Raw genomic sequence first — 57,302 nt, 5'->3', positions numbered from 1 at the left:
GCAGATTTCCGAAGCGCGCTCGCACGGCGATCTCTCCGAGAATGCGGAGTATCATGCCGCCAAGGAACAGCAGTCGCACAACGAGGGCGTGATCGCCGAGCTCGAAGACAAGCTCGCGCGCGCCGACGTGATCGACGTGTCGAAGCTGTCGGGCGACACCATCAAGTTCGGCGCGACCGTCACCCTCGTCGATGAAGACACCGAGCAGAAGAAGGTCTGGCAGATCGTCGGCGAGCCGGAAGCCGACGCCAAGAAGGGCCGCATCTCCGTCACCTCGCCGCTGGCGCGCGCGCTGATCGGCAAGAAGAAGGGCGCCTCCGTCGAGGTGGTCGCCCCGGGCGGCGCCAAGGCCTACGAAGTCGCCAAGATCGAGTGGAAATAATCGAAACTGGCGCATTTGTGATCGCATCCGTGCTTTGCGTGTCACGCATCGCAGGTTAACCCTCCGGCTTCAGACCCTGAAGCCGGAGTTCCTTTATTATGAATCTCGATCGTTTCAGCGCGGCCTGGTCGCCGCGCGTCCTCAGCGTGCTGCGCATCATGTCGGCGCTGTTGGTGCTGCAGCATGGCACGGCGAAGCTGCTCGGCTTTCCGATCCATCCGCAGATGAACAACGCGGCGATGTTCTCGATGAGCTGGAATGCCGGCGTGATCGAGCTGATCGGCGGCGCGCTGTTGGTGATCGGGCTGTTCAGCCGCGCGTCGGCGTTCATCCTCTCCGGCATGACCGCATTCGCCTACTTCATCGCGCACGCGCCGAAGGGCTTCTATCCGCTGCTGAACGGCGGCGAGCTCGCCGCGCTGTACTGCTTCACCTTCCTGTATCTCGCCTGCGCGGGCGGCGGCAGCTGGAGCGTCGATGCGCTGCTGAAGCGCAAGTAACGGGAAGCAAGAAAGCACCGCCCATCTTCGGCGCGGTATGCGACGGGTCGCAGTTCAGCGCGCGCTGAACCAGCCCCGTTGCATGCGCTACACGACTCAACCGCGCACAAAGAAGACCAGCGTGAGCACCGCGCCGACCGTCACCACGGTCGCGCGGATCACCGGCTGCGGCACCCGCCGCGCGACACTGACGCCGAGATAGCCGCCGGCGATCGAAGCCAGCATAGTGATCACCGCGTGCGGCCAATGCACCAGGCCGCCCGCGATCAGCAGCGTTGCCGACACCGTCTGGATCAGAAACGCCACCGCATTCTTGATCGCGTTCGACTTGTGGAAGTCGCCGCTCTCGATGATCGCCAGCGCCGCCAGCATCATGATGCCCATGCCGGCACCGAAGAAGCCGCCATAGATGGCGACCACCGCCATCAACGCGAAGGCCGCGAACTTGACGCCCGCCCCGCCCTTCGCCGCGAACGGCGCGATCGCGCGGTTGATGTGGCCCGACAGCGCGAACAGCACGGTCGCCAGCAGCAGCAGCCACGGCACCGTCGGACGGAAGCCTTCGTCGCCGATCGTGATCAGGAGCCACGCTCCGATCGCCCCGCCGGCGATGCCGATGACGAGGAACGGAATCATCTCGCGGAAGTTCTTGCGCACCTCCTCGCGATAGCCGACCACGCTGGCGAGGTTGGCCGGCGTCAGCGCCACCGCGCTCGTGGCATTGGCATCGAGCGTCGGCAGGCCACCGAACACCAGCGCCGCGAAGGTGAAGAACGAGCCGCCGCCGGCGACGGCATTCACCGTGCCTGCGGCAAAGCCCGCAAGGGCGATCAAAACGATCTGAAGAACGGTCACGCGCGGCTCCGGTAGATCATCGGCCCGCCATGGCGCGCCGACGTGAGGGAACGAGGACGCGCGGCCTGCGGCCGCATCTCAATCAGGGTGTGGTCAATTCCATCGGCACCGCGGCCGCGTCCTTGGAGTTGTGCAGCACCAGCGAGGTGCGCACGTTGCGGACGTGCGGCGCAGCCGTGAGCCGTGACACGAACTCCTGGAATTTGTTCATGTCGGGGGCGACGCATTTGAGGATGAAATCGACATCGCCCGACAGCATCCAGCACTCACGCACCAGCGGCTCGGCGCGCACGAACGCTTCGAACGCGCGCAGATCGGCTTCCGCCTGGCTCGACAGATGCACCGACGCGAACACCGTCACGTCGAAACCGAGCTTGCGCGGATCGAGCAGGCCGCGATAGCCGACGATGTAGCCGGCCTCCTCCAGCGCCCGCACCCGCCGCAAACAGGGCGGCGGCGAAATCCCCACCCGCCGCGCGAGTTCGACATTGGTGATTCGCCCGTCGGCCTGGATTTCGGCCAGGATTTTCAGATCGATGTCGTCGAGGTTCTTACTCATTGCCTTCGGGCCGTCCCAACCCGTCGTCCGTACTGCATTGCAAAATATGCAACGAAATCGCGCCCTTCATACCCCAAAATGCGCGCGGTGAAGCAACTTTATTGCTGAAATTAAGGTATTTTAGTCCCGGGGGCGCAACTCCCAAGATTGTGAGTTGCGAAACTTGCATGGCTCCTCAGATGACTTAGAATGAATTCAGGTACCCTCCATGCGCTGCGGGGGGTTGAGCCTGTACAGGCTGCATAACCCGCAACGTCGCATCGAAGCCAGTTTGAGGATGTTCAGGCAATGGCCCAGCCCATTCACGCCAAAGTCGTCATTATCGGTTCGGGACCGGCCGGTTATACCGCCGCGATCTATGCAGCACGGGCGATGCTCGATCCGGTCCTGATTCAGGGCGTGCAGCCTGGTGGCCAGCTCACCATCACCACCGATGTCGAGAATTATCCCGGCTTCGCCGACGTGATCCAGGGCCCCTGGCTGATGGAGCAGATGGAGAAGCAGGCCGCCCATGTCGGCACCAAGATCGTCACCGATCTCGTGACCAAGCTCGAGCTCGGCAGCCGTCCGTTCCGCCTCACCTGCGATTCCGGCGATGTCTACCTGGCCGACGCCGTCATCCTCGCCACCGGCGCGCAGGCGCGCTGGCTCGGCATCCCCTCGGAGGAGACCTTCAAAGGCTTCGGCGTCTCCGCCTGCGCCACCTGCGACGGCTTCTTCTACCGCGGCAAGGAGGTGGTGGTGGTCGGCGGCGGCAATACCGCCGTCGAGGAGGCGCTGTTCCTCACCAACTTTGCCACCAAGGTCACCGTCGTCCACCGCCGCGACAGCTTCCGCGCCGAGCGCATCCTGCAGGACCGCCTGTTCAAGAACCCGAAGGTGCAGGTGGTCTGGGATTCGGCGGTCGAGGAGATCTGCGGCGCCGACAACCCGCGCAAGGTCACCCACGTCCGCCTCCGCAACGTGAAGACCGGCGCGATCAGCGAGCTTCCAACCGACGGCGTGTTCATCGCCATCGGCCATGCGCCTTCGACCGAACTCGTCGCCGGCCAGATCAAGATGAAGCCGTCCGGCTATGTCGAGATCGCGCCGCACTCGACCGCGACCTCGGTGCCGGGCCTGTTCGCCGCCGGCGACGTCGCCGACGAGACGTACCGCCAGGCGGTCACCGCCGCGGGCCTCGGCTGCATGGCGGCCCTGGAAGCCGAACGTTTCCTCGCGCTGCACGCCACCGAGCGTGCCGCGGCTGAGTAACGATGATCAGATTTCGCAACGGGTTTTGGGACATGGACTGGGACAAACTGAAGGTTTTTCACGCTGCCGCCGAAGCGGGCAGCTTCACCCACGCCGGCGAACAGCTCGGACTGTCGCAGTCGGCCGTGTCGCGCCAGGTTTCGGCGCTGGAGCAGGAGCTGTCGGTCTCGCTGTTTCACCGCCACGCCCGCGGCCTGATCCTCACCGAGCAGGGCGACCTTCTGTTCCGCACCGCCCATGACGTGTTCATGCAATTGCAGGCGGCCCGCGCCAAGCTCACCGACAGCCGCGAGCGGCCGAGCGGCGAACTGAAGGTGACGACCACGCCCGGCGTCGGCATCCACTGGCTGATCCCGCGGCTCGGCGAGTTCACCCAGCTCTATCCGGACATCCGCATCCAGCTGATGGTGACCGACGAGGAGCTCGACCTGTCGATGCGCGAGGCGGACGTGGCGATCCGCGTGCGCAAGCCGACCCAGCCGGACCTCATCCAGCGCAAGCTGTTCTCGATCGGCTATCACGCCTACTGCTCGCCGGAATACATCAAGCGGATGGGCACGCCGCGCACGCTGGAGGATCTCGACAACCACCGCCTGGTGGTGCTGAACGACCTGCATGCGCCCGCCCACCTGCAGAACCGCTACTGGCTGATCGAAGCCGGACGTAACGGCAAGGGCCCGCGCGAAGCCTACTTCAAGGTCAACCACGTACTCGGTCTCGCCCGCGCCTGCCAGCAGGGCCTCGGCGTCGCCGCGCTGCCGGACTACCTGGTCGAGGAGCGGCACGGACTCGTTCAACTTTTCGAAGAAAAGGATTCGATCCAGATCGATACCTACTTCGTCTATCCGGAAGAGTTGAAGTCGGTGGCGCGCGTGCAGGTGTTCCGCGACTTCATCGTGAGCAAGGCGCAACGCTGGTCTCCCAAAGAGTAATACCTGGAAGCGTTCAGAGACGCCGCATGTCTGACATGCGGAAGCTGTGCTTGCCGCGCATGACTTGCACATCCCATAGTGGGTGCAAGCTGAACGCTTGGCGTTGCGCATTGTCCCCCTCCTCCTGCAACTTCGAGAGTTCAGTCATCCCTCTTGGAAGGTGATTGTGTCGGCCTCTCGTGGCCACAACTGCAAAAGCCGGGCACAAAGCCCGGCTTTTTTTTAGCTGCTGAAACGCGTTTCACACCTCAAAGCTTGGCGCGCGCCAGCCGCAACGCGTTGGCAACCACCGACACCGACGACAGCGCCATCGCCGCCGCACCGACCATCGGCGACAGCAGCATGCCGAACAGCGGATACAGCACGCCGGCCGCCACCGGAACGCCGGCCGCGTTGTAGACGAACGCGAAGCCGAGATTCTGGCGGATGTTGCGCATGGTCGCCCGCGACAGATGTCGGGCTGTCACAATTCCGTTCAGGTCGCCGCGCAACAATGTCACCCCAGCGCTCTCGATCGCCGCATCGGTACCGCCGCCCATGGCGATACCGACGTCGGCGGCTGCCAGCGCCGGTGCGTCATTGATGCCGTCGCCCGCCATCGCCACGCGCCGGCCGGCGGCGCGCAGACGCGCAACCACCTCGCCCTTGGTCTCCGGCAGCGCATCGGCCTCGACCTCGGCAATGCCGAGTTGCGCGGCCACCGCCTTCGCCGTCACCGCGTTGTCGCCGGTCAGCATGACGATGCGGATGCCGTCGGCGGCGAGCGCCTTCAGCGCCGCGGGCGTCGTCGGCTTGATCGGATCGGCGATCGCGATCAGCCCGGCGACGCGGCCATCAACGGCCATCGCCACCACCGTCGCGCCGCTCTCGCGTTGACGCTGCGCATCACTCTGTAGCGCGCTCGCATCGATGCCGCGCTCGGCCAGGAACGCGGCGCTGCCGATCAGAACCTCGCGGCCCTCGACCGAACCCAGCGCGCCCTTGCCGACCGGGGAATCGAAGTCGCGCACGTCGGCGAGCGCGAGGCCCTTCTCCTTCGCCGCGACCAGGATCGCATGCGCCAGCGGATGCTCGCTCGCGCGCTCGACGCTCGCTGCAAGCCGCAGCACCTCGTCGGCGGCGAAGCCCTGTGCCGGCACGACGGCGACCACCTTCGGCCTGCCTTCGGTGAGCGTGCCGGTCTTGTCGACCACCAGCGTATCGATGGTCTCGAGCCGCTGCAGCGCCTCGGCGTCGCGGATCAGGATGCCCATGCCGGCCCCGCGGCCGACGCCGACCATGATCGACATCGGCGTCGCGAGCCCGAGCGCACACGGGCAGGCGATGATCAGCACAGTGACGGCCGCAACCAGGCCGTAGCTGAAACGCGGCTCCGGCCCGAACATAGCCCACGCCGCGAATGCGGCGAGCGCCACCGCGATCACCGCCGGCACGAACCAGCCCGCGACCTGATCGGCGAGCTTCTGGATCGGCGCGCGCGAGCGCTGCGCGCGGGCGACCATATCGACGATGCGCGCGAGCAGCGTGTCGCGGCCAACCTTCTCGGCGCGCATGACGAAGCCGCCGGAGAGATTCAGCGTGCCGCCGATCACCTTGTCGCCCGCGCTCTTGGCGAGCGGCATCGATTCGCCGGTGACGAGTGACTCATCGACCGTCGAACGGCCCTCGGTGACGACGCCATCCACGGGAAGCTTCTCGCCCGGCCGCACGCGCAGCAGGTCACCGACCGCGACGTCATCCAGCGCGATATCCTCGTCGCCCGCCGGCGTGATGCGCCGCGCCTGCGTCGGCGCAAGGCCGAGCAGAGCCTTGATCGCGCCGGAGGTGCGCGCCCGCGCCCGCAGCTCCAGCACCTGGCCGAGCAGGACCAACGTGACGATGACCGCCGCCGCTTCGAAGTAGACCGCGACGTTGCCATGCGCATCGCGGAACGCCGGCGGAAACAGATGCGGCGCTGCGATCGCCACCAGGCTGTAGACCCAGGCGACGCCGACGCCGAGCGCGATCAGCGTGAACATGTTGAGGTTGCGCGAGACCAGCGAATTCCAGCCGCGCACGAAGAACGGCCAGCCCGCCCAGATCACCACCGGCGTCGCCAGCGCGAGCTGGACCAAGTTCGACAGCTGCGGCTCGATCCAGTGCGTGCCGGTCAGGTGCTGACCCATCTCCAGCACGAACACCGGCAGCGTCAGCACCAGCGCCACCCAGAAGCGGCGGGTCATGTCGATCAGTTCGGGATCGGGCTTGTCGTCGAGGGTGACCGTCTCCGGCTCCAGCGCCATGCCGCAGATCGGGCAGCTGCCGGGGCCGACCTGGCGCACCTCGGGATGCATCGGGCAGGTGTAGATCGCATCCGGATCGGCCGGCGCGCGCTCGACGCGCGGCTTTTGCTGCGGCGGCGTGCGCGCGAGGTACGTCTCCGGCGCCGCCTCGAACTTGGTCTTGCAGCCGGCCGAGCAGAACAGGTGCTCCTCGCCCTTGTAGCTGAAGCGGTGCTTGGCGGTGACAGGATCGACGCTCATGCCGCAGACCGGGTCGATCGCCTTTGCCGCAGCGGGCGCCCCGTGCGCGTGACACGCATGCGCGGGTCCCGAATCGGCATGGTCATGCTGATGGGCCCCACCCGAGCAGCAACTCTCGCCATGCTGATGGTTGGCGTGTGCGCCGTGGCCCGGCGTCTGCGGTGGTGGATGGCTCATGGGACGGCTTTCCAGTTCGCTTGATTTACATACCCCATGGGGGTATATAGACGGGATGCGAACCGACATCAAGTCATCCTGTCTGAAACGGCTGAAGCGGATCGAAGGCCAGGTGCGTGGACTGACGCGCATGGTCGAGGAGGACCGCTACTGCATCGACATCGTCACGCAGATCGCGGCCGCGCGCACGGCGCTGCGGCGGGTCGAAGAAGAGATCCTGCGCGATCACGTCGCCCACTGCGTCGACCACGCGATCGCCTCGGGCGACCGCGAGGAACAGCGCAAGAAGATCGCGGAATTGATGGACGTGGTCAGCCGCGCCGACCGCTAGAGCATGATCCGGAAGCGTGAAGCGGTTTTCCGAAACGATCATGCTTAAGAGCTAAAGCGCGAGGATAGTCATCCATCGCGCTTTAGGCCGGCCGAGGCGTGACGAACGACATGCATCGCCCCGGCGACAGGCCGGGCGATGACGGCTGGCCTGATGCAGGTTCAGCTCACACGATACGAAGAGCTGATACGGAGATGTCCGCGCGGGCGCGGAACGGCCGCGCCTCTGCCCCTCCGATGCCGATCGGAGGCAGGAGCGATCGGTGCGGCTGAATGGATTAGTACGGCTGATACTGCTGCCGGCGCGGCTTCTTGTACCGCTTGTACGGCCGCGGCGACGCCGCCTGCGCGCGCTGCGCCTGCTCCACCGCCCACGGGCTCGGCTCACAGAAGCCGATGTTGCCGGCGGCGGTCGCCTGGCATTGCTCATAGGTGTAGTAGCGGCAGTCGTAATCGCCGCGCGCATAATACGGACGCAGGCACCAGGCGGTGCCGCGATCGAAGCCGCGGTCATCGCGGAATCGCAGCCCCTGCTGCGCGTCGGCGGTGCTGGACACCACGACCGAGGCGGCAAGCGTGCAAAGAACGATCATCAGCTTACGCATGGTCATGAGTCTCCCAAAAGCTGCCGCAGACTAGCAGGACTGCGGCTGCGATGACATCGCCGCTGACCGCGCGCGTGTCAATTCCTCGTCACTCGCGCGCCATGAGCACACAGGATTACGCCCATGCGCGCAGCACACCGCGACCGCGGGAGCGGGTCAGCTTACGATCATCGCGACAGAATGCGGAGATACGAAGGACGGTGCGGTTGGATGGTACAGTTGAATGGTACAGTTGGGTGGGCTCGAACCACCGACCTCCTGTTCCACAGACAGGCGCTCTAACCAACTGAGCTACAACTGCACGATCATGCCCGCAGCGGGGCTGCGAGGTGCGCGGAAACTATGGGCAACGCCCTGTTTTGGCAAGACTCCAGTGCCGCTTTCGGTTGGGGAAACGGGACAAATTGCGCCCCGCCGGCTCCGGCAGCCGCAGTTCCCGCCGCCGCGCCGGGACAAACCCGAACAGAGCAGGCCACCGGCCAGAAAAAAGCCCGGACCATGCGGCTCCGGGCCTTCCCTCATGCAATCAATCGTCAGCCGCGCGGCCACCCGCCGCGCGCCGAACGACGCGACTTACGCAACCTTGTTGAAAACCTTCGACGCCGTGGTCTTCAGCGGCTCGACGGTCTCGGTGGCGACCTTCTGGCCGAGTTCGGCCAGCTCGCGCGCCTGCGACGAGAAGCTCTCGTACTGGGCGCGGGCATAGCTCGCCCAGATCGACAGCGCTTCCGACGGGGTCTTCACCGCGATCAGCTTCTCGGCGACGTCGAACGCCGAATTGGCGTTGGCGCGGGCGATGTCGATCAGCTTGCCGGAATAGTCGGCCGCGCCCTTGGTGGCGGAGGCATACACGGCTTCGATGGTCTCGTTGCTGGACTGGGCAACGTCCTTGAACTTCTCGTAGGTCTCACGGGCCTGCGTCACGCCCTTCTCGGCGATTTCGCGGATGGAGCCCGGCACTTCAAACGGAACGACGGTGGAAAACGGATCCTGCGACATAGGTTCACCTGTTGAGGTCAGAAAGACTGGTTCGACTGGATGTCAGTATTCGACCGCCCGGACATGCCTCCGAGCAGCTAACGCCTTCGATGGGTGATGCATGGTTATTATGCACGCCAGCTTGTGCATTGCAACATAAATATTGCAATGCAGAACCGGGATCTTCAATGCAGGGGCCGGCGAGGCCGATCATCCGGTCGGAGTGTCAGGCCCGCAGGTCCGGCTGTTTAGAATCGTCGGTCGAGAACGTCGGTCAGGATTTCGGCTTGGTCGCATCCATCGCCGCACGGGCAACGGCCTGCCCCATCTCGCTCGCCTGTTCGGCCAGGGTCCGCATCTGGCTCTGCACATGCTCGCTGTGCAGCTTCAGCACCTCGCTCATGTCCTTCGCCTTCAAAAGCTTCTCGGCATAGTCGAGCGAGGAGCGGATGTTGGTCTCGGCGAAGCCGATCGCCTTGTTGCTCAGCTCCTTGGCGTTCGCCTGGGCCGCAGCACCCTGCCCTTCGATCGTCGTCGCTGTCTTGTGCGCGGCGTTCATGAAGTTCTCGAACGCCTTGCGGGCCTGATCGAAACCGGCCTCCGCCATCGCCTTCATGTTCGCCGGGATCTCGAAGTTCTGCGGCATCTCGAAACGGTCGCGCTGCTCGCTCATGGTCCACCTCCGCGTTCTAGTCCGGCCTTGTCCGGCCGCTGTGATGTCCTGTGCCCTCGACCCTAGCCTCGGCTCTTGATCCCATCGTGACGCCGGGCGGCGGATTTGCAATTGTTTTCGTGACGCACCTCGCGGCGACCTTCCACGCGCCATTGGTTTTCGATTAACGCTATTGACGGGTTACTGCCTCGAAGCGCCCTGCGGTTAACGGGCGGACCAGCAGGACTTCGTAATCTGGCCCTCCTTGCAGCTATCATGCGCTCGCTTATGAAGACGGCGACGCTTGCCGAGATCAATGCCAATGGGTGACCCAGAGTTCCTGCGCGCCATGGTCGCAGACCGCCGACTGGCGCAGCTTGCGATCGGTGTCCGTCCCGCCTGGCTGTGGTCCACCGATGGCAGCCGTATCCTGTGGTGCAACGCTGCGGCGGCGGCCGCCCTCGGCATCGCCGAGGCCAGCGCGCTGGCGAAACCGCGCAGCCCCGCCGACCCGCATCGCCGCCAGATCGCCCAGCTCGCCGGCCGTCTGCCGCTGACAGGAGCAACGCGGCTCGACCGGCTGCGCGGCTTCGGCGCCTGGCTCGGTCAACTGACGACCTGTGCGTGCAGCCGCATTGCGCAGGCGACCGGCGAGGCCGCCGTGCTGGTGATCGCCATGGATAGGCCGGCGCGGCCTCTGCCGCGCGACGCGCGGCTGCGTTTCATCACCGATGCCATCGAAAAACCTGCCTTCGTCGTCACGCCGGACGGCGTGCTGCACTCCAAGAACCCGGCCGCCAATGCTGCACGCGGCGCGGCGCGTACGGTCGCCGACCTCGGGCTCGCAACGTCGCTCCTGGCGGAGACCCCGGCGATCGCCGGCGGCGGCTGGCAGATTGAACTCCACCGGCTCGGCGTGGGCCAGGAGAGCGCCACGCTGGCGGTGGTGACCGCGCAACCGCAGGCCGCGGAGGCACCGGTTCCCGCCGACATGGTTGCCGCGAACGACCGAATCCTGAATGAACCAGTGATCGACGAGCTGGTGTCCGATACCGCGCCCGTCGCCGCGTGCGCTGAGGCTGGCGATGCCGGCCTCGACCCGGAGACCTTGATGACCGAAGCAGGCCCAGGCGGTGAAGGGGATGGACGGCGCGCCGAGCCGGACAGGACCGCTCCCGTTGGCCAGGACAACGCGCGCCCCAATCCCTCGAGCCAGGATATCCGGAGCCAAGGTGCCCCGGATGAGGAAGCTTTAGGGCAAGAACGCCAAGGCGCTTCATATCAAGGCGCCTCATATCAAGACGACCCGCATCAAGACGCCTCGCGCCAAGACACGTCGCGCCAAGACATGTCGCGGCACACTCCTCCGCTCTCCGACACCCGGCGTCACGACACGCCGCCTCAAGACACGCCGTACCGTGACGCGGAGCCCGCGACGCGAACGGCGCCTGGTCCGGTTTCCTCCGTTGCGCCGCAGCCGATGAGCCACGCACCGCTGCGTTTCGTCTGGCAAACCGACCCGGACGGCCATTTCACGCTGACATCGGAGCCGTTCCTGCGTGCCGCCGGCCCCCGCACGGCCGCCGTCCTCGGCCGCGCCTGGAGCGAGATCGCCGACGCGCTCGGCCTCGATCCGCACAACAGCGTCGCGCAGGCGATGGACCGTCGCGAGACCTGGAACGGCCTCGCCGTGCCATGGCCGCTGGCCGATGGCTCCGTCACCACGGTCGAATTGTCCGGCGTGCCCGCCTATGACACGACGCGAGCCTTCGCAGGCTATCGCGGCTTCGGCCTCTGCCGCAGTCCGCTGCCGCAGCAGGCCGCGGCCGCGCCGGCCGAGCATGAAACGCCACCGCAATCCCCAGCCGCGTCCGAGCAGGCGACGCCCACATCGGTCGCACCGCCTGCCCCCGCAGAGCAGACCGCCTCGCCGCCACCGATGCCCGAGCCGCCGCCCGAGGCCGAGCCGGCGCCGAACGTGGTGCAATTCCGCCCCGCCACCGCCGAACCGCGAACGCCGGTGCTGAGCGCGGTGGAGAACCGCGCGTTCGACGAAATCGCCCGCCGCCTGACCCAGAGCTTCGACATCAAGCCGCGGCAGGCGGAGCCGGCATCGCCGCCCGATGAGCGCCATGGCGACCACGAGCGTTCTGACGCACGCGACCCGTCTGAGAGACAGCCACTCGAATTGCCCGCTGTCGCGCACCCGCAATCGCCGGCCTGGTTCGCCGACGCGGCGCCTGCGCCGCATGGCGACAGCGGCCGGGACAAGCCGCTGCTCGACCTGCTGCCGAGCGGCATTTTGATCTACCGGCTCGACAGGCTGCTATACGCCAACCAGGCGTTCCTCGACCGGACCGGCTTTGCCAGCCTCGCCGCCCTGCAGGACGCCGGCGGCCTCGACGCCCTCGATGCCGAGCCCGTATCCACTGACGCCAGCAGCGTCGCCGAGGCCGGCCTGCCGCTGACGATCACCACCGGCGCACGCGCCACGCTGCAGGCGCGGCTGTTCACCATTCTCTGGGACAACGAGAGCGCGCATGCGCTGATCGTGCCCGAGACAGCGCCCTCCGCTGCTGACCCGAGCCATGCCGCGTCCGCCGGACCGGCCCCGGAGCCTCCACCATCGCCGCGTCCGGCCAGCGAGCTCGACGCGGTGCTCGACAACGCCACCGACGGCATCCTGCTGTTCGACCGCTCCGGCGCGGTCACCCTGGCGAACCGCGCCGCACAGGTGCTGTTCAACATTCCGGCCGCCGACTTCCTCACCCAGAACGTCGCCGACCTGTTCGCGCCCGAGAGCCAGCGCATCGTGCTCGACTATTTCGAGAGCATCGACCAGCCGGCGGCGACGGCGCCGCCCGACCACGGACGCGAGGTGGTGGGCCGCACCCGCATCGGCGGCCTCGTGCCGCTGTCGATGACGATGGGCAAGATCGGCGATGACGGCGAGCGTTTCTTCGCCGTGTTCCGCGACCTGTCGCCCGCGCGCCGGACCGAATCCGAGCTGCTCTCCGAGCGACGCAAGGCGGAGCGCGCCCATGAGGCCACCGGCGACGCGCTGGCGCGCATCAGCCATGAGGTGCGCGGCCCGCTCAACACCATCATCGGCTTCGCCAACATGATGCTGGAGGAGCGCTTCGGCGCGCTCGGCAACCAACGCTACGCCGACTATCTGAAGGACATCCGCGCATCCGGCGAACGCGCGATCGCCATCGTCGACGACCTCGTCAACATCACCAGCATCGAAGCGGGCAATGTCGAGCTCAAGCTCGCGAGCCAGAACCTCAACGCGCTGGTCGAGCAATGCGTCGGCGCCTTGCAGCCGCAGGCCAACCGCGAGCGGGTGATCATCCGCACCTCGCTCGCGCACGCGCTGCCGCAGGTGCTGGCGGACGGACAGGCGCTGCGGCAGATCACCATGAACCTGATCACCTCCTCGATCCGCTTCTCGCGCGCCGGCGGTCAGGTGATCGTCTCGACGGCGGCCGCGGACAACGGCGGCGCGATCCTGCGCGTGCGCGACACCGGCCGCGGTTTAAGCGAGGCCGAAGTCGCCTCGGCAATGGACAGCCAGCGCATCGCGCCGCCGACCGACCATCTCGCCGCCGAGCGCTCCAGCATCGACCTGTCGCTCGCGCGAGCGCTGGCGGAGGCCAACCGCGCCCGCTTCCAGATCCGCAGCACGCTGCAGAACGGCACGCTGATCGAAGTCCTCTTCCCCGGCGCGCGAGCGCTTGCCGGCTGAGCCATGCCGCAATCTAGAATCATCCTAAACTGGAATCCGTCTAAAGGCCGCCTTTAGCGGCCTTCGGTCGCGGGGAGCGCGTTCGTTTCTGCGTTAGAGAACGCGCGTGCCGCCTCCCCCGCGTGAGGCGCGCGTCACGCCCTACAATCTGGAGCCCTGCATGTCCCGTTTTCGCGACCTCTCCATCGCCGCCGTCGCCGCCGGCGCCACGACGCTCTCCGCTGCAGCCGCATTCGCGCAGGCCGGCGAAGTCAACGTCTACACCTATCGCGAAAGCAAACTGGTGCAGCCGCTGTTCGACGCCTTCACCAAGGACACCGGCATCAAGGTCAACGTCATTTCGGCGAGCTCCGGCCTCGAGCAGCGCATCAAGACCGAAGGCGCCAACAGCCCCGCCGACGTGCTGCTCACCGTCGACATCGGCCGCATGGACGATGCGGTGAAGGCGGAGATCGCCCAGCCGATCAAGTCGGCCAAGCTCGACGAGACGGTGCCGGTGCGGTTCCGCGATCCGAACGGCTACTGGTACGGCATCTCGATGCGCGCGCGCGTCGTCTATGCCTCCAACGAGCGGGTGAAGCAGGACGCGATCACCTATGAGGAGCTGGCCGACCCGAAGTGGAAGGGCAAGATCTGCATCCGCTCCGGCCAGCACATCTACAACAACGCGCTGTTCGCCGCCTACGTTGCCAAGCACGGCGAGGCCAAGGCCGAGGAGTGGCTGAAGGGCCTGAAGGCGAACCTGGCGCAGAAGCCCTCCGGCGGCGATCGCGAGCAGGCGCGCGATGTCGCGGCCGGCAAGTGCGACATCGCCATCGGCAACACCTACTACTGGGCGCTGATGAAGAACGTCGACGCCGACAAGAAGCCGTGGGCGGATGCGACCAAGGTGATTCTGCCGACCTTCGCCGACGGCGGAACGCATGTGAACCTGTCCGGCGTCCTGCTCGCCAAGAACGCGCCGAACAAGGCCAACGCCATCAAGCTGATCGAGTGGCTGGTCGAGGACAAGGCGCAGCACATGTATGCCGACGTGAACTACGAGTATCCGGTGCGCGCCGGTGTCGCCGTCAACCCCACCATCGCCGGCTACGGCAAGCTGAATCCGGACGCGCTGCCGATCGCCAAGATCGCCGAGAACCGCAAGACCGCGTCGACGCTGGTTGACAAGGTCGGCTTCGACAACTGATAGCGGCACAGCCGCAACCCTCTCTCACCTCTCAACGATCAACGCGCGGTCCGCTCCTTTGGGCCGCGCGTTTCGCCGGACCGCCGCGTGAGCACCAGCCGACCGATTTCCCTGCGCATCACCGGCACCGTCACGTCCACGCTGGCCGTGCTGACCGGCGTGGCGGTCGTGCTGCCGGTGATCAGCATCGCGCTCTTGGCGATGCAGCCGGTGCCGGACCTCTGGCCGCACCTGATCGCCTACGTGCTGCCGCAGGCGACCCGCGATACCGCGCTGCTGCTGCTCGGTGTCGGCTCCGTCGCGACCGCGCTCGGCGTCGGCGCGGCGTGGATCATGACGGCCTACGATTTTCCCGGTCGCGGCTGGCTGATCTGGCTGATGCCGCTGCCGCTGGCGATCCCGACCTATATCGGCGCCTACGTTTACGTCGAGATCTTCGAGCCGCTCGGGGTCGTGCACAACGTGCTGTCGCTGTGGCTGCCGCGCCGCGAGGCGCTGGCGCTGCTGCCCGGCATGCGCACGCTGGCCGGCGCCATCGTCATCATCGGCCTCGTGCTCTACCCTTACGTCTATCTGTCCGCGCGGGCGATGTTCCAGACGCAGAGTGCGGAGTTCATCGAGGCCGCGCGGCTGCTCGGCGCCAACCGCTGGCAGCAGTTCATGCGCGTCTCGCTGCCGATGGCGCGGCCGGCGCTCGCGGTCGGCCTGTCGCTCGTGCTGTTGGAAACGCTGAACGACATCGGCGCCAGCGAGTATCTCGGCGTCCGCACCATGACGGTGTCGATCTTCACCACCTGGCTCAACCGCGGCAGCCTCGCCGGCGCTGCGCAGATGTCCTGCCTGATGCTGTTCGTGGTCGCTGCGCTGGTGCTGCTCGAACGCCACGGCCGCAAGGCGCGCGCATTCGCCGCCTCCGCCGAAAGCCCGCGCCTCGCCGAGCGCGTGCCGCTCGCGGGGGCGAAGGGCTGGATCGCAGGCCTAATGTGCCTGCTGCCGCCGCTGTTCGGTTTCGTCATCCCGTTCGTGTTCCTGCTGTACGAGAGCGTGCATCGCAGCCTGTTCGGCGCCATCGATGCAGAACTGTTGCATGCACTGGGCAACTCGGTGGTGCTGGCGCTGACGGCGACGGCGATCGTGCTGGCGCTCGGGCTCGTCATCACGCTCGCCCATCGCTGGCAGAGCAGCAAAGCCACCACCGCGAGCCTCGGCGCCTCGCAGGCCGGCTACGCGGTGCCGGGACTGATCCTCGCGCTCGGGCTGCTGACGCCGCTCGTCGCCTTCGACAGCGTCGTCAATGCGGCGGCGCGCGGCCTCGGCGCATCCACGCCCGGGCTGATCGTCGCCGGCTCGAGCGCCGCGGTCGTGATCGCCTACGTGATCCGCTTCATGGCGGTGGCGAGCGGGCTGACGCAGGCCGGCTTCGAGCGCATCCCGCGCGACTACGACGACAGCGCCCGCATCAGCGGCGCGTCGCAATGGGTCTGCGTCGAGAGGATCTACCTGCCGCTGCTGCGCCCGGCGCTGTGGGGCGCGGCAATCCTGGTGTTCGTCGATTGCCTGAAGGAGCTGCCGGCGACGCTGCTGCTGCGGCCGCTGAACGTCGAGACGCTGGCGACCTCGATCTATCAGTACGCCAGCCGCGGCAGCTTCGAGCAAGGCTCGCTGGCCGCGCTGTTGATCGTCGCGGCCAGCATCATTCCGGTGGTGTGGCTGACCCGCTTCGCCGACGTCCCGAACGGGCCGGCATGATGCGTTCGCGTCACGTGCCGTGTCAGCCGCTCTCTCCCCGCCCCGGGAAAGGTGAACTCACGCGTTCGCGAGCGCGACGCGGAAATTCGCCTCGGTGCTGGCCTTGATCTGGTCGAGCGTGACGCCGTCGGCAAGCTCGATCAGCGTCATGCCGTCGTTGCCGTGCTTGTCGATGGTGAAGACGCCGAGATCGGTGACCACCATGTCGACGACGTTGGCGCCGGTGAGCGGCAGCGTGCAGCGATGCAGCAGCTTCGGACCGTCCTTGGCGACGTGCTCCATCACCACCAGCACGCGCTTGACGCCGGCGACGAGATCCATCGCGCCGCCCATGCCCTTCACCATCTTGCCGGGCACCATCCAGTTGGCGAGGTCGCCGTTCTCGGCCACCTGCATGCCGCCGAGGATCGACAGGTCGATGTGGCCGCCGCGGATCATCGCGAACGAATCCGCCGAGGAGAAGTAGCTGGTGGACGGCAGCTCGCTGACCGTCTGCTTGCCGGCGTTGATCAGGTCGGCGTCTTCCTCGCCTTCATACGGGAACGGCCCCATGCCGAGCATGCCGTTCTCGCTTTGCAGCTGAACGTTGACGCCATCGGGGATGTAGTTCGACACCAGCGTCGGAATGCCGATGCCGAGATTGACGTAAAAGCCGTCGCGCAGCTCCTTCGCTGCACGGGCTGCCATCTGTTCGCGGGTCCAGGCCATGATTGCCTCCAAAATCTCGAAATGCGTTACGCGGCCGGCCGCGGGCGCGTGTTGCGGAACTCGATCCGCTTCTTGGCGGTACCGACCTCGATCATCCGCTGCACGAATACGCCGGGCGTGTGGATGTGATCGGGATCGATCTCGCCGGCCGGCACCAGATGCTCGACCTCGGCCACGGTGATCTTCGCCGCGGTCGCCATCATCGGATTGAAGTTCCGCGCGGTCTTGCGGAAGACGAGGTTGCCGGCGGTATCGCCCTTCCAGGCATGGACGATGGCGAGATCGGCGAACAGGCCGCGCTCCATCACGTACTTTTCACCGTCGAACTCGCGAACCTCCTTGCCTTCGGCGATCAGCGTACCGACGCCGGTCTTGGTGAAGAAGGCCGGGATTCCCGCGCCGCCGGCGCGAATCCGCTCGGCCAGCGTGCCTTGCGGATTGAATTCGAGCTCGAGCTCGCCGGAGAGGTATTGCTGCGCGAACAGCTTGTTCTCGCCAACATAGGAGGCGATCATCTTCTTGATCTGCCGCGTCTCCAAGAGGCGGCTGAGGCCGATGCCGTCCACGCCCGCATTGTTGGAAACGACCGTCAGATCCTTCACGCCGGATTCGCGGATCGCGTCCGACAGCGTCTCGGCGATGCCGCACAGGCCGAAACCGCCCGACATGATCATCATGCCGTCCTTCAGCACGCCTGCGAGTGCCGATTTCGCGTCAGGAAAAACCTTGTTCATGTCGATGAAACCCGAATGGCCGTGAGAATGGGTGAGCTGGCAAGCGGCCGCGCCAGCGCCGCTCGGTCCACTATTAGGCGGTTTTGCAAATGGGCGTCAATCAGTGCACAGCCCCTCCTATGGCCTTGAAAGCGTCAAGAAAACCGACCAAGTTGCGGCCCAACTGATGCGGCCTGCGCCGGGTGCGCGGCATGCACTTATCACGCACCTATCACGTTCCTGGGACGCTCCGTTTGACGACATCCCCTGGTCTGCACCGCTTGGGACTCAAGCGCCTGGGACTGACGATCGCCGCACTATGCGGCGCGATCCTGGTCGCGGCGCTGGCGGTCACCTTCCTGCTCGATCGTGGCGCGATGCGCGCGGCCGTTGAGGCGCAAGTGCGCGCGGCCACCGGGCTCGAGCTCGCGGTGCGCGCCGACACCACGATGTCGCTGTTCCCGACGCCGTCGGTGACGTTCCACGACGTGAGCCTCGACACCTCGGGCAGCCGCGCGCTGAACGCCGACGCACTGACGGCCAATCTGCGGCTGGTGCCGCTGCTGCTGCAGCGGTTCGAAATCGCCGACCTCGTGCTCACGGATGCGCGCATCATCGTCAAACGCGCCGCCGACGGCCTGTCGAACTGGGAGCCGCTGGTGCAGCGGCTGGAACGGCAGCTCAAGAGCGGCACCAAGGACGCAGTGTCGTTCTCCGAAATCCGCATCGAGAACGGCGTCCTCATCTATCAGGACGAGGCCCACAACATCGCCGAGACCGCGACCGGCATCGACCTCTCGCTCGCCTGGCCGTCGATCTCGCGATCGTTCGCGGCCACCGGCGCATTCACCTGGCGCGGCGAGCGGATCGACTCCAGTGTCAACATCGCCGACTTCGCCGCCGCGCTCGCCGGCGAGCGCTCCGGCCTGCGCGCCCGCTTTGCCAGCGCGCCGTTTCGCCTGGTGTTCGACGGCGTCGTCACCAACCGCTCGCACCTTGCGCTCGACGGCAGCCTGAGCGCCGACTCGCCGTCGCTGCGCGAGGCGCTGCGCTGGACCGGACACGACCTGCCGCGAGGCGGCGGCTTCGGCCGCTTCGCACTGAAGGCCCGCGCGAACCTGGCCGGCCAGGCGCTGGCGCTGACCGACGTCAATGTCGAGCTCGACGGCAATGTCGCCGAGGGCGTGATGAGCTATGGCGGCGACGGCCGGCAGACCGTGCAGGGCACGCTCGCCGCCGAAGCGCTCGACGTCACTCCCTACGTCTCGACGCTGCGGCTGATGGCAGGCTCCTCGCGCGACTGGAGCCGGCAGCCGTTCGACCTGCGCAGCCTGACCGGCAACGATCTCGACCTGCGGCTGTCGGCGCAGCGGGTCTCGATCGGCAACACCAAGATCGGCCGCACCGCGCTCGGCCTCAACGTCCGCAACGGCACGCTGATGCTGAGCGTCGGCGAGGCGCAGATGTTCGGCGGCATCGCCAAGGGCTCGTTCGGCGTGGTCCGCTCCGGCACCCTTGCCGACGTCAAGGCGCAATTCCAGCTCGCCGATGTCGATCTCGAAGCCTGCCTCGGCCAGCTGTTCGGCATGCGGCGGCTGTCCGGGCGCGGCACGCTCGGCATGCTCCTGGAGGCGTCCGGTCCCAATCCCTTCGGCCTCGCGCAGTCGGTCGACGGCCGCGCGACACTCACCAGCAGCAACGGCGCGCTGACCGGTTTCAACGTCGAGCAACTGCTGCGGCGGCTGGAGCGGCGGCCGCTTTCCGGCGCCGGCGACCTGCGGTCGGGCCGGACGCCGTTCGACAAGCTCAATGTCGCGATCCGCCTCAACGACGGCATCGCCACCATCGAGGACGTCAAGCTGGAAGGGCCGACCGTGCACCTGACGCTGGCCGGCACCACCTCGCTGCCCTCGCGCGAATTCGATTTCAAGGGCGTCGCCGGCCTCGTGCCCGCGCCGGGGACGACGAATGCGTTCGAGCTGCCGTTCGTCATTCAGGGGCCGTGGGACGATCCGCTGGTGTTCCCCGATTCCGACAGCCTGCTGCGCCGCTCGCCGGCGTCGGCGCCGTTGCTCGACGCCGTCCGCGACAGCCGCGCGCGCGAGGCGGTGAAATCGGCGATCGAACGGCTGACCGGCAGCCGTGGCTCACCGTCGGCCGCTGGCACGCCGCCCGCGACGACACAGCCGAACTGAGCGGGCCTTGCGCGCGCTCATCCCGCGTTCTGCGCCCAGGAATCCGTCAAGCCTTGATAGTTCTTGACGATGGCGACCGCGACGGACGCGTCGCCCCCCTGCAGGGTCGCACGATCCGCCCCGCACAATTCGCAGAACAGCGCCTGGTGCGCGACCGAGACAAAATAGCCTCTGGGAGGCGCGGGCATTTTATCGGCCGGCACGGCGGCCGCGAGCTCAGACACCGCGGCAGCAAACGCGGAATCGATTGCGCGTGCGATCTCGGCATGCAGCGTCGCCTCGATGCGCGACAGGATCGCGGCGTACTTTGCTTCCTCCGGCGTCGGGATCGGGCAGGCTTCGACCATGCCAGCGTTTCCTTTGTTCAGCGGACAGACCCATGGGCAGCGCGCAGCCTCAGAGCGGGGCCGCGCTCTCGCCGCGCGCGTTGGACAGCTTCGACACCAGCGAGGCCATCACGATCGTCACCGCGACGAAGGCGACCATCAGCGTGCAGATGGCGTTGATCTGCGGCTTCACGCCGAGCCGCACCTCCGAATAGATGCGGATCGGCAGGGTCGATGCGCCGGGCCCGGTGGTGAAGCTCGCGATCACCAGATCGTCCAGCGACAGCGTGAACGCCAGCATCCAGGCCGCCGCGATCGCGGGCGCGATCATCGGCAGCGTCACCGCGAAGAACGCCCGCGCCGGCGAGCAGCCGAGGTCCATCGCCGCCTCCTCCAGGCTGCGGTCGAGCCCGTTCAGGCGCGACTGCACGATCACTGCGACGAAGCACATGGTCAGCGTGGTGTGCGCCGCCGTGACCGTCCAGAAGCCGCGCTCGGCCTCAATCGCCACGAACAGCAGCAGCAGCGACAGGCCGGTGATGACTTCCGGCATCACCAGCGGCGCATGCAGCATGCCCGAGAACAGCGTGCGGCCACGGAAACCGTCGCCGCGCGACAGCGCCAGCGCCGCCAGCGTGCCGAGGATGGTGGCGAGCGTCGCCGACATCACGCCGACGCGCAGGCTCATCCACGCCGCCTCCATCATCGCCGGATCGTTGAACAGCTCCGCGTACCAGCGCGTCGACCAGCCGCCCCAGACCGTGACCAGGCGCGAGGCGTTGAACGAATAGACGATCAGGATGACGATCGGCAGGTAGAGAAAGGCAAAGCCCCCCGCCAGCGAAACCACATTGAACGGCGACAGCCGCGTCAAGGCGCGCGCACTCATGGGCGTCCCTCCAATTGGCGACGCTGCAGCCGATCACAAGCCAGGAGCGGCACGAGCAGCACCACCAGCAGCACGACGGCGATGGCCGATGCCACCGGCCAGTCGCGGTTGGTGAAGAACTCGCCCCACAGCGTCTGGCCGATCATCATCTGCTCGGAGCCGGCGAGCAGATCCGGGATCACGAACTCGCCGGTGATCGGAATGAAACAGAGCAGCGCGCCGGCGCCGATGCCGGGCAGCGACAGCGGCAGGGTCACGAGCCAGAACGCCTTCAATCGCGAGCAGCCGAGGTCGGCCGCCGCCTCGAGCAGCGCCGCATCCATCCGCGACAGCACCGCGAACAAGGGCAGCACCATGAACGGCAGGTAGGAGTAGACGATGCCGATATACATCGCCGTATCGGTGGCGAGCCAGACCACCGGCGCGTCGACGATCTTCAGGGCGATCAGGACGTCGTTCAGAAGCCCGTCGCGTTGCAGGATGTTGATCCAGGCATAGATGCGGATCAGGAACGAGGTCCAGAACGGCACGATCACCAGCATCATCGCCACCGGCTGCCAGCGGCGCGGCAGCCGAGCCATGCCGTAGGCGATCGGATAGGCCAGCAGAACCAGGATCAGCGTCGAGACCGCCGCCACCATGACCGAGCGGAGATATGACGCCACATAGAGGCTGTCTGACAGCAGCAGCTTGAAGTTGTCGGCCGAGAGCTGCGCGAAGGCGGTCTTCAGCCCCTGCAATCCTTCCGCGAGCGTGAACGCCGGCGCATAGGGCGGCTGCGCGATCACCGTCTGCGACAGGCTGATCTTGAGAATGAAGACGAACGGCACCAGGAAGAATGCTGCCATCCACAGATAGGGCGCGATCGCGGCGATCCGGGCCGGCCGCGAGAAATTGCGTTCGGCGCTCATCGTTACTTGTCCAGCACGATGCAGGCGTCAGGCGGGAACGACAGCGAGACGTGCTGCCCGATCGCAAAGAACGCGGCTTCCGACCGCACCAGGTTGGCGGCGGTGACGCGCAGGATCGCCCCCGAGGTCAGCTTGATCCGATAGACCGAGACGCCACCGAGGTAATCGATATCGACCACATCGCCGCGCAGAGCGTTGGCGAGTTCGCTGGAGGCGGTTTCGGCGGACAGGCGGATCTTCTCGGGACGGATCGCGATCGGCACGGTCATGCCAGCCACCGGCTTCGCCGTGCCGGTGACGATGACGGTGCCGGCGTCTGCGGTCTTCACCGTCAGCAGGCTGCCCTTCTGTGCGACCACGATGCCTTCGATGATGTTGATGTCGCCGACGAAGCTCGCGATCCAGCGCGAGTTCGGCGATTCATACAGCTCACGCGGAGTGCCGACCTGCACGAGACGTCCCTTGTCCATCACGCCGATGCGGTCGGCGACCGTCATCGCCTCCTCCTGGTCGTGGGTGACGATGATGAAGGTCATGCCGAGCTTGCGCCGCAGCGCGATCAGCTCCGCCTGGGTGCTCTGGCGCAGCTTCTTGTCCAGCGCGGCGAGCGGCTCGTCCAGCAGCAGCACGCGCGGACGCAAAGCGAGCGAGCGGGCGAGCGCGACGCGCTGGCGCTGCCCGCCGGAGAGCTGATCCGGCCGCCGCTTCTCCAATCCCTGCAGCTGCACCAGCGCCAGCATCTCGCCGACGCGTTCGTCGATCGCCGCCCGGCTCATGCCGGCACGCTTGAGGCCGAAGGCGATATTGCCGGCGACGCTGAGATGCGGAAACAGCGCGTAGCTCTGGAACATCATGTTGATCGGCCGCTGGTGCGGCGGCACGGCGGCGATATCGGCGCCATCGAGCAGGATACTGCCCGCATCCGGGCTCTCGAAGCCGGCCAACATGCGCAACAGGCTGGTCTTGCCGCAGCCCGACGGCCCAAGCAGGGCGAAGAACTCACCGGGTTGAATATCGAGCGACAGGCCATCGACAGCGGTGACGCCGCCGAACCGCTTGGTGACCGAGGCGATCCGCAGCAAAGGTGCGCGAGCGCCGGTTAGCTTTTCCGTGACCGATCCATCCGTCGTGAGCAATTCCTGCTTCGTCTCCTGTCTTCAAACGGCGGCGCTGCCGCCTTGCGCGGGCCCATAGGTAGCCGCGAACGGCGGCAGGCTCAACTCCGCCACCGCCGAGGCCACAGGGATTTCCAGACATCGCATCGGGCTGGCAGCCTGCGGCTGCGGCAAATCAGCCGGCCTTGCGAACGGGAGCGACCGCGCCGCAGACGAGATCCGCATAGTGCTGGATCGGCGCAGGCTTGCCGATGAAGTAGCCCTGCACCTGATCGCAGGCCTCGCTGGCAAGGAACGACAACTGCTCCTCGGTTTCCACGCCTTCGGCGACGATCGGCACGTCGAGGCCGCGGCCGAGCCCGATCACCGCACGGATGATCGCCGCCGACTGCACGTTGCGACCAAGATTCATGACAAATTCGCGATCGATCTTGATCTTGTCGAACGGGAACGACTGCAGGTAGGCGAACGACGAGTAGCCGCTGCCGAAGTCATCCATGGCGATACGCACGCCGAGTGCCTTCAGCCGCCGCAGGATCGACAGGCCCCGGTCGAAATCGCCGATCAGCACGCCTTCGGTGATCTCCAGTTCCAGCCGCCCTGGCGCAAGGCCAGTCTCCATCAGAATCGCATGCACCAGCGCGACGAGATCGCCGTGCAGGAACTGCACCGGCGAGAGGTTGACCGCGATCTGCAGCGGCTTGTCCCACGACGCCGCCTCGCGACAGGCCTCGCGCAGGATCCATTCGCCCATCTCGACGATCAGGCCGCTCTCCTCGGCGAGCGGAATGAACATGCCCGGCGACACCACGCCGCGCAGCGGGTGATGCCAGCGCACCAGCGCCTCGAAGCCGACGACGGCCTGGCCGATCTTCGCCAGCGGCTGGTAGTTCAGCACCAGCTCATTGTTGCGGATCGCCTGGGCGAGCTCCTGATGCATCGCGCGCCGGTCGCGGATCTGCTGGTCCATCTCGGCTTCGAACACGCAGACCGACCCGCGTGCCTGCGCCTTGGCACGGAACAGCGCCACGTCGGCATTGGCGAGCAGCTGCGCCGGATCATCGCCGTTGCTCGGGAACACGGCGATACCGGTGGTCAGACCGAGCCGGATCGTCTTGTCGTCGATCACGAACTCCTTCTGCATCGCCCGCATCAGCCGCTCGGCCAGCGCCCGGCCGGCGTCGGGCTGAACGCCGTCGATGATCATGCCGAACTCGTCGCCGCCGAGCCGCGCCACCACCGCGCCCTGGGCCGCGGCTTGAATCCGGCGCGAGGCTTCGATCAACAGCTTGTCGCCGACCGCATGGCCGAACACATCGTTGACCTCCTTGAAGCGGTCGAGATCGACCGACAGCACCGCGAACTGATCCGCCCCCTTGCAGGCATCGATCATCTGCAGCAGCGCCTGCATGAACGCGACGCGGTTCGGCAGATCGGTCAGGCCGTCGTGATAGGCCATATGCGCCATGCGCGACTCGGCGCGGCGGCGCTCGGTGATGTCCTCGTCGATCTGGATCAGGTATTGCGGCGCGCCTGCGTCGTCGAGCACGGCGACGCGGCGAGCCATGAACAGCCGCAGCTCGGCGCCCACCTTCGCCGGATACTCCTCGCTCAGCACCTCGCCTCGCATCCGGATCGCGTCCTGGTCGCGGTGGTCGACGAAGGCGGCGCGGTCCGGCGGGAAGACCTGGTCGATCCGCTTGCCGATCATGTCGCGGCGCGGACGCTCCATGAACGCCTCGGCATGGCGGTTGACGAACAGATACTTGCGATCCGCGACCCGCTTCACCAGGATCGCGGTCGGAATGTGGTCGAGCACCAGTTCGAGGAACTTCTTGGTCTCCTCCAGCTCCGCCGACAGCGCCCGCCTCTCGGTGATGTCCTCGAACAGCGCGATCAGAAACTTCGGCTCGCCGTATTCGTCGTGCGCGACCACCCGCCGCGAGCCGAGCACCCGCCGCTCATCGCCGCGCTCGACCACCACTTCGAGCGTGACGTTGCCGCCCTTGGAGGCGATCGCATCGGCGTCCGCCTTGAGCACCGCCTCCGCCGATTGCAGCGTGAAGATGTCCTCGGGCCGGGCGCCGACGATCTTCTCGCGCGGGAAGCGGCTGAACTGCTCGAACGCGCGGTTGGCCAGGATGTAGCGGCCGTCCTCGATGCTCTTCACCGCGACGCAAACCGGGATGTTGTCGATCACCGATTCCAGGAAGCCCTTGGTGGTCGCAAGTTGCCGCGACAGGTCGCGATGATCGCTGAAATCCTCATGCAGCGAGACGAAACCGCCGCCGGGCAGCGAACGGCGGGAGATCCGGATCGCCCGTCCGCCGGCGATCTCGCGAATGTAGTTGTCCGAGCTTCCAGGCTTGACCCGCCAGGTCACGTCGCCATCGAACGTGCCGCGCGCGCCGCAGCGCGAGCAGCTCGGAGAACGGCATGCGCGGCCGCACGTCGGCGCGCGTCAGGCCGTAGATGGCGAGGTACTGGTCGTTGCAGAATGCCATCCGATGCTGGGAATCGACCATGATGATCCCATGCGGCATGTTGTTGAGCGCCGCCGACGCGAAGCGGGTGCGTCGGCGCTCGCGCAGCTTCAAGCGCCGGTGCCGCGCATAGACCCACAGCAGCACCGAGGCGAAGAACAGCGCCAGCACGCCGGCGGTGATGGCCAGATCGAACTGCGGCTGCGACATCGGCGCGGTCAGGCCGAAGGCCGATGCCGCCGGCGACGGACAAGCGGATGCCGCGAGACACGCGGCGAGTGCTGCGGGCTTCTGCCCGCGCCTGACGATGCTATTCTGCATGACTGCCGTGACGAAGTGGCCAGAGTTGGCGCGCGGATTGTCACGATGCACATCTTTTAATCGGGTAAATTTGTACCCTTGAACTCCCTGTAAGTTGAACACTGGGACGGGGTTCAATCTACGATGGCTAACGCAAAGTAAAACTGGCCCTCTGCCACGACCTCTTGTTAACGGTGCGCGGGACCGGTGTCCGCGCGCGTGTGCACGCCCTCGCGGCGCGCAGCCGTCGCAACGGACGCCGCATCCAGAACCATCCAAGCGGGCGAGAGTGACAATTCATGGATCACGTCGAGTGCGTCGTCGCCGGTGCAGGTGTCGTCGGCCTTGCCATCGCGCGGCAGCTTGCGGACGCAGGCCGCGAGGTGGTCGTGCTGGAGCGCGAAGGCGAGATCGGCACCGTCACCTCGTCGCGCAACAGCGAGGTGATCCACGCCGGCATCTATTACCCGCGCGGCAGCCTGATGGCGCGCTTCTGCGTCGAAGGGCGCAAGCAGCTCTACCGTTACTGCGCCGAACGCGGCGTCCCGCACAACGCTTGCGGCAAGCTGATCGTCGCCACCACGGCTACGGAGACCGAACAGCTCGCTGCCATCGCCGCGCGGGCAGCCAACAACGGCGTCGACGACCTGCGCCAGCTGAGCGCCGACGAAACCCGCGCGCTTGAACCGGCGCTCGCCTGCACCGGCGCGCTGCTGTCGCCCTCCACCGGCATCATCGACAGCCACGCCTATATGCTGGCGCTGCGCGGCGACGCCGAGAGCGCAGGCGCGGCCTTCGCCTTCCACGCGCCGTTGCAGAACGTCGCCGTTACCGGCCATGGTTTGACGCTGACGGTCGGCGGCGAAACGCCGATGGCGCTCGGCTGCAAGCTCCTGATCAACGCCGCGGGCCATGACGCGCCGGCGATCGCGCGGACCATCGCGCAGATGCCGGCGGAGCGGGTGCCGACGCCCTACCGCGCCAAGGGCAGCTATTTCAGCTGCGCGGTGCGGGCGCCGTTTTCGCGGCTGATCTATCCCGTGCCGGTGGCGGGCGGCCTCGGCGTTCACCTGACCCTCGACATGGGCGGCGCGGCCCGGTTCGGGCCGGACGTCGAATGGGTCGATCGCTTCGACTACGCGGTCGATCCGCAACGCGCCGCGCAGTTCTATCCGGCGATCCGCAAATACTGGCCGGCGCTGCCCGACGGCGCGCTGATCCCGGCCTATTCCGGCATCCGGCCGAAGATCGTGCCGCCGGAAGTGGCCTCGCAGGACTTCGTCATCGAAGGACCGGCCGATCACGGCATCGCCGGCCTGATCAACCTGTTCGGGATCGAATCGCCGGGGCTGACCTCGTCCCTCGCGATCGCCGAGCATGTGGCAGCACTCGCCGCGGCGGGCTGAGCGGCCTTCCTTGTGAGGGCCGCCGACGATGATTGACCGCTGCCGGACAGTCCTCTATAGCTCACTTTAGAATTATTCTAAAGTGAGCCTGTTCATGAAGGCCTTCGCCGATCTGACCGAGCGGGAGGTGCTGGCCGTCGCCATCTCCAGCGAGGAGGAAGACAGCCGCATCTACCGGAGCTTCGCCGAGGATCTTGCCGGGCGCTATCCGGAGTCGGCCAAAATTTTCGAGGAGATGGCGGAAGAGGAGAACGGCCACCGCCGCATGCTGCTCGACATGTACGAGCGCCGCTACGGGCCGCACCTGCCGCCGATCCGCCGTGGCGACGTCAAAGGCTTCCTGCGCCGACGTCCGATCTGGCTCACCAAGAACCTGCCGCTCGACACCATCCGCAAGGAAGCCGAGACCATGGAGTTCGAGGCCGAGCGGTTTTACGCGAAGGCGGCCGAGCAGGCGGAGGACGTCGGCGTGCGCAAGCTGCTCGGCGATCTCGCCACCATGGAGAAGGAGCACGAAAGCCTCGCCGCGCGGCTGACCAACACCATCCTCAACGATGACGCCCGCGCCGAGGAGGACCGCACGCGCAAGCGGATGTTCGTGCTGCAATACGTGCAGCCGGGACTCGCCGGGCTGATGGACGGCTCGGTTTCGACGCTGGCGCCGCTGTTCGCCGCCGCTTTCGCCACTCAGCACAACTGGCAGACGTTCCTGGTCGGCCTCGCCGCCTCGATCGGCGCCGGCATCAGCATGGGATTCGCCGAAGCGCTCTCCGACGACGGCTCGATGACCGGCCGCGGCTCACCCTGGCTGCGCGGCCTCACCTGCGGCGTGATGACGGCGGTCGGCGGCCTCGGCCATACCATTCCCTATCTCGTGCCGGACGCATGGCCGAACGCGTTCTGGCTGGCAACCTCGATCGCCTGCATCGTCGTGTTCTTCGAGCTGTGGGCGATCGCCTATATCCGCGCGCGCTACATGGACACACCGTTCCTGCAGGCGGTGTTTCAGATCGTGCTCGGCGGCGCGATCGTGCTTGCCGTCGGAGTCCTGATCGGCGGCGCCTGAGGCGGGGCGCAGCACAACAAGCGGCGCAGCACGCTGCGGCGTCGGTTCACACGTCGCTCATCCGCGTGCAAACCGACGCAAGGCAGCATAGCGATGCGCTTCGCCGGCCGGCGCGCGGTCGCGCTCAAACGAAGTGGGATGTCAGGTAGCTAGTGAACGGTACCGTCCGCGACCGAGCGCAGGCGTTCGATCTCATCCTTGACCTGCAGCTTCCGGCGCTTGATCTCGATGATGGTGATGTCGTCGGTGGACGGGTGATTCATCGCGTCGTGAAGCTGATTTTCGAGAGCTTCATGCTTTCGTTCCAGTTCCGCAAGGTGAGCCTGGATCGCCATTGGCACCTCCATCTGACTTCGTTCTGGACAGCCGATTGTACATAACTGCGATGCGCTGTCGACTGCGGCTTTGCGCAGCGTCGTTAATATTGAACCAACAATATTGAAGCGACCGCGCGCCGCGATGGCTTGCCACAATCGACGGAACCGCAGATAATTTCGAAGCAATTTGCTGCCTGGGTGGAACCGGCATGCGCCGCAGGGTCCGCTGCATGCGGCGTAACACCGCTCCACGTCGACATTCTCATTGCGCAGGCGGCCGGCTGCCCGGCAGACCGCCGCTGCACGGGTCACACGCTGCGAGCAACACGACGACCATGACCGACGAAGACGACGTTGAGTTTCGGGCCGAGCTCGTGCGCCTGCAGCAGGAACATCGTGACCTCGACGCGGCGATCGCCGCGCTGCAGCTCTCGCCGGCGCGCGACCTGCTGCAGTTGCAGCGGCTGAAGAAGCGCAAGCTGCAACTGCGCGACCGCATCGCCTTCATCGAAGATCAGATCACGCCCGACATCATCGCGTGAGACGCGGACTCTGCTTGCGCGGTTTGCGGCTGCGGCCACGCGCCTGCTTGCGCGCGTACATCGCCTGATCGGCGCGCTCGAGCACCGCCTGCACATCGTCGTCGGCACCCAGCATGGTGATGCCGAGCGACACGCCGAGCCGCAGCACCCGTCCGCGGTAGTCGCACACCGCGCCATCCACGGCCCGCTCCAGCGCGCTCGCCTTCGCCTGCGCATCCTGCTCGCTGAGATTCCACAGCAGCATCGCGAACTCGTCGCCGCCGAGCCGGGCCAGCACGTCCGACTGGCGGGTGTTCGCGGCCAGCACACTGACGATCGCCTTCAGCATGTGGTCGCCTGCGGCATGCCCGAAGGTATCGTTGACCGGCTTCAGCCGATCGACATCGGCGATCAGCAGCGCCGCCGACGCGCGATACCGCCGCAGATAGGCAATCGCCCGCTTCAGTTCGCGCTCGAAGCCGCGCCGGTTCGGAATGTCGAGCAAGGCATCGGTATCGGCCCGCGCCTCGAGCGCCGCGATCTGCCGCCGCGCCCGCGCCAGCCGGCGGGTCAGCGCCTCGATCACCGCCGCCGGGTCGCGTCGCGAGGCCGCGGCAGAAGAAGCCTTCGGCGCGCGCGTCGCGGCCGGCTTGCCCGGCGCCTTGGCGGCGCGGCCGCGGCGTGCGGGGGAACGGGGGGAGGATGGAGCAGCTTTGCGGGGCACGGGCGTCTTGAACCTTCGGCCAGAGCCATGCCGCGCCCCCGCGCGCGGCGCAAGCGCGTTGACCATCCGCATTGACCATGCGCGCCATTACCGGCTCCGCCCGCTTGCCTCGCATAGGTCGATCCCTATAATCCGCGCTCTTTTTTGCACTTGATGCGTGCACACCAACGAGGCAGCCACAGGCCACATGAGCGCACTTGTCGCCATCATCATGGGTAGCCAGTCCGACTGGGAAACGATGCGTCACGCCGCCGACACGCTGGAGGCGCTGGGCGTCGCCCATGAGTGCCGGATCGTCTCGGCGCATCGCACGCCGGAGCGGCTGTTCGCCTTCGCCAAGGGCGCCAAGGCCGCAGGCTTCAAGGTGGTGATCGCCGGGGCCGGCGGGGCCGCGCATCTGCCGGGCATGGCCGCCTCGCTGACCGAGTTGCCAGTGTTTGGCGTGCCGGTGGAATCGAAGGCGCTGTCGGGGGTCGATTCGCTCTATTCCATTGTGCAAATGCCGGCCGGGATCCCGGTGGGAACATTGGCAATCGGCAAGGCGGGCGCTATCAACGCGGCCCTGCTCGCGGCCAGCGTGCTGGCGCTGAACGACGCGGCGCTCGCGGAACGGCTCGCCGCGTGGCGCCAACACCAGACTGCGGCCGTTGCCGAGCGGCCCGAGGATCGTTCGTGACTGCTCCAAGCAAAGTGAAGCTCAATCCTGGCGACACGATCGGGATTCTGGGTGGCGGCCAGTTGGGGCGCATGCTGGCGCTTGCCGCCGCGCGTCTCGGCCTGAAGTGCCACGTCTATTCGCCCGATCCGGATTCGCCCGCATTCGATGTGGTGCAGCGCGCGACCTGCGCCGAATATGCCGATGTGGCCGCGCTCGAACTGTTCGCCGCCGACGTCGATGTGGTGACCTACGAATTCGAGAACGTGCCGTCGGGAACCGCAATGATCCTCGCCGCGCGGCGGCCGGTGCTGCCGGATCCCGCGGTGCTGCAGATCACCCAGGACCGGCTGGCGGAGAAGGATTTCGTGCGCAAGCTCGGCATCGGCACCGCCGACTATGCCGACGTCACCTCGCTCGAGGGCCTGAAGCAGGCGGTGCTGAAGATCGGCCTGCCGGCGGTGCTGAAGACGCGGCGCTTCGGCTACGACGGCAAGGGCCAGGTGCTGATCCGCGCCAGCAACGGGCTGAAGGAAATCTGGGACGAGCTGGGAACCCACGCGGCGATCCTGGAAGCGTTCGTGCCGTTCGAGCGGGAAATCTCCGTGGTCGCCGCGCGCGGCTTCGACGGCCATGTGGAGTGCTACGACGTCACCGAGAACGAGCACCGCGACCACATCCTCAAGTTCTCGCATGTTCCCGCCAACATTCCGGACGAACTGGCCGCGCAGGCGCGCGACATCACCCGCCGGATCGCCGACGCGTTCGACTACACCGGCGTCCTCGCCGTCGAGATGTTCGTGCAGAATGGAACCGAACTGCTGGTCAACGAGATCGCGCCGCGGGTGCATAATTCCGGCCACTGGACGCTGGACGGCGCCTCCGTGTCGCAGTTCGAGCAGCATATCCGCGCCATCGCCGGCTGGCCGCTGGCGCCGCAGCAGCGGCATGGCGCCGTCACCATGACCAACCTGATCGGCAGCGACATCGAAGGCTACGCCGACTGGCTCGCCAAGCCCGGCGCCACCGTCCACCTCTACGGCAAGGGACCGGCCCGGGAGGGGCGCAAAATGGGCCATGTCACCGAGGTCCGCCCCGCCGAAAAACCGGCCAAAACCCCGGTTTAAAAGCCTCCCATTGGCCGTCCGGACCTTGCGGCCCGGTAGACAATTCCTTTTCGATCTGGTACATCCGCCCGCCTGACGACAAGTGTTCCGCCATTTGAGGCGCCTTTTCGTCTCCCGTTTTCCAAACCGATCACCCGTTCGGCTAAAGCAAAGGATGCTGCGTGCAGGTTCTCGTTCGCGATAACAATGTCGACCAGGCTCTCAAGGCGCTGAAGAAGAAGATGCAGCGCGAGGGTATCTTCCGCGAGATGAAGCTTCGCGGACATTACGAAAAGCCCTCCGAGAAGAAGGCCCGCGAGAAGGCGGAAGCCGTTCGCCGCGCGCGCAAGCTCGCCCGCAAGAAGCTGCAGCGCGAAGGCCTGCTGCCGATGAAGCCGAAGACCGACGCGCGCGCCGGTGCCGGCCGTGGCCCGGGCGCAGGTCCGCGCGGTCCGCGCGCCTAACGCTTACCGAATTCGTTTCGATACGAAAAACGCGAGCCGGCCGGCTCGCGTTTTTGTTTGCCTCGTCTTGACGCCTCACCCGTCGACCTGAGCGGCGGCCGCGCTCGTCGCATCGCGCCAGTCCCGACATCGATCAGGTCCGGCTGCGGCTCCTGTCAGTTCGGCGTGATCGCCCGCAGCAGCGACTTGGTCGCGGTCAGGGTGGCGGAGAAGAAGTCGTCGTTGGTTGCGCTGTTGCTGGCGGTGTTGGTCGCCCGCAGATCGAGCGGCGCCCGGGCAGCCCGCATCGGCACATCGACCGGCGGCGTCAGCCGTCCCGGATCGCGCGCGCGCTCAGGATCAGCGGCCGAGGCCGTGATCTCGTCGGTCTGCGGATAGCGCGGCGCGGCGATGTCGATCGCCGGCGGCAGCGGCGGCGCGGACGCCGGGATCAGCGCCGGGGCAGTGGTTTGCGGCTGCGGCTCAGGCGCCAGTCGGACCTGCTGCGGCGCGCGCGGCAACGGCGCGGTCCGGACGCTTTCCTCGCTGCGGCTGGCTTCCTTGGTTTCCGGCTTCGTTTCCGGAGTGCTGCGCAGGCGCTGGATCGCCGCGCGTACCAGATCGTTGGCGCTGCGCGCCTCGGTGGCGGCCGGCTGCGCTTGCGGCGAGGCCGGGCTCGAAACCTGGTTCTGCGCTTCGCCGGCTGCGGCCGCGGGCTTCGCGAGCGAGATCATGCGCACATCTGCAGACGCCGCGGCCGGGGCGGTCGCGCCTTTCACCGGCTTCGGCTTCTCGGTCCTTTCGGCCGCCTCCACCGGCTTGTCGTCGGCCGGCTTCGCGGCGGGCTGGATCGCCGCCTGCTCGGCACTGGCTGCAGGACCTGCGTCGCCGGACGCCGCCTTCGCCGCGGCGGGCTTGCTGGCCTGTTGCGTCTGGGCGGCCGTGCGGGCGGACTCCGGCGGGGTCCTCGGGTTGATGTAGGTCGCGACAATGTATGCGCCGACCACGGTCGCCGTGATCGACGGCAACATCTGCAGCACAAATTGCGACAGGTATTTCACCATTCCGAACATCGACGACTCCCCTGCCCCTCCGGGGGAACTCAGTGCGCGACATTTTGGGCCGATTGAGGGATCAACTGCGACGGATCGGTGGCAAAGCACCGATTGGGCCTTGCGGATAGTCCCGCCGATGCTGCGCCATTGCATCGCACCGGTTCGTAACCTGCCGCTAATCATGCGCTGGTTTGGTCGAGGACCGGCGCGAACGCGCGCCCCGTTCTGCTGAAGGCCCGCATGCCGCTCCCCCGCCCCCTCCCAGCCTCGCACCGTCCGCACGGCGCCGCCGTGTTGTCGCTAGCGGCAGGCGCCGAGGCGGCGGCACTGCTGCGCCAGGCCGACGACATCGGCCGTGGCCATCCGCGTCCGGGAACGGTGTTTCACCAGACGGATCTGCTGCTGGCGGCGCTCGCGACCGCGCCGCAGGCGCTGGTCGCCACCGTCACGCGCGCAGGCACGGCCCGGACGCTGTGGCCGCTGCGGCTCGAGCGCCGCTATGGCGTGCTTGTCGCCACCGACCTCGCCAGCCCCTTCACCCAGTACAGCGACGTGATCGGCGAACCGCTCGATGACGAGACGTTCCAGACCCTGTGCCATCGGCTCCAGACCCAACACCGCGTCGATGCGATCCTGTGCCGGGCGGTGCGCGCGGACTCCGGTCTGGCTCCGGCCCTCACCGCCATGCCGAACGCGGGCATCGGCCACGACGGCGCGCCGTTCGTCGATCTGCTGGCGTTCGACAGCTTCGACGCCTACGAGGCGCAGTTCAGCAAACATACGCAACGGATGCGCCGGCAGCGGCGGCGCAAGCTCGAGAAGGCGCATGGGCCGCTTCGCTTCACGGTGCTGTCCGGGGCGGCGGGACAGGCGGCACTGGCGACGGCCTTGCAGTGGAAACGGCAGTGGCTGCGCGACCAGGGGCTATCCAGCCGCGTGATCGGCGCCGAGGACCACGAAGCCACGCTGATGGCGGCGGCGAACGGGCCCGGCGTGCATGTCAGCGTGCTTTCGGCCGGCGCGGCGCCGGTGGCGATCGAGCTCGGCTTCGCCAACCAGCATCACTACGCAGCCTTCATGGGCGCGTTCGATCCCGCACTCGCCGCCTTCAGCCCCGGCCAGGAGCAGATGATGCTGACGCTTGCATGGTGCTTCGAGCTGGGCTTCTCGCGCTACGACCTGCTGCCGCCGCGCGATGCCTACAAGCTGCGCTGGACCCGGGGCCACAGCGAGGAGCCGGTGCAGGACTACTGCGTCGGGCTGACGGCGATGGGCACGCTGTACAAGATCGCCCGGCAGCATGCGCGAGCGCGGCTCAAGCAGGCGGTGCTGGCGCTGCCGAAGGACATCCGCGCCAAGGCGCTGCGTTACGGACCGCTCGCCGCCGGCGTCGGAGCGACGGCAGCGGCGTTCGGCGTCCTGATCGACTGATCACGCGGGCAAGCGTACCCGAGCAACGGCCGCCGGCGGGGCCAAGCCCCGCCGCGGGTTACATCGCCTTGACGATGCTCTCGGTGACCTTCTTGGCATCGCCCAGCAGCATCATCGTGTTGTCGCGATAGAACAGCGGGTTGTCGATGCCTGCATAACCGGACGCGAGCGAGCGCTTGATGAACATCACCGTGCCCGCCTTCCAGACCTGCAGCACCGGCATGCCGTAGATCGGCGAGGTCTTGTCCTCTTCCGCCGCCGGGTTGGTCACGTCGTTGGCGCCGATGACGAAAGCGATGTCGGCCTGCGCGAACTCGGAGTTGATGTCTTCGAGTTCGAACACCTCGTCGTAGGGCACGTTGGCCTCGGCGAGCAGCACGTTCATGTGGCCGGGCATGCGGCCCGCGACCGGATGGATCGCGTACTTCACCTCGACGCCTTCCTTCTTCAAAAGGTCGGCCATCTCGCGCAGCGCGTGCTGGGCCTGCGCCACCGCCATGCCGTAGCCGGGGACGATGATCACCTTCTGCGCGTTCTTCATGATGAAGGCCGCGTCGTCGGCGGAGCCGAGCTTCACCGGTTTCGCCTCGCCGCCGCCAGCACCGCCCGCAGCCGCCGTCTCGCCGCCGAAGCCGCCGAGGATCACCGAGATGAACGAACGGTTCATCGCGTGGCACATGATGTAGGACAGAATCGCGCCCGAGGAGCCGACCAGCGCGCCAGTGATGATCAGCGCCGAGTTGCCGAGGGTGAAGCCGATGCCGGCCGCGGCCCAGCCCGAATACGAGTTCAGCATCGAGATCACCACCGGCATGTCGGCGCCACCGATCGGGATGATCAGCAGCGCGCCGAGCACCAGCGCGATGATGGTGATGAGCCAGAAGTCGATCGCGCTCTGCGAGACCACCAGGCCGTAGATGAAGAACACCAGCGCGAGGCCGAGCACGATATTGATCAGATGCCGCGCCGGCAGAATGATCGGCGCGCCGCTCATGCGCCCGGACAGCTTCAGGAACGCGATCACCGAGCCGGTGAAGGTCAGCGCGCCGATGGCGACGCCGAGCGACATTTCGACCAGGCTCGACTTGTGGATGGCGCCGCGGACACCGATGTCGAAGGCGCCCGGCGCGTAGAACGCCGCCGCCGCCACCAGCACCGCCGCCATGCCGACCAGCGAGTGGAAGGCGGCGACCAGTTCCGGCATCGAGGTCATCGGCACGCGGCGGGCGATCACCGCCCCGATGCCGCCGCCAATGGCGATGCCGCCGAGCACCAGCAGCCAGCCGATGCCGCCGGACGGCGGATGCGCGGCGAGCGTGGTGGCGATCGCGATCGCCATGCCGATCATGCCGAGCATGTTGCCCTGACGCGACGACGCCGGGCTCGACAGCCCGCGCAGCGACAGAATGAAAAGCGATCCGGCGATCAGATAGAGCAGCGCCTGGAGATTTGCGTTCATGGCCCCCGCCCCTTCTTACTTCGTCTTCTTCTTGTACATCGCCAGCATGCGCTGGGTGACCAGAAAGCCGCCGAAGATATTGATCGAGGCGAAGATCAGCGCCACGAAACCGAAGATCCGCGACCACAGCGGACCGTCGTCGTTGCCGGCGAGCGCCACGCCGACCGCGAGCAGCGCGCCGACCACGATCACCGAGGAGATCGCGTTGGTCACCGACATCAGCGGCGTATGCAGCGCAGGCGTCACCGACCACACCACGAAATATCCGACGAACACCGCCAGCACGAAGATCGACAGGCGGAACACGAACGGATCGACAGCTTGAGCGAGATGATCCATGGCGATGCTCCTTATGCGCCCTTCGGCTGGAAGTTCGGGTGGATGACGGCGCCGTCGCGCGTCAGCGCGGTGGCCTTGACGAGTTCGTCGTCCCATTTCACCGCCACCGCTTTGGTCTCCTTGTCGATCAGCGTTTCGACGAAGGCGAGCAGGTTCTTGGCGTAGAGGCCGGAGGCGGAGGCTGCGACCCGGCCAGCGACGTTGGTGAAGCCGACGATCTTGATGCCGCCGACATCGGCGACTTCGCCCGCCTTGACGCCCTCGACGTTGCCGCCGCGCTCGACTGCGAGATCAACCAGCACCGAGCCGGGCTTCATCGACTTGACCATCTCGGCCGACACCAGCCGCGGCGCCGGACGGCCCGGAATCAGCGCGGTGGTGATGACGATGTCCTGCTTCTTGATGTGCTCGGCGGTCAGCGCGGCCTGCTTCGCTTGGTAGTCCTTGGACATCTCCTTGGCGTAGCCGCCCGCCGTCTCCGCCTGCTTGAACTCCTCGTCCTCCACGGCGATGAACTTCGCCCCGAGGCTTTCCACCTGCTCCTTCACCGCCGGGCGCACGTCGGTCGCCGTGACGATGGCGCCGAGCCGGCGCGCGGTAGCGATGGCCTGCAGGCCGGCAACGCCAACGCCCATCACGAACACCTTCGCCGCCGGCACCGTGCCGGCCGCCGTCATCATCATCGGGAAGGCGCGGCCGAACGCCTCGGCCGCCTCGATCACCGCGCGATAGCCGGCGAGGTTGGCCTGGGAGGACAGCACGTCCATCACCTGGGCGCGGGTGATGCGCGGCATCAATTCCATCGCGAACGCCGCAACGCCGGCATCGGCCATCGCCTTCAGCGCCGCGTCGTTGCCGTAAGGGTCCATGATCGCGATCGCCAGCGCGCCGCGCTTGTACTTGCCGAGTTCGGACGCCTCGGGACGGCGCACCTTCAGCACGATGTCGGCGTCCTTCACCGGATCGGCGCTGATCGCAGCGCCCGCGGCCTCATAGTCGGAATCCAGGATGCCGGACGAGACGCCCGCGCCGGCCTCGACCAGCACCTCGGCGCCGAGCGCCTTGAATTTCTTCACCGTATCCGGAACGGCCGCAACGCGCGGTTCGCCCGCCGCAATTTCCTTAGGGATTGCAATTTTCATGACGCCTCCCGTGGCGGGATCGACCGATCCCAGCCACATCCGACCTAAAGCCCGACCGGATTAGAGCACGAAACTTTGTCAGTCGTGCATGACCAATCGCAATCGGGATCGATGATTCCGATATCGTTCTTGGGGCCGCGCGTCGTTGCGCGGGCCCGGCTTGTCGTCAAAACGTTTGGGAAAAGAAAATCAGGTGAGGAAGATGCCCATCAAGGCAACGATGGCGATGACGGCGATGGTGCCCCATTTCACCAGCGCGAGAAACCCGAGATAGGTCTGCTCGTGGGCAACGTAGTCATTGCCGTCCGCCGTCGTGTACGCCACTTCGCTATGGTCCGCCATCAGTCCCTCCAGCTAACGATCGATTACCGCCGCCATTAGCGCAATCGCACCGCGAGAGCAACGGGTGGGCAAATCGGACGCATGACTAAAGCGCAGGCATCATCGCATTAAAATGCAGGCACAGTCCTGGCCTGTTCGAGTTTGGTTCAGGATTTGGGCCAGTTGTCACCGATCCAGCGCGCGAGATTCTCCCCGCTGACTTCGCCGGCCGCCAGAGCGAGGATGATGGCGGCGGCTTCAGCTTCCGGAACGATGAAGTCGACGCCGTTAACTCCGAGGAATGTACAGAGGGCGAGCAGCGAGGTTCGCTTGTTGCCGTTTATAAATGGAGGGTTACGCGCCAAACCGAATGCGTAGGCCGCAGCGAGATCGGCCAGTTTCGGTTGCTCATAGAGCCATCTGTTACGCGGACGCTCGATTGCCGAAGCGAGCATGCCTTCGTCACGCAGGCCGCTCGCTCCGCCGTGGATGGCAAGCTGCTCGTCATGAATGGCGACAATGATCTCGCGGGTCAGCCAGAAGGGCTCGTCCATGCGAACCGCCGGACTTCGTAGCAGAGCTAGCGAGCGGGCTATTTGGCGAGTTCGGCCAGGGCGTTGTGATAACGTTTCATGCCCCGCCGTGCGACTTCCATTGCCTTTTCGAAATCTGGATCGTGGAGCGTCAGCAGCAGCCCGCCATTCGGCTGCTCTACCGGAAAGAGCTTATCGCCTTCCTTGAGATTGAATCGCGCCAGCAAGTCCTTCGTCAGGATAATGCCGACGGAATTTCCGATCTTCTTGATCTCGATGGTCATGATCGCGGGTCCTTTTGATTGGCCACGATTGGCTGCGATTGGCCGCGCGGCCTAGCCTCATCAACACCGCCGTTATACAATCTGTATAACGCCGTTTTACAGATTGTATAACGGGAGTTCAGGCCCGATCCGGCCTTTTCGCCTTACGTCCAGCCCCTACCCAATTACCTCCAATTCGGTGATCAGGCCCTCGATGACCGACAGGCCGCCGTCCCAGAACGACGGATCGCGCGCGTCGAGCCCGAACGGCGCCAGCAGTTCCGAATGGTGCTTGGTGCCGCCGGCCGAGAGCATGGCGAGGTAGCGCTCGGCGAATCCCTCCGCCGCCTTTTCGTAAACCGCATAGAGCGAGTTCACGAGGCAGTCGCCGAACGCATAGGCGTACACGTAGAACGGCGAGTGGATGAAGTGCGGGATGTACATCCAGAAGGTCTCGTAGCCGGCCTTCAGCTCGATCGCCGGCCCCAGGCTCTCGCTCTGCACGCCCATCCAGATCTCGCCGAGCCGCTCGGCGGTCAGTTCGCCGTTGCGCCGCTCGGTGTGGACGGCGCGCTCGAAGGTGTAGAACGCGATCTGCCGCACCACCGTATTGATCATGTCCTCGACCTTGCCGGCCAGCAGTGCCTGGCGCTGCTTCTTGTCCTTGGTGGTGGACAACAGCCGCCGGAACGTCAGCATCTCGCCGAACACGCTGGCGGTCTCCGCCAGTGTCAGCGGCGTCGGCGCCATCAGCGCGCCGTTCGGCGCCGCCAGCACCTGATGCACGCCATGGCCAAGCTCATGCGCGAGCGTCATCACGTCGCGCGGCTTGCCCTGGTAGTTGAGCAGCACGTAAGGATGCGCCGACGGCGTGGTCGGATGCGAGAACGCGCCCGGCGCCTTGCCCGGACGCACCGGCGCATCGATCCAGCGGTCGGTGAAGAAGCGCTTGGCGATCGCAGCCATCTCCGGCGAGAACGCGCCATACGCCGTCAGCACCAGCCTCTCCGCCTCCTGCCAGGCGATGGTGCCGGTGGTCGCGAACGGCAGCGGCGCGTTGCGGTCCCAGTACGCGAGCTTCTTGCGCTTGAACCAGCGCGCCTTCAGCGCGTAGTAGCGATGCGACAGCCGTGGGTAGGCCGCGCGCACCGAGGCCACCAGCGCGTCCACCACCTCGCGCTCGACGCGATTGCTGAGATGGCGCGAATCCGCGACGTCCTGGAAGCTGCGCCAGCGGTCGGAAATCTCCTTGTCCTTGGCGAGCGTGTTGGTGATCAGCGCGAAGGTGCGCTCGTTCGCCTTGAAAGTCTTCGCCAGCGCCTCCGCCGCCTGCTTGCGCTTGGCCTCGGAGCGATCGGCCAAGAGGTTCAGCGTCGGCTCGATCGCCAGTTCCTTCGGCCCGACCTTGAAGCGCAGCGACGCGATGGTCTGATCGAACAGCCGGTTCCAGGCGCCGCGGCCGGTCAGCGACTTCTCCTGGAACAGTTGCTCGATGCGATCCTCGAGCTCATGCGGCTTGTCCTTGCGGATGTCCTCCAGCCATGGCCGATAGTGACCCAGCGCAGGCGTCTGCATCGCCTGCTGCAAGAGCGCGTCGTCGAGCCGGTTCAACTCCAGCGTGAAGAACAGGAGATGCACGGACGCGGCCGTCAGCCGCTCCGAGACGTCGCCGTAGAATTTCGAGATCGCCGGATCGACGGTGTCCCCCGCATGGATCAGCCCCGCATAGGAGCCGAGCCGCCCCATCAGGTCGTCGATCGCCTCATAGCGCTGGACCGCCGCCGCAAGCCATGCGCCGCCGCCCTCCTTCGCGGTCTCCTCGGCGAGCTTACCCTTGTAGGCAGCCTCGAAGGCGACGCACTCCGCGTCGAGCCGGTCGAGATCGCGCGTCACCTCCACCGCATCGATCGCCGGATAGAGATCAGCCAGATTCCACTCCGGCAGCTTGCCGATCTTCAGCGCCGCGGTCTTGAGCGTCGCGGTCTTTGCAAGCGCGACCTTGGGCTTCGCGGCCTTAGGCTTGGTTGCAGCTTTGGCCTTCGCGCGGGATTTCACTTGGGATTTCGCTTGGGATTTCGCTTGGAATTTCACAGGCGGTTTGCGCAGAGCGGAGGAACGCGGGGCCATGAACGTCTCAATGTTGTCTTGCGGGCACCGCCGATAGATAAGCCCGAATGACGTTGCCTGCAACGACGCGCAATGCCGCGCAGGTTCCTGCCGCGCAGCGCCAAGGCATTTTCAAGCGACGTGACGCCGTTCGCGGGACGACAACGCCGCGAACAAGACCCGCTCGTTGCAAGACGCGGCTTGTTGCAAGATGCCCTCATTGCGAGACGCCCTAATTGAATGGCAACCGCAGCGAGGCCCGCACCGCCAGCGGCTCGACCGGGTGGACGTGACGATCCGCAACCGCGGTTGCTTCCGCAAACAGTCGCGATTCGTAGAAGTATTCGATCTGGTTGGTCTTGGCGTTGAACAGGTTGAGCACGTCGAGTTGAAGCTGGGCGCCGCCTTCGAACCGGTAGCCGAGCCGGGCGTTGACCAGCGCCGACGCCTTCGAACGCACGCTGCCGTCCTCGACCAGCGGCCGTGGACCAAAATAGCGCAGCTTGATCGAGCCGAACCAGCCGAGCGGCTCGCCGAACACCACCGCCAGCGAGGCCACCGCATTCGGCGCGCCGGGAATGAAATTGCCCGCCGGATCGGCATCGGTGAAGCGGGCACGGGTGAATGTCACATCGGCGTCAAATGCGAGCCAGGAATTGACCCCGTAGCGGTTGGTCCACTCGACGCCGACGCGGCGGCTCGGACGGCTGGCCTCGGTGGTACCGGCATCGCCGACGAACAGCAGTTCGGAATCGAAATCGAGCACGAAGAACGCCACCGCGCTTTCCAGACCCGGCACGATCGTCGTGCGGGCGCCGATCTCCGCGCCCTTCGAGCGCACCAGCAGCGGCGAGCGCGGCAGCGGATCGATTTTCGTCACCGGATCGACGGTGATGGTCGAACCGCGCGCATCGTTGCTGTGCAGGCCAGTGCCGGCATTGAAGAACAACTCCGTCGCCTTGAACGGACCGATCACCAGGCCGAACTTCGGGCTGGTCATGCCCGACTGCACCTTGCCGGAATTCGCCGGCGTATCGCTGGCCACGTCGGCGGCGAACCAGTCGTGCCGGACGCCGGTTACGGTGCGCAGCCAACTGGTCCAGCGCAGCGTGTTCTGCGCATACAGCGCGACGCTGCCCTCGCGCACATGATCGTCGCGCACGGTCGAGAGATACTGCCGCGCCGCGGTCTTGGTCAGGCCGACATGGATGTCGTCGTAGCGCGATTGCAGGCCGATCACCGTCTCCGACGGCAAATCGCCGAGGCGATGATCGAAGGTATGACTGGCGTTGAGCCCGGCGAGCGTGCGGCGGTCGCTCTGGCTGAACTGGTCGCCGTTGACCGGATCGTCGAGGAAATAGGTGAAGTTGTTGAACAGCCGCAGCCGCGAACGAATGCCGTAGGCTTCGACCCGCGTGATGCCGGCCTCGTGCGTCTTCGCCCAACGCGCCGACAGCGAGTAGCGCTCGGCGCTGCCGCCGTCGGTCGGATCGAGCGAGCCGAAGCGGCCGATGATCCCCTCGTCGATCGCGCGCTGCGCGACCTGATCGGTCGAGGTCCACTTGTTGCGATAGACCATCCCGGTGACGGAGAGGCCGTCGTCGCGACTGCCTTCGCTGTAGCGCAGAACGCCATTGATCTTGCGCACGTCGTCGGGCACGTCCCACGGCCCGTTGTAGCCGGTCACCTCGAGCGCCGCGAGGATGTTGCCGCTCCAGGCCGGCAGCGAGCCGACCGCAAGCCCGCGGCGGTAGCCGAAGCTGCCGACGGTCAATTCGGCGAACGTCTTGTCGACGCGGTTGATGTAGTCGATATGCGCAGCACCCGCGGAGGAGAAATCGCCCTCGTCGGCGAAGTACGGCCCCTTGCGCACACGCATCGCCCCGATCAATTCGGGAATCAGGAAGTTGATGTCGGCATAGCCCTGGCCGTGCCCGTGCGTGCGCATGTTGGCGGGCATACCATCGACGGTGATCGCGAAATCGGTGCCGTGGTCGAGATTGAAGCCGCGCAGGAAATACTGGTTGGCCTTGCCCTCGCCGGAGTGCTGGGTGACGATCAGCCCCGGCACGGCTTCGAGCGCCTCGCCGGGCCGCGTCACCGCGACCGCGTTGACCTCGCCGCCCGTGACATCCATTTCGCTCGCCGTCTTCGGGGCCTCGCGCGGCGGCCCGAACGCGGCCGGCACCGGCGCATCCGGCGCCCGCTGCTGCTCCGTGCTGACGACGATCGGCGGCAACGTGCTGTTGCTTTGTGCGATGGCCGCGCGCGGCGCCAGGAGTCCTGTTGCAACAAGCGCCGTCGCCACAATGCCGCTCGCAAGAATGGCACAGACATGCGCGGCGCACGGAAAAATTGCCCGCGCGCTGCGGTTCGCTTCACGATAGAACATTTCAAGCCCCCGGACCGAGCCCGGCGGCACTGTCCGTTGGCACCATCATCCACCAGTATGATGATGTCAATAAAACAGCATACTGGAATCGCGACCTGTGGACGTTCAACCGGAGTTGTCGGAGGCATCATGCAGCGGATCACCATCACCCTCGACGACGATTTGCTGACCGCGATCGATGCGATCGCGACAGAGCGCGGCTATCAGAATCGGTCCGAGGTGATCCGCGATCTCGCGCGCAACGGGCTTGCGCAGATGCAGGCCGATGGCGACCAGGCCGAGCCCTGGGCCGGCGCGCTGGTCTATGTCTACGATCATGCGGCCCGCAACCTCTCGCACCGGCTGGTGGAGACCGCGCACGAACACAACGACATCGCCGTCGCCACCATGCACGTGCATCTCGACGACGCATCGTGTCTCGAGATCACCGCGCTGAAGGGCAGCCGGGGCGAGATTCAGCACTTCGCCGATCATGTAATCGCCGAGCGCGGCGTGCGTTATGGCCGCGTGGTGATGATCCCGGCGCGCGAGCGCGGCGGCAAGGCGCACGCTGCCCACACACACCCGCACGCACATTCGCCGGCAAAGCGCTGAACGGCGCAGCCGGATTAATGCCTCGTTAATCCGCACCCGGCACAGTGCCTCGATTCGGGACATCTGAGCGCGAAAGGGACTGCCGCAAATGGCCGCCACGATTTTGATTGCCGACGACGATCCGGTGCAGCGGCGGCTGATCGAGAACATGGTGCAGCGCTCCGGCTATCAGGCGCTGGCGGTCGAGACCGGCGATGCGGCAGTCGCCCACCTGACTTCGGATGCCGAACCGCGCATCGATGCGGTGGTGCTGGACCTCGTCATGCCCGGCCTCGACGGCATGGGCGTGCTGGCGAAGCTGCGCGAGGCCGGCATCGTCGTGCCGGTGATTGTCCAGACCGCCCATGGCGGCATCGACAACGTCGTCTCGGCGATGCGTGCGGGCGCGCACGACTTCGTGGTCAAGCCGGTCGGCCTCGAGCGGCTGCAGGTGTCGCTGCGCAACGCGCTGACCGCCAGCGCGCTGAAGGGCGAATTGCAGCGCATCCGCCACGCCCGCGAGGGCCGGCTGACCTTCGCCGACATCATCACCCGCAGTCCGGCGATGGACGCGACGCTGCGGATGGCGGAGAAGGCGGCGAACGCGTCGATCCCGGTGTTGATCGAAGGCGAATCCGGCGTCGGCAAGGAACTGGTCGCCCGCGCCATCCATGGCTCGAGCGAGCGTGCGACCAAGCCGTTTGTCGCCGTCAACTGCGGTGCGATTCCGGACAACCTGGTGGAATCGATCCTGTTCGGTCACGAGAAGGGCGCCTTCACCGGCGCCACCGAACGTCACACCGGCAAGTTCGTGGAAGCGTCCGGCGGCACGCTGTTCCTCGACGAGGTGTCGGAACTGCCGCAGGCCGCACAGGTGAAGCTCCTGCGGGCGCTGCAGGAAGGCGAGGTCGAAGCCGTCGGCGGCCGCAAGCCGGTCAGGGTCGACGTCCGCATCATTTCGGCCACCAACCGCAACCTCTTGGAACGGGTGAAGCAGGGCCACTTCCGCGAGGATCTGTTCTACCGCCTGCATGTGCTGCCGCTGACCGTGCCGCCCTTGCGCAACCGCCGCGAGGACGTGCCGCACCTGCTGCGTCATTTCCTGGCCCGCTTCTGCGCCGAGGAAAATCGCTCCGGCGCCTCCGTCAGCGCCGAGGCGATGGCGGCGCTGACCGCCTTCTCCTGGCCCGGCAACGTGCGCCAGCTGGAGAATGCCGTGTACCGCGCCGTGGTCATCAGCGACACCGGCGCGCTCGGCACGGCCGACTTCCCGCTGCTGGCGAACGCCGCCGAAGCGGCGCTGATGCCGTCGCCGGCGCTCGCGCTCGACATGCCGGCCGAGCTCCGGCCGATGCAGCCGGCGATGATCGAGCAGGACATCCCGATCGCCCCCGCCGCTCCCGGCGCAATGCTGAACCTGCTCACCGCCGACGGCGAGACCAGGCCGCTCGAGGAGATCGAGACCGAGGTGATCCGCTTTGCGATCGCCCACTACCGGGGCCAGATGTCGGAGGTCGCACGCCGGCTGAAGATCGGCCGCTCCACGCTTTACCGCAAGCTCGAAGCGATGGACGACAGACCGACGGAACCGGCGACGGGCGACTGAGCGCATCGCAGCTTTTCGGTTGCCTTGCACCGCCTCGCGACAGATCAGCCGTGCAGCCGCCTGCGCGCGGCGCACGATCTCGCCACAATCCGTTGCAGTGCGGTGACAGCGTTTGGAAAAGCGCCGGCGGACTTGGCGCAAGTCATTGCAAAACGGGGCAACCTACAGTCAGTTTCCCGTGAATGACGGGCGCGGAGACTGGCCGCTGCACCGTGCTGTGTTATCGTGGAAAGCGAGAGTCGCCTGCGTGCGCAGACCGTGCGGGCCAGGCGACGGACGGAACCGGCAGGCTTCAATCATCGTTGCCGTCGCGCAGCGTCCGCCGCAGGCTTCCGGCCCGCGGGAATTCCAAGGCAGGGGGCATCCCGATTGGGACGCTTCGCTTCAAGGGGTGTGAGAATGCGAGACCATCGAACTGACCGTGGCGGATATGATCGCATCATCGCCGCGGCCGTCGCCGCCTTCGTCGGCGTTGCCGCCAGCAACGCCTCGGCGCAATCGGCCTCCACCCCGTCGAACCCGGCAGCGTCGGCCTCGGAACTGGCGATCGACGCCGCTGTGCCGATGCCCGAGCCGGCCAATGCGCCGCCGCCGTCACCAACCGATTTCAAGGCCCAGGCGATGGGCCTTGCCAACGGCGATGCGTCGAAGCCCTCCGCCACGACCGCCGCTGAAACGAAACCCGCCGACGCCAAGCCCACGGACACCAAGCCCGCCGAGATCGTCACCACCGCGACGGCCCCTGCTACGCAGGCGAACGAAACCAAGAGCGACAGTGCCAGTGCCAGCGCCGCTCCGGCCGCGATGCAGCCGCCGGCGACGACCGCTCCGGCCGAAACCTCGCCAGCCGCAACGGCGACGGCTCCGGCGGCCGCAGCCCCGGCCCAGCCTGCCGTGGATCAGGCCCAGGATCAGAGCGCACCGAAGGCTGTGGCCCCCGTCGCTGCGGCGGATCACCCGGTGGCAGACAAGCTGCAGGAGCTGATCGCGACCAAGGCGCAGCGCTTCTTCGACCGCAAGGCCGAGCGCGCCGCCGCCGAAGCCTTCTACAAGGAACGCAACTACGCGCCGCTGTGGAGCGCGAGCGGTGTCGCCACCGACAAGGCCAAGGCCGCGATCGCGCGGCTGAAGGCGGCCGAGACCGACGGTCTCTCCCCCGACGACTACCCGACCCCCGACTTCGCAGCCGCCACCTCGCCCGACGCGCTGGCGGAAGCCGACCTGAAGCTGACCGAGGCCGTGCTCGACTATGCACGCCACGCCCAGGGCGGGCGACTGCACCCCTCCCGTGTCAGCGCCGATATCGCCTATCCCGACCACAATCCGGACCCGGCGGAGGTGCTGGCCAACCTCGCGACGGCGCCGGATGTCGCCGCCACGCTCGATTCCTACAACCCGCCGCACAAGGGCTACAAGGCGCTGAAGGCGAAGCTCGCCGAACTGCGCGGCACCACCGAGACCGCCCCGGCGAAGATGGAAGAAGGCGCCGTGCTGCGCTTCGTCAAGCCGAAGAAGAATGCCAAGAAGACGGTCGAGCCGATGGAGGACCCACGGGTGCCGGCTTTGCGCGCGCGCCTCGGCATCACCGAAAATCCCGACGATACGAAGTACGACGAAACGGTCGCCGCCGCGGTCCGCAAATTCCAGGCCGATTCCGAGTTGAAGGCGACCGGCGTGCTGGATGCCCAGACCGTCCGCGCGATGAACGCGCCGAAGCGCGGCCGGACCATCGACCTGATCATCGCCAACATGGAGCGCTGGCGCTGGCTGCCACGCCAGCTCGGCGAACCGAAGCTCGGCAACGCCTACGTGATGCTGAACATCCCCGAATACACGCTGCGGGTGATGCACAACGGCGCCCAGGCGTGGACCACGCGCGTCGTCGTCGGCAAGCCCGGCAAGCACGCGACGCCGGAACTGACGGAGACGATGAAGTACATCACCGTCAACCCGACGTGGAACGTGCCGCCGTCGATCGTCTACAACGAATACCTGCCGGCGCTGCAACAGGACCCGACCGTGATGGAGCGGATGGGCATGAAGGTGGTGCAGCGGCGCGACGGCAGCGTCCACATCTCGCAGCCGCCGGGAGCCGGTAACGCGCTCGGCCGCATCCGCTTCAATTTCCCGAACAAGTTCCTGGTCTACCAGCACGACACGCCGGACAAGCACCTGTTCGCCCACGAGACCCGCGCCTACAGCCACGGCTGCATGCGCGTGCAGTATCCGGACGTCTACGCCGAGACGCTGCTCAACATCACCATGCCGGGCCAGAACTACACCGCCGCGCGCATCCGCGGCATGTACGGCTCAAGCGAGGTCGACCTGCGCTTCCCGACGCCGCTGCCGGTGCACCTCGTCTATCACACCGCCTACGTCGATGACGCCGGCCACCTGCAGACCCGCCGCGACATCTACGGCCGCGACGCGCGCCTGCTCCAGGTGCTGCGCGGCAACGACCGGCAGAGCATGGAAGTCGCGGTCAACCACGCCCAGCCGAACTACAGCCGGCCGGCGGCGAACCTGCCGCGCGGCGTGGCCGGCGCCTCGTCCGCCCCGTCCGGCGGCGACGGCCGCAACTTCTTCGAGATGCTGTTCGGCATGCCGGCCAGCCAGCCGGCACACCCGCCCCGGCCGCAGCGCCGGGTTCAGCAGCGGCAGGCCGCCCGCTAAGCCTCTCAGCCAGCTAACCGACTGATTATCCAGGCCATTTAAACAACCCCGCTGCTGCGGGGTTGTTTTTTTGTTAACGATCGTCCACGGGCTGCGATCACAAGGTTACGCGGCGGCTCTTTTTTGCCATACTCGAAACCTACTGCGTGGGAGGTCACTTGGGCGGGTTGCGTTGGGGAACGTAAATCTCGATTAACCCTCCTGATTTAAGACTGCGTTCATCTCATCCGCCGTGACGGGCGACGGGCGGGATTCCTCGACTGTTCTTTGACGGGAATGTATGTGACGGTTCGCGACACGCGACGAATTGGTGTGGGGACGTTCTCGCGGCTCGGACTGAAGATCAGTCTGACATCGCTGCTCCTCGTCGCGGCCGGAGGCTCGGTCAAAGACGCCACGGCGCTGAACGAGACCCGAACCCTCTCCTTTCATCACACCCATTCCGGCGAAGACCTCACCGTCACCTTCAAGCGCAACGGCCGCTACGACGAAGCCGCGCTGAAGAAGCTCAATCACTTCCTCCGCGACTGGCGCAGCCAGGATTCCACGACGATGGATCCGAAGCTGTTCGACATCGTCTGGGAGGTCTATCGCGACGTCGGCGGCAAGCAGCCGATCAACATCATCTCCGCCTACCGCTCGCCCAAGACCAACGCGATGCTGCGCCGCCGCTCCTCCGGCGTCGCGCGCTTCAGCCAGCACATGCGCGGGCACGCGATGGACTTCTTTATTCCGGGCGTCGCGCTCGCCGATATCCGCGCCGCGGGCCTGCGGCTGCAACGCGGCGGCGTCGGCTTCTATCCGACCTCCGGCTCGCCATTCGTCCACCTCGACACCGGCAGCATCCGCCACTGGCCGCGCATGACCCACGACCAGCTCGCGCGCGTGTTCCCGGACGGCCGCACCGTGCACATCCCCTCCGATGGACGGCCGCTGAAAGGCTACGACCTGGCGATGGCCGATGTCGCGCGTCGCTCCAACGACCCGGATGCGCAGTCGGGCCGCGGCGTGAAGGGCTTCCTGGCCTCGCTGTTGTCCTCGAAATCCAACGAGGAGGATGACGAGGCTCCGGCCGCGAGCGCAGCGCCTGCGGCGAAGGAGATCAAGGTCGCGCAGGCCGAGCCGCCGGCGAAGAGCGCCGAGCCGGTGCCGCTGCCGCGCGTGCGCCCGGCCGCCGCGTATCAGGTCGCATCCGCCGCAGCACCGACCGTCAAGCGACCGGCCGACGCCAAGCCGCAGAGCGTCGCCGACATCATCAATTCGCGCGGCTTCTGGGACGACATCCCGGCGCCGAAGCAGGCGTCGGCGCAGCAGGTCGCGGCGCTGACCGCCCGCGCCGCCGTGCGTGACCCGCGCGCAAGCGCCAGCGTGCCACCGGAGACGGCCCGTGCCATGGCCTTCGCACCGGAGATCCCGCTCGACGAACGGCCGAAGGTCGTCACCGCCAGCGCGCCGATGCCGCGCAGCGTCCGTCCCGCCAACGCCGGCGCGAGCCCGATGGCATCCGCGGTCTCAGTAGTGACGAAGGGCCGGCAGCCGGTGCCGACGCTGGTCACCCGCGCCAGCACCGCCAAGCCCGAGGACGATCCGTGGACGCGGGCGATGGTGGTCGCGCCGAACAGCTACCGCTTCATGCTCTCGACAGTGCTGGGTGAACCGGACATGACCGCGATGCGCACCCATTTCGTCAAGCCGCAGACGGCGATCGCCATCACCTTCGCGGCCGATGCGACGCCGGGCCTGGTTTGCGATCGCTTCACCGGCTCGGCGATGGCGACGCTGCCGATGATGACCTTCCGCCTGCAGACCGCAGCGCTGCGCTGAGCGCGACGGCGTCCACTTCCACGCCGTCGTCTTCCCGACACCATCATCTGGTTTGCGCGCCTGTGGCGGGCTTGATGCGCCTACGGTGAGGCGCGGACGTATCCGCGCATCACCGTCAAAGCATGTGTTGCACAGCAAGTCTCGTCAAAGCTTGTCGTGCCGAGCGCGTCTTGCTCCATCACGTCGTGTCAAAGCACGCTCATCAGAGCATGCCGAGCGCCTGCATGTAGGTTTCGAGAATCGTCTCGTGCTCGCGCCGCTCGTCGGCATCCTGCTTGCGCATGCGCACGATGGCGCGCAGCGCCTTCACCTCGTAACCGTTACCCTTGGCCTCGGCATAGACGTCGCGGATATCGTCGGAGATCGCCTTCTTCTCCTCCTCCAGCCGCTCGATGCGTTCGATGATTGACTTGAGCTGATCCTTGGCGAAACGGGTCGCGGGCTCTTCCTTGACGGCGGCTTGCGTGGCCATCGGGGTACTCCACAGGCTGATGAGGATATGTAACGAGGCCGCATCGACCGGGGCCCGCTTTCGGGAGCACCCTCAGTCAGGGGGCAGATCGCGTCAAGCCGCGCCGCCTCTCATCCACAGCGACCCACAGACGAATTCACCGCGTCGTCACGGCAGCCTGGACATCTTGGCCTCGATCGTTTGATCGGCGCGCGGATTCGGCCTTCGCGCGGCGCGTGTTACGGTGAGATCGGTTCCAGCGCGCCGTTCAGAGAGCTCTGCGCAACCGCACGCACGGCAACCCGAGCCTGCTCGCGCCCCTCGAGACTCGGCGCCAGATCAGTGCTTGTGCGCCTTCGCCATCGCGGCGAGCTGGTCCGGACCAGCCTCCTTCTGATGCAGGGTCTTCCACTGCTCATAGGGCATGCCGTAAACCGCCTCGCGGCTCTCGTCCTTGCTGAGCGGCACGCCGCGCGCGTCGGCCGCGTCCTTGAGCCAGTTCGACAGACAGTTGCGGCAGAAGCCGGCGAGATTCATCAAGTCGATGTTCTGGACGTCGGTGCGCGTCCGCAGATGCTGCACCAGGGTTCGAAATGCGGCAGCTTCGAGTTCGGTGCGGGTCGCGTCGTCGATCGGCATGGCGTTCGCCTTATTTTCCTGGAGCTTGTCCTTGGGCGCTTGTCCTTGGGCGCGTATCCGTGTGGCCTGCATCTTTGTGCCTGCGTCCTGGGCGGACAACCCCGAGATAGTCAATATCCCGGATTTTGCCATACCGGCGCAGTACAAGCAGCCGGTCAAATCGGTGAACTGTGATCAGGCCCGCTGCGTGGAATCGGCCCGAGGTCGTTGACAGCCGAGGGACGGTTACGCGAAATCAGACCCGGATCACCGCTGATTTGCCCCTGGGGTATCATCGCAAGGAACACCCTGCTGGACGATATGAGCACGACGCACCGCCTCCGACCGACATCCCCACGTCTCCGCCCGCTCCTGGCACTGGCCGCGGCCGCCTTCGCCATAACGGTGGTCACGTCGGTCCTCGCGGCGAGCCCAGCGCGTGCGGACTTCCGCCTCTGCAACAACACAGCGAGCCGCGTCGGCATCGCACTGGGATACAAGGACGCAGAGGGCTGGAACACCGAGGGCTGGTGGAATATCTCGGCCAAGAGCTGCGAAACGCTGCTGCGAGGCACGCTCGTCGCACGATATTATTATATCTATGCGATCGACTACGATCGCGGCGGCGAATGGTCAGGCCAAGCCTACATGTGCTCGCGCGACAAGGAATTCACCATTCGCGGCACCGAAGATTGCCTGGCGCGCGGGTTCGACCGCACCGGTTTCTTCGAGGTCGACACCGGAGAACAGAGAGCCTGGACCGTGCAATTGACTGAAACTGGCGAACAGAACGCGCAGCGGCCGCTACCGGGATTGCCCGGCGGCGCCACGCCATCAGGCGGAATTCCCGGCGGCTCCCCCGTGACCCCGTCGCTCACCCCGCCCGGGGCGCAAAAGAAATGAGACGGCTGCGCCGCATCAAGATCCTCGCCACACTCGGCCCCGCCTCCTCCGACAGCGCAACGATCCGGAAGCTGTTCGAATCCGGGGCTGACGTCTTTCGCATCAACATGTCGCACACGCCGCATGAGAAGATGCGCGAGTTCGTCGCGACGATCCGTAACATCGAGAGCAATTACGGCCGGCCGATCGGCATCCTGGTCGATCTGCAGGGGCCGAAACTGCGGATCGGCTCGTTCGCCGAAGGCGCGGTGCAGCTCAACAACGGCGAGAGTTTCGTGCTCGATGCCGATCCAGCGCCTGGCGACGTCCGCCGCGTGCACCTTCCGCATCCGGAAGTGCTGAGCGCACTGCGCGCCGGGCACGCGCTGCTGCTCGACGACGGCAAGGTGCGGCTCGTGGTCGAGGACGCCGCGCCCGAACGCGTGGTCACCCGCGTCGTGGTCGGCGGCCGCATGTCGGATCGCAAGGGCGTCAGCCTGCCCGATACCGACCTGCCGGTTTCGGCGATGACGGCGAAGGACCGTGCCGATCTCGAGGCCGCGCTGCAGGCCGGCGTCGATTGGATCGCGCTCTCGTTCGTGCAGCGCCCCGAAGACGTGACCGAGACCAAGAAGCTGGTGCGCGGCCGCGCGGCCGTGATGGCGAAGATCGAGAAGCCGCAGGCGATCGACCGCCTCGCCGAGATCATTGAAGTCGCCGATGCGCTGATGGTGGCGCGCGGTGATCTCGGCGTGGAGATGCCGGTCGAGCGTGTGCCCGGCCTGCAGAAGCAGATGACGCGGATGGCCAAGCGCGCCGGCAAGCCGGTGGTGGTGGCGACGCAGATGCTGGAATCGATGATCCAGAGCCCGGTGCCGACCCGCGCCGAGGTGTCCGACGTCTCGACCGCGGTGTTCGAGGGCGCGGACGCGGTGATGCTGTCGGCGGAATCCGCCGCGGGCAAATTCCCGGTCGAGGCCGTCGCCACCATGAACCGCATCGGCGAAGAGGTGGAGCGCGATCCGACCTACCGTTCGGTGATCAACTCGCAACGCGCCGAACCCGAAGCGACGGCGGGCGATGCGATTGCCGATGCGGCGCGGCAGATCGCCGAAACGCTCGACCTGTCGGCGATCGTCTGCTGGACCGACTCGGGCTCGACCGCGCTGCGCGTGGCGCGCGAGCGACCGCGCTCGCCGGTGGTCGCGATCACGCCGAAGATTCAGACCGGACGCAAGATCTCGCTGGTCTGGGGCGTGCATTGTGTGATCGCCGAGGACGCGCACGACCTCGACGACATGGTCAGCCGCGCGAGCCGGATCGCCTTCCGCGACGGCTTCGCCCGCGCCGGCCAGCGCGTCATCATCGTCGCCGGCGTTCCGCTCGGCACGCCGGGCGCGACCAACATGCTGCGCATCGCCTATGTCGGCGCGGAAGACACTCACGAGATCTAAGCGCAGCGCGCGCCCGACCCGCTTCACGAAGACGCGTCACGCCGACATCGGTCGTTTCGGCTCCGCTCGATCGGAGCCGAAACGCACGGAGCGCGCGGATTATTGTGCGCGAACCGGTACCCGCTTCGCTCGAGAACGTCTTAGCGCGCCGCGACCGCCACGGGCGCGGCGGCCGGCTCCGGCAGCATCGTCTCGATCGCCGCGATGATGGTCTCTGCCGCCGCATTCTGGATCACATGGCCGACGCCCGGCAGCACGATCAGCGATGCATGCGGCACCGCCTTCACAAACTGCCGCGCGTGGATATCGAGGTACACCGTGGTATCGGCGTCGCCGTGAATGACCACGGTCGGCGCGGTGATCTCGCCGTAGCGCGGCATCTGTTCGGTCACCGCCTGCTTCAGCGTCACCATGTCCCATGCATTGGCGAGGAACTCGCGCGGCCGCAGCAGCAGCTTCAGCGACGTGTCGCGCACGTAGTTGTCCGGGATCGTCTGCGGCAGGAACGCGCCGCGCGCGCCCTTGTCGAGCATCAACAGCCCCGTCGGCAACGCGAAGGTGTAGGCGAACAATGGCCCGATCACCGGCAGCGCGCCGAGGCTGTGACGCCAGGGCACACCGCCGATCCAGCGATGGGTGACCGGCGACAGCATGACGAGGCCGGCGACGCGTGCGGGATGATGGATCGCGAAGGCGGCCGCGAGCGCGCCGGCCCAGGAATGCCCGACGATGATCGCGCGATCGACGCCGAGCTTGCCGAGCGCTTCGTCGATCATCCGTGCCTGCATCGCCGGCGTCGAATGGCTCAGCCGATCGCGGGTGCTCCAGCCGTGGCCGGGGCGATCGATCAGAAACACGCGCCGATCCTGCGCCAACAGATCGCCGAGCGGGTGGCGGAGCGCCTCCAGATTCGAACTCGCCCCGTGAATGACCACGAGCGGCACGCCGGCATCGTGCGCGGGGCCGAGCTCGACCACATGCAGCCGGCCGCCATCGACTTCCACCATCCGTCCCGACGGCGGATAGCGACGCTCGATCAGCAGCACACCGAGCTGGGTCAGCGCGGCCATCACCACCAGCGCGACGGCGATGCTCATCACACTCATGCAAGCACCCGACTTGATCTCACCGGACCGAACGGCACTGCCCTCGGCCGGCGTCAGCCAACCAATCCATTAAAACACGATCTCCGAATGAGAAAACCGTTTTCGCGCGCAACGCGCGCGAACGATCCGATCTCGAATTCAGATCGGACGGCCCTCGACCTTTTCGGTCAGGGTCTTCACCATGTCGGGGAGCTTCTCCAGGTGCGGATTGATCTCCAGCGCCTTGCGAAACGCCTCAAGCGCGCGGCGGTCGTCGCCGAGCTCCTGCATGATCATGCCGAGCCCGGCCAGCGCGCCGAAATGGCGCGGCTCCCGCGTCAGCACTTCGCGGATGTCGGCGAGCGCCTTGGCATAATCGTTCTGCAGGTAGTAGAGCGTCGCGCGCCGGTTCCAGCCCTCGACGTAATCCGGCTTGAGGCGGACCACCTTGTCGAGCAGCTTCAGCGCCACCTCGGGCTGCTTCTTCTCGATCGCGGCCTTGGCGCGCGTCATCAGCAGCATGGTGGTGTCGCTGCTGGTCGCGGTCCACAGCGCCCAGATCCGCCCCTCGACGTGCTTGGCGCTTTCCTCGTCGGGCGCAGCCTTCAGAGCCCCGAACAGGAAATCCAGGCCGCGGCTGCGGTCGGCGCCGACCCGCGGCAGCTTCTCTGGCGCCTCGGGCAGCGCCTTCGGTTGCTGGATTGTCGGGGGAGCGTCCTTTGCCGGAGGAGAGCCTTGGGCAAGGGACGAACTGGCCGGCCAGACGGCGGCCAGCGCCAAGGCCAACGCGGCCACCCCTGGGGCACAGAAGCGGGCCGGATAGAAGCGGTTCGCGAGGCGGGGCGGCAGCATCCACGAAGTGTAGATGCGCGGCAGCACGCTGGAAAGCGACGGAACGCTCAAGCCTGTGTGATTTTAGCCCGGTGGTGAGCCTGGACGACGGAGCCGCGGCACTGGAGCAAGGCCCCAACTGGACCCAATCCGGCCGAGCCGCGTGGAACCCGGCCTTGCGGCCTGCGGATCAGCCCTGGCGGGCCTTGAAGCGGCGCTGCACCTTGTTGATGACGTAAACGCGGCCCTTGCGGCGCACCAGACGGTTGGCGCGATGGCGCCCACGCAGCGATTTCAAGGAGTTACGGACCTTCATGGGTCAAATCCTGATCTGAGAAGACCGTGCTCGGCAGGCCGGACGTCTTTAGAAAAGCAAACCGGGCGGTCAAGCCGCCCGAAGTCGCGGGTTCTTTACGGAGCGGGGCCCGAAATGTCAATCGAAACGGCGGTTCCCCAGGGACAAATCCAGGCCGGGCAGGCTGTTGTCCCCGGATCGGCTGGCGGTTCGGGCGCTGCCCCACTAGGCTGCCCGCAAGCATCAGCGGAGGCAGCATGACGATCAAGGCCGTGGTCTTCGACGCCTATGGCACGCTCTTCGACGTCCAGTCCGTCGCCGCCGAGACCGAACGCGCCTTTCCCGGATACGGCGAGGTCATCACCCAGATCTGGCGGATGAAGCAGCTCGAATACAGCTGGCTCTGCTCGCTGATGGAGCAATACCAGGATTTCGCGACGCTCACCCGGAGTTCGTTGCAGTACACGCTGGATGCCCTCGGCCTTGCGCATGACACCGCAACGGTGGACCGGATCGCCGAGCAATATCTGCACCTCGCGCCATACGCGGATGCCAAAGCGGTGCTGGAAGCGCTGCAGGGGCGCCCGCTTGCGATCCTCTCCAACGGCAGTCCGGAAATGCTCGACGCGCTCGTCCGCAACAGCGGCCTGTCGGCGCTGTTCACCGCTGTTCTGAGCGTCGATGCCGTCGGCGTATTCAAGCCGAGCCCGCGCGCCTATGACCTCGTCGAGCGCAGGCTCGGCATCCATCCGCACGACGTCGCATTTGTCTCATCGAATCCGTTCGATGTCAGCGGCGCCAAATCCTTCGGCTTCAAGGTCGCCTGGATCGAACGCGTGACGGCAACCGCGCTCGCCGACGACTGCCGCGATCCGGACGCGATCGGGCCGCTCACCATGTTCAAGGCGACACGACTGCGGCCAGACCGGTTCGGGTTTGCGCCCGACTGGAGCATTCGTGCGCTATCGGACTTAACTGCGCTCCTGCGCACGCCTTCGCCATAGGCCGATACCGGCGCTATTTCGCAATTTTTTTCAGCATGAAGCGTTTGAGCGCATTTGATTCCCGGATTGCAGTCTCCGCAAAATGCGCCCTAGAATGATGCATTCTGTTTACTTTGATTGCCAGGTGCGGCTCGAGCGATGTTCCGAGGACTCCTCCCGTGATCGCAAACCACCTGATCGCGAGATATCCGATCGCGATACGTCCAGCGCCGGATTCCGGCGCCGGGCATCATGCTGCCGCTGCGATCGACCGCGGCGCACAGGAGCACCGTTGCCGCCATGATCGGCGTTGGCACGCCATCGCATCCGCATTGCTGGACAAAAGCGCACGAGAATGACCATGCCCCGATCCAAGTCCGATAAAGAAGCCGCACAGGGTTTGGCGATCGGACTGGTGATCGCCTGCGCGCTCGACGTGAAGAAGTCGAACGGCGATGGAACGCTCGAGGCGGCGGGCCTGTCGAAGCTGCTGGCCGCGATCGATCATATGGCACAGGTCTGCGGCTGGCCGACGAACAGCTTGCCAACGACAATATGACGGTCAGGCACGCGCAGACGAAGCATTGAGCGTTTGCGGCGCACACAACGCTGTAAGCCTGCTAACACTGCAAGCCTGCTGATGCACCGCACACAGCGGACCTGCGCCGTCTCATTC

General features: G+C 66.6%; 52 protein-coding genes, 1 tRNA gene and 1 pseudogene (1 of these 54 cut by a window edge). 24 read left to right on the top strand and 30 right to left on the bottom strand.

The genetic code is table 11. The features are described 5' to 3' along the window. Together greA and X566_RS13455 are read left to right on the top strand one after the other, a co-directional pair. Positions 1-382, top strand: the 3' portion of a protein-coding gene (greA, locus tag X566_RS13460) for a transcription elongation factor GreA (RefSeq protein ID WP_034467024.1). It extends 95 nt beyond the left edge of the window; 382 of the gene's 477 nt are visible here — the last part of the coding sequence; the start codon falls outside the window, past its left edge; the stop codon is at positions 380-382. A 98-nt stretch (positions 383-480) separates the two neighbouring features. Then, positions 481-882, top strand: a complete 402-nt coding sequence (locus X566_RS13455; RefSeq protein ID WP_034467022.1) for a DoxX family protein — start codon at positions 481-483, stop codon at positions 880-882. 96 nt (positions 883-978) lie between these two features. On the opposite strand, the gene X566_RS13450 is transcribed toward X566_RS13455, so the two are convergent. Both X566_RS13450 and X566_RS13445 read right to left on the bottom strand, forming a co-directional pair. Further along, complete coding sequence (locus X566_RS13450) at positions 979-1,737, bottom strand: sulfite exporter TauE/SafE family protein (protein ID WP_034467020.1); 759 nt, start codon at positions 1,735-1,737, stop codon at positions 979-981. Positions 1,738-1,819: 82 nt separating this feature from the next. Continuing rightward, positions 1,820-2,296, bottom strand: coding sequence for an Lrp/AsnC family transcriptional regulator (locus X566_RS13445; RefSeq protein ID WP_034467018.1), 477 nt, complete (start codon positions 2,294-2,296; stop codon positions 1,820-1,822). Positions 2,297-2,584: 288 nt separating this feature from the next. Here X566_RS13445 and trxB point away from each other — a divergent pair, with 288 nt between their 5' ends. Both trxB and X566_RS13435 read left to right on the top strand, forming a co-directional pair. Next, on the top strand, positions 2,585-3,550 hold the full coding sequence (trxB, locus tag X566_RS13440) for a thioredoxin-disulfide reductase (RefSeq protein WP_034467015.1): 966 nt from the start codon (positions 2,585-2,587) through the stop codon (positions 3,548-3,550). Positions 3,551-3,582: 32 nt separating this feature from the next. Next, a complete protein-coding gene (locus X566_RS13435) occupies positions 3,583-4,482 on the top strand; it encodes a LysR family transcriptional regulator (RefSeq protein WP_152539870.1) in 900 nt (299 codons plus the stop codon). A 248-nt stretch (positions 4,483-4,730) separates the two neighbouring features. Here the strand turns inward: X566_RS13435 and X566_RS13430 are convergent, their stop codons facing one another. Continuing rightward, the gene (locus X566_RS13430) at positions 4,731-7,181 is read right to left on the bottom strand and encodes a heavy metal translocating P-type ATPase (RefSeq protein ID WP_051444074.1); all 2,451 of its coding nucleotides are present in this window, start codon (positions 7,179-7,181) and stop codon (positions 4,731-4,733) included. Between the two features lie 55 nt (positions 7,182-7,236). Between X566_RS13430 and X566_RS13425 the strand changes: the two genes are divergently transcribed. Further along, entirely contained in the window at positions 7,237-7,512 is a 276-nt protein-coding gene (locus X566_RS13425) for a metal-sensitive transcriptional regulator (protein ID WP_034467009.1), read from the top strand. Between the two features lie 277 nt (positions 7,513-7,789). On the opposite strand, the gene X566_RS23950 is transcribed toward X566_RS13425, so the two are convergent. The 4 genes from X566_RS23950 to X566_RS13405 all read right to left on the bottom strand — a co-directional run bounded on the left by X566_RS23950 (position 7,790) and on the right by X566_RS13405 (position 9,767). After that, the gene (locus X566_RS23950; RefSeq protein ID WP_051444073.1) at positions 7,790-8,122 is read right to left on the bottom strand and encodes a DUF3551 domain-containing protein; all 333 of its coding nucleotides are present in this window, start codon (positions 8,120-8,122) and stop codon (positions 7,790-7,792) included. Positions 8,123-8,340: 218 nt separating this feature from the next. Next, positions 8,341-8,417: transfer RNA gene (locus X566_RS13415), tRNA-His, on the bottom strand. Between the two features lie 272 nt (positions 8,418-8,689). Next, positions 8,690-9,115, bottom strand: a complete 426-nt coding sequence (locus X566_RS13410; protein WP_034467005.1) for a phasin — start codon at positions 9,113-9,115, stop codon at positions 8,690-8,692. Positions 9,116-9,368: 253 nt separating this feature from the next. Further along, positions 9,369-9,767, bottom strand: a complete 399-nt coding sequence (locus tag X566_RS13405) for a phasin family protein (protein ID WP_244434746.1) — start codon at positions 9,765-9,767, stop codon at positions 9,369-9,371. Positions 9,768-10,068: 301 nt separating this feature from the next. Here X566_RS13405 and X566_RS13400 point away from each other — a divergent pair, with 301 nt between their 5' ends. The 3 genes from X566_RS13400 (at position 10,069) to X566_RS13390 (ending at position 16,432) form a co-directional block, all read left to right on the top strand. Continuing rightward, positions 10,069-13,494: a PAS domain-containing protein gene (locus tag X566_RS13400; RefSeq protein WP_034467003.1), complete on the top strand. Its 3,426-nt coding sequence runs from the start codon at positions 10,069-10,071 to the stop codon at positions 13,492-13,494. 160 nt (positions 13,495-13,654) lie between these two features. Next, positions 13,655-14,683 carry a Fe(3+) ABC transporter substrate-binding protein gene (locus tag X566_RS13395; RefSeq protein ID WP_034467000.1) on the top strand — a complete coding sequence of 343 codons (1,029 nt, stop codon included), beginning with the start codon at positions 13,655-13,657 and terminating at the stop codon, positions 14,681-14,683. An 87-nt stretch (positions 14,684-14,770) separates the two neighbouring features. After that, complete coding sequence (locus tag X566_RS13390) at positions 14,771-16,432, top strand: iron ABC transporter permease (protein WP_244434745.1); 1,662 nt, start codon at positions 14,771-14,773, stop codon at positions 16,430-16,432. 57 nt (positions 16,433-16,489) lie between these two features. On the opposite strand, the gene X566_RS13385 is transcribed toward X566_RS13390, so the two are convergent. Continuing rightward, positions 16,490-17,140 carry a CoA transferase subunit B gene (locus tag X566_RS13385; RefSeq protein ID WP_034466997.1) on the bottom strand — a complete coding sequence of 217 codons (651 nt, stop codon included), beginning with the start codon at positions 17,138-17,140 and terminating at the stop codon, positions 16,490-16,492. A gap of 26 nt (positions 17,141-17,166) precedes the next feature. Further along, positions 17,167-17,874, bottom strand: a complete 708-nt coding sequence (locus X566_RS13380) for a CoA transferase subunit A (RefSeq protein ID WP_034466994.1) — start codon at positions 17,872-17,874, stop codon at positions 17,167-17,169. Between the two features lie 233 nt (positions 17,875-18,107). On the opposite strand from X566_RS13380, the gene X566_RS13375 reads away from it, so the two are divergent. Further along, positions 18,108-20,048, top strand: a complete 1,941-nt coding sequence (locus X566_RS13375; RefSeq protein ID WP_244434744.1) for an AsmA family protein — start codon at positions 18,108-18,110, stop codon at positions 20,046-20,048. A 17-nt stretch (positions 20,049-20,065) separates the two neighbouring features. Here X566_RS13375 and X566_RS13370 read toward each other — a convergent pair whose 3' ends face one another. The 5 genes and pseudogenes from X566_RS13370 to X566_RS13350 all read right to left on the bottom strand — a co-directional run bounded on the left by X566_RS13370 (position 20,066) and on the right by X566_RS13350 (position 26,093). Next, complete coding sequence (locus X566_RS13370) at positions 20,066-20,395, bottom strand: hypothetical protein (RefSeq protein ID WP_034466988.1); 330 nt, start codon at positions 20,393-20,395, stop codon at positions 20,066-20,068. Between the two features lie 49 nt (positions 20,396-20,444). Beyond that, entirely contained in the window at positions 20,445-21,263 is an 819-nt protein-coding gene (locus tag X566_RS13365) for an ABC transporter permease (RefSeq protein WP_034466985.1), read from the bottom strand. Next, positions 21,260-22,174, bottom strand: coding sequence for an ABC transporter permease (locus X566_RS13360; RefSeq protein ID WP_034466983.1), 915 nt, complete (start codon positions 22,172-22,174; stop codon positions 21,260-21,262). The genes X566_RS13365 and X566_RS13360 overlap by 4 nt, the downstream gene beginning before the upstream one ends. 2 nt (positions 22,175-22,176) lie before the next feature. Then, positions 22,177-23,310, bottom strand: a complete 1,134-nt coding sequence (locus tag X566_RS13355; RefSeq protein ID WP_034466980.1) for an ABC transporter ATP-binding protein — start codon at positions 23,308-23,310, stop codon at positions 22,177-22,179. A gap of 154 nt (positions 23,311-23,464) precedes the next feature. After that, positions 23,465-26,093 (bottom strand): annotated as a pseudogene (locus X566_RS13350) (EAL domain-containing protein). A 278-nt stretch (positions 26,094-26,371) separates the two neighbouring features. Between X566_RS13350 and X566_RS13345 the strand changes: the two are divergent. Continuing rightward, positions 26,372-27,478, top strand: coding sequence for an NAD(P)/FAD-dependent oxidoreductase (locus X566_RS13345; protein WP_034466978.1), 1,107 nt, complete (start codon positions 26,372-26,374; stop codon positions 27,476-27,478). A gap of 94 nt (positions 27,479-27,572) precedes the next feature. Beyond that, positions 27,573-28,544, top strand: coding sequence for an iron exporter MbfA (gene mbfA / locus X566_RS13340; protein ID WP_034466976.1), 972 nt, complete (start codon positions 27,573-27,575; stop codon positions 28,542-28,544). 149 nt (positions 28,545-28,693) lie between these two features. Here the strand turns inward: mbfA and X566_RS13335 are convergent, their stop codons facing one another. After that, a complete protein-coding gene (locus X566_RS13335; protein ID WP_034468598.1) occupies positions 28,694-28,879 on the bottom strand; it encodes a YdcH family protein in 186 nt (61 codons plus the stop codon). Between the two features lie 317 nt (positions 28,880-29,196). On the opposite strand from X566_RS13335, the gene X566_RS13330 reads away from it, so the two are divergent. Beyond that, complete coding sequence (locus X566_RS13330; protein ID WP_034466974.1) at positions 29,197-29,403, top strand: YdcH family protein; 207 nt, start codon at positions 29,197-29,199, stop codon at positions 29,401-29,403. On the opposite strand, the gene X566_RS13325 is transcribed toward X566_RS13330, so the two are convergent. Next, a complete protein-coding gene (locus tag X566_RS13325; RefSeq protein WP_051444211.1) occupies positions 29,393-30,106 on the bottom strand; it encodes a GGDEF domain-containing protein in 714 nt (237 codons plus the stop codon). The genes X566_RS13330 and X566_RS13325 overlap by 11 nt on opposite strands. 187 nt (positions 30,107-30,293) lie before the next feature. On the opposite strand from X566_RS13325, the gene purE reads away from it, so the two are divergent. The 3 genes from purE to rpsU all read left to right on the top strand — a co-directional run bounded on the left by purE (position 30,294) and on the right by rpsU (position 32,331). After that, a complete protein-coding gene (gene purE / locus X566_RS13320; protein ID WP_034466971.1) occupies positions 30,294-30,782 on the top strand; it encodes a 5-(carboxyamino)imidazole ribonucleotide mutase in 489 nt (162 codons plus the stop codon). Beyond that, positions 30,779-31,888, top strand: a complete 1,110-nt coding sequence (locus X566_RS13315; RefSeq protein ID WP_034466969.1) for a 5-(carboxyamino)imidazole ribonucleotide synthase — start codon at positions 30,779-30,781, stop codon at positions 31,886-31,888. Before purE ends, X566_RS13315 begins: the two co-directional genes overlap by 4 nt. A gap of 161 nt (positions 31,889-32,049) precedes the next feature. Continuing rightward, positions 32,050-32,331 carry a 30S ribosomal protein S21 gene (gene rpsU, locus X566_RS13310; RefSeq protein WP_034466968.1) on the top strand — a complete coding sequence of 94 codons (282 nt, stop codon included), beginning with the start codon at positions 32,050-32,052 and terminating at the stop codon, positions 32,329-32,331. Between the two features lie 155 nt (positions 32,332-32,486). Here the strand turns inward: rpsU and X566_RS25015 are convergent, their stop codons facing one another. After that, a complete protein-coding gene (locus X566_RS25015; protein ID WP_034466966.1) occupies positions 32,487-33,383 on the bottom strand; it encodes a hypothetical protein in 897 nt (298 codons plus the stop codon). Positions 33,384-33,605: 222 nt separating this feature from the next. On the opposite strand from X566_RS25015, the gene X566_RS13300 reads away from it, so the two are divergent. Continuing rightward, a complete protein-coding gene (locus X566_RS13300; protein ID WP_034466964.1) occupies positions 33,606-34,796 on the top strand; it encodes a GNAT family N-acetyltransferase in 1,191 nt (396 codons plus the stop codon). 58 nt (positions 34,797-34,854) lie between these two features. On the opposite strand, the gene X566_RS13295 is transcribed toward X566_RS13300, so the two are convergent. The 8 genes from X566_RS13295 to X566_RS13260 all read right to left on the bottom strand — a co-directional run bounded on the left by X566_RS13295 (position 34,855) and on the right by X566_RS13260 (position 43,351). Next, complete coding sequence (locus X566_RS13295; protein WP_034466963.1) at positions 34,855-36,255, bottom strand: NAD(P)(+) transhydrogenase (Re/Si-specific) subunit beta; 1,401 nt, start codon at positions 36,253-36,255, stop codon at positions 34,855-34,857. 15 nt (positions 36,256-36,270) lie between these two features. Further along, complete coding sequence (locus X566_RS13290; RefSeq protein ID WP_034466960.1) at positions 36,271-36,594, bottom strand: proton-translocating transhydrogenase family protein; 324 nt, start codon at positions 36,592-36,594, stop codon at positions 36,271-36,273. 11 nt (positions 36,595-36,605) lie between these two features. Further along, the gene (locus X566_RS13285) at positions 36,606-37,736 is read right to left on the bottom strand and encodes a Re/Si-specific NAD(P)(+) transhydrogenase subunit alpha (protein ID WP_034468594.1); all 1,131 of its coding nucleotides are present in this window, start codon (positions 37,734-37,736) and stop codon (positions 36,606-36,608) included. A 189-nt stretch (positions 37,737-37,925) separates the two neighbouring features. Continuing rightward, on the bottom strand, positions 37,926-38,078 hold the full coding sequence (locus X566_RS13280; RefSeq protein ID WP_034466957.1) for an aa3-type cytochrome c oxidase subunit IV: 153 nt from the start codon (positions 38,076-38,078) through the stop codon (positions 37,926-37,928). 146 nt (positions 38,079-38,224) lie between these two features. Next, positions 38,225-38,611 (bottom strand): type II toxin-antitoxin system death-on-curing family toxin, encoded by a 387-nt coding sequence (locus tag X566_RS13275; RefSeq protein ID WP_034466953.1) that lies wholly within the window; start codon positions 38,609-38,611, stop codon positions 38,225-38,227. A gap of 38 nt (positions 38,612-38,649) precedes the next feature. Beyond that, on the bottom strand, positions 38,650-38,874 hold the full coding sequence (locus X566_RS13270; protein ID WP_034466950.1) for an AbrB family transcriptional regulator: 225 nt from the start codon (positions 38,872-38,874) through the stop codon (positions 38,650-38,652). Positions 38,875-39,030: 156 nt separating this feature from the next. Beyond that, on the bottom strand, positions 39,031-40,980 hold the full coding sequence (locus tag X566_RS13265; protein ID WP_081740164.1) for a M3 family oligoendopeptidase: 1,950 nt from the start codon (positions 40,978-40,980) through the stop codon (positions 39,031-39,033). A 211-nt stretch (positions 40,981-41,191) separates the two neighbouring features. After that, positions 41,192-43,351: a TonB-dependent receptor gene (locus X566_RS13260; protein WP_051444071.1), complete on the bottom strand. Its 2,160-nt coding sequence runs from the start codon at positions 43,349-43,351 to the stop codon at positions 41,192-41,194. Between the two features lie 129 nt (positions 43,352-43,480). Between X566_RS13260 and nikR the strand changes: the two genes are divergently transcribed. The 4 genes from nikR to X566_RS13240 all read left to right on the top strand — a co-directional run bounded on the left by nikR (position 43,481) and on the right by X566_RS13240 (position 50,027). Further along, positions 43,481-43,945, top strand: coding sequence for a nickel-responsive transcriptional regulator NikR (gene nikR / locus X566_RS13255; RefSeq protein ID WP_034466944.1), 465 nt, complete (start codon positions 43,481-43,483; stop codon positions 43,943-43,945). An 88-nt stretch (positions 43,946-44,033) separates the two neighbouring features. After that, the gene (locus X566_RS13250; protein ID WP_034466942.1) at positions 44,034-45,530 is read left to right on the top strand and encodes a sigma-54 dependent transcriptional regulator; all 1,497 of its coding nucleotides are present in this window, start codon (positions 44,034-44,036) and stop codon (positions 45,528-45,530) included. A 399-nt stretch (positions 45,531-45,929) separates the two neighbouring features. Further along, positions 45,930-48,203, top strand: a complete 2,274-nt coding sequence (locus X566_RS13245) for a murein L,D-transpeptidase (RefSeq protein ID WP_034466939.1) — start codon at positions 45,930-45,932, stop codon at positions 48,201-48,203. Between the two features lie 276 nt (positions 48,204-48,479). Next, positions 48,480-50,027 (top strand): DUF882 domain-containing protein, encoded by a 1,548-nt coding sequence (locus X566_RS13240; RefSeq protein WP_051444070.1) that lies wholly within the window; start codon positions 48,480-48,482, stop codon positions 50,025-50,027. A 202-nt stretch (positions 50,028-50,229) separates the two neighbouring features. Here the strand turns inward: X566_RS13240 and X566_RS13235 are convergent, their stop codons facing one another. Both X566_RS13235 and X566_RS13230 read right to left on the bottom strand, forming a co-directional pair. After that, positions 50,230-50,499 carry a DUF2312 domain-containing protein gene (locus tag X566_RS13235; RefSeq protein WP_034466937.1) on the bottom strand — a complete coding sequence of 90 codons (270 nt, stop codon included), beginning with the start codon at positions 50,497-50,499 and terminating at the stop codon, positions 50,230-50,232. Between the two features lie 318 nt (positions 50,500-50,817). Beyond that, a complete protein-coding gene (locus X566_RS13230; protein WP_034468587.1) occupies positions 50,818-51,117 on the bottom strand; it encodes a DUF1244 domain-containing protein in 300 nt (99 codons plus the stop codon). Between the two features lie 300 nt (positions 51,118-51,417). Between X566_RS13230 and X566_RS13225 the strand changes: the two genes are divergently transcribed. Further along, positions 51,418-51,999, top strand: coding sequence for a DUF1036 domain-containing protein (locus tag X566_RS13225; RefSeq protein ID WP_034466934.1), 582 nt, complete (start codon positions 51,418-51,420; stop codon positions 51,997-51,999). Then, positions 51,996-53,432 carry a pyruvate kinase gene (gene pyk, locus X566_RS13220; protein ID WP_034466932.1) on the top strand — a complete coding sequence of 479 codons (1,437 nt, stop codon included), beginning with the start codon at positions 51,996-51,998 and terminating at the stop codon, positions 53,430-53,432. The genes X566_RS13225 and pyk overlap by 4 nt, the downstream gene beginning before the upstream one ends. Positions 53,433-53,572: 140 nt before the next feature. Here pyk and X566_RS13215 read toward each other — a convergent pair whose 3' ends face one another. The 3 genes from X566_RS13215 to ykgO form a co-directional block, all read right to left on the bottom strand. Further along, complete coding sequence (locus X566_RS13215) at positions 53,573-54,538, bottom strand: alpha/beta fold hydrolase (protein ID WP_034466929.1); 966 nt, start codon at positions 54,536-54,538, stop codon at positions 53,573-53,575. Positions 54,539-54,676: 138 nt separating this feature from the next. After that, a complete protein-coding gene (locus X566_RS13210) occupies positions 54,677-55,396 on the bottom strand; it encodes a tetratricopeptide repeat protein (protein WP_244434741.1) in 720 nt (239 codons plus the stop codon). A gap of 142 nt (positions 55,397-55,538) precedes the next feature. Next, positions 55,539-55,664, bottom strand: a complete 126-nt coding sequence (gene ykgO, locus X566_RS13205; protein WP_006611362.1) for a type B 50S ribosomal protein L36 — start codon at positions 55,662-55,664, stop codon at positions 55,539-55,541. 236 nt (positions 55,665-55,900) lie between these two features. Here ykgO and X566_RS13200 point away from each other — a divergent pair, with 236 nt between their 5' ends. Further along, positions 55,901-56,647: a haloacid dehalogenase type II gene (locus X566_RS13200; RefSeq protein WP_034466925.1), complete on the top strand. Its 747-nt coding sequence runs from the start codon at positions 55,901-55,903 to the stop codon at positions 56,645-56,647. A gap of 340 nt (positions 56,648-56,987) precedes the next feature. Then, positions 56,988-57,185 (top strand): hypothetical protein, encoded by a 198-nt coding sequence (locus X566_RS13190; protein ID WP_152539869.1) that lies wholly within the window; start codon positions 56,988-56,990, stop codon positions 57,183-57,185. Positions 57,186-57,302 lie beyond the last annotated feature (117 nt).

This window comes from Afipia sp. P52-10 (assembly GCF_000516555.1).
Classification (GTDB): Bacteria; Pseudomonadota; Alphaproteobacteria; order Rhizobiales; family Xanthobacteraceae; genus P52-10.
This window is presented reverse-complemented; position numbering and strand designations above follow the sequence as displayed.

Coding starts and splice junctions, on each gene's coding strand:
- X566_RS13405 (WP_244434746.1), bottom strand. CDS start 9,767: ATGAGCGAGCAGCGCGACCGTTTCGAGATGCCGCAGAACTTCGAGATC.
- X566_RS13435 (WP_152539870.1), top strand. CDS start 3,583: ATGGACTGGGACAAACTGAAGGTTTTTCACGCTGCCGCCGAAGCGGGC.
- X566_RS13335 (WP_034468598.1), bottom strand. CDS start 28,879: ATGGCGATCCAGGCTCACCTTGCGGAACTGGAACGAAAGCATGAAGCT.
- X566_RS13385 (WP_034466997.1), bottom strand. CDS start 17,140: ATGGCCTGGACCCGCGAACAGATGGCAGCCCGTGCAGCGAAGGAGCTG.
- X566_RS13445 (WP_034467018.1), bottom strand. CDS start 2,296: ATGAGTAAGAACCTCGACGACATCGATCTGAAAATCCTGGCCGAAATC.
- X566_RS13330 (WP_034466974.1), top strand. CDS start 29,197: ATGACCGACGAAGACGACGTTGAGTTTCGGGCCGAGCTCGTGCGCCTG.
- X566_RS13190 (WP_152539869.1), top strand. CDS start 56,988: ATGCCCCGATCCAAGTCCGATAAAGAAGCCGCACAGGGTTTGGCGATC.
- X566_RS13235 (WP_034466937.1), bottom strand. CDS start 50,499: ATGGCCACGCAAGCCGCCGTCAAGGAAGAGCCCGCGACCCGTTTCGCC.
- X566_RS13270 (WP_034466950.1), bottom strand. CDS start 38,874: ATGACCATCGAGATCAAGAAGATCGGAAATTCCGTCGGCATTATCCTG.
- X566_RS13265 (WP_081740164.1), bottom strand. CDS start 40,980: ATGGCCCCGCGTTCCTCCGCTCTGCGCAAACCGCCTGTGAAATTCCAA.
- X566_RS13245 (WP_034466939.1), top strand. CDS start 45,930: ATGCGAGACCATCGAACTGACCGTGGCGGATATGATCGCATCATCGCC.
- X566_RS13360 (WP_034466983.1), bottom strand. CDS start 22,174: ATGAGCGCCGAACGCAATTTCTCGCGGCCGGCCCGGATCGCCGCGATC.
- X566_RS13300 (WP_034466964.1), top strand. CDS start 33,606: ATGCCGCTCCCCCGCCCCCTCCCAGCCTCGCACCGTCCGCACGGCGCC.
- ykgO (WP_006611362.1), bottom strand. CDS start 55,664: ATGAAGGTCCGTAACTCCTTGAAATCGCTGCGTGGGCGCCATCGCGCC.
- X566_RS13380 (WP_034466994.1), bottom strand. CDS start 17,874: ATGAACAAGGTTTTTCCTGACGCGAAATCGGCACTCGCAGGCGTGCTG.
- X566_RS25015 (WP_034466966.1), bottom strand. CDS start 33,383: ATGTTCGGAATGGTGAAATACCTGTCGCAATTTGTGCTGCAGATGTTG.
- X566_RS13250 (WP_034466942.1), top strand. CDS start 44,034: ATGGCCGCCACGATTTTGATTGCCGACGACGATCCGGTGCAGCGGCGG.
- X566_RS13365 (WP_034466985.1), bottom strand. CDS start 21,263: ATGAGTGCGCGCGCCTTGACGCGGCTGTCGCCGTTCAATGTGGTTTCG.
- X566_RS13425 (WP_034467009.1), top strand. CDS start 7,237: ATGCGAACCGACATCAAGTCATCCTGTCTGAAACGGCTGAAGCGGATC.
- X566_RS13275 (WP_034466953.1), bottom strand. CDS start 38,611: ATGGACGAGCCCTTCTGGCTGACCCGCGAGATCATTGTCGCCATTCAT.
- X566_RS13370 (WP_034466988.1), bottom strand. CDS start 20,395: ATGGTCGAAGCCTGCCCGATCCCGACGCCGGAGGAAGCAAAGTACGCC.
- X566_RS13290 (WP_034466960.1), bottom strand. CDS start 36,594: ATGGATCATCTCGCTCAAGCTGTCGATCCGTTCGTGTTCCGCCTGTCG.
- X566_RS13345 (WP_034466978.1), top strand. CDS start 26,372: ATGGATCACGTCGAGTGCGTCGTCGCCGGTGCAGGTGTCGTCGGCCTT.
- X566_RS13280 (WP_034466957.1), bottom strand. CDS start 38,078: ATGGCGGACCATAGCGAAGTGGCGTACACGACGGCGGACGGCAATGAC.
- X566_RS13295 (WP_034466963.1), bottom strand. CDS start 36,255: ATGAACGCAAATCTCCAGGCGCTGCTCTATCTGATCGCCGGATCGCTT.
- trxB (WP_034467015.1), top strand. CDS start 2,585: ATGGCCCAGCCCATTCACGCCAAAGTCGTCATTATCGGTTCGGGACCG.
- X566_RS13395 (WP_034467000.1), top strand. CDS start 13,655: ATGTCCCGTTTTCGCGACCTCTCCATCGCCGCCGTCGCCGCCGGCGCC.
- nikR (WP_034466944.1), top strand. CDS start 43,481: ATGCAGCGGATCACCATCACCCTCGACGACGATTTGCTGACCGCGATC.
- X566_RS13215 (WP_034466929.1), bottom strand. CDS start 54,538: ATGAGTGTGATGAGCATCGCCGTCGCGCTGGTGGTGATGGCCGCGCTG.
- X566_RS13240 (WP_051444070.1), top strand. CDS start 48,480: ATGTATGTGACGGTTCGCGACACGCGACGAATTGGTGTGGGGACGTTC.
- X566_RS13200 (WP_034466925.1), top strand. CDS start 55,901: ATGACGATCAAGGCCGTGGTCTTCGACGCCTATGGCACGCTCTTCGAC.
- X566_RS13285 (WP_034468594.1), bottom strand. CDS start 37,736: ATGAAAATTGCAATCCCTAAGGAAATTGCGGCGGGCGAACCGCGCGTT.
- X566_RS13225 (WP_034466934.1), top strand. CDS start 51,418: ATGAGCACGACGCACCGCCTCCGACCGACATCCCCACGTCTCCGCCCG.
- X566_RS13230 (WP_034468587.1), bottom strand. CDS start 51,117: ATGCCGATCGACGACGCGACCCGCACCGAACTCGAAGCTGCCGCATTT.
- X566_RS13410 (WP_034467005.1), bottom strand. CDS start 9,115: ATGTCGCAGGATCCGTTTTCCACCGTCGTTCCGTTTGAAGTGCCGGGC.
- purE (WP_034466971.1), top strand. CDS start 30,294: ATGAGCGCACTTGTCGCCATCATCATGGGTAGCCAGTCCGACTGGGAA.
- pyk (WP_034466932.1), top strand. CDS start 51,996: ATGAGACGGCTGCGCCGCATCAAGATCCTCGCCACACTCGGCCCCGCC.
- X566_RS23950 (WP_051444073.1), bottom strand. CDS start 8,122: ATGACCATGCGTAAGCTGATGATCGTTCTTTGCACGCTTGCCGCCTCG.
- X566_RS13260 (WP_051444071.1), bottom strand. CDS start 43,351: ATGTTCTATCGTGAAGCGAACCGCAGCGCGCGGGCAATTTTTCCGTGC.
- X566_RS13400 (WP_034467003.1), top strand. CDS start 10,069: ATGGGTGACCCAGAGTTCCTGCGCGCCATGGTCGCAGACCGCCGACTG.
- mbfA (WP_034466976.1), top strand. CDS start 27,573: ATGAAGGCCTTCGCCGATCTGACCGAGCGGGAGGTGCTGGCCGTCGCC.
- X566_RS13430 (WP_051444074.1), bottom strand. CDS start 7,181: ATGAGCCATCCACCACCGCAGACGCCGGGCCACGGCGCACACGCCAAC.
- X566_RS13455 (WP_034467022.1), top strand. CDS start 481: ATGAATCTCGATCGTTTCAGCGCGGCCTGGTCGCCGCGCGTCCTCAGC.